Source organism: Arthrobacter sp. P1_B3 (assembly GCF_056406615.1).
The window spans coordinates 57,672-115,342 of record NZ_JBFTZV010000012.1 but is presented as its reverse complement, the minus strand read 5'-3'; the positions used below and the strand labels follow the sequence as shown (position 1 = coordinate 115,342).

Genomic DNA, 57,671 nt, shown 5'->3' with positions numbered 1-57,671 from the left:
CAGCTGCCCCCGGCCGGGACGCCACGCGACGAGGCTTGCATGCGCGGTTCTCCGAGTTCCGGTTCACCCATTGCGGAGGGGCGGTTCCGCTTCCAACACGGCCATGGCGGCGTTGTGGCCGCCGACGGCACTGACGGCGCCGCCGCGGCGGGCGCCGGAACCGCAGAGCAGGATCTGCGGATCGTCCGTCGCCACGCCCCAGCGGCGCGCCGGGGTATCCAGCGGTTCGCCGTCCTCCACGAACGGCCAGTCGAGGCCGCCGTGGAAGATGTTGCCCTGGGGCATGCCGACGGCGCGTTCAATGTCCAAGGTGGTCTTGGTTTCGATGCAGGGCCTCCCGTCCGGATCTGTCAGGAGCAGATCCTCAATCGGCTCGGCCAGGACGGAGTTCAGGGAGGCCAGGACGGCCGACTGCAGTTCGGCGCGGCGGTCCTCGTTATTCTCGGCCGTGACCAGCCTGTCCGGGACGTGCAAACCAAAGACGGTCAGTGTCTGGGCGCCGGCGGCCTGCAGTTCCGGGGACAGGATGCTGGGGTCGGTCAGCGAATGGCAGTAGATTTCGCACGGCAGCGGCGAGGGCACGGACCCGGCGGCGGCGGTGCGGTAGGCGGCGTCGAGCTGTGACCACGTCTCGTTGATGTGGAACGTCCCGCCGAAGGCGGCCTCCGGGCTGACGGATCCGTCCAGCAGCTCCGGGAGCCGCTTGAGCAGCAGGTTGACCTTGACCTGGGCGCCCTCGCGGCGATGGTTCGGGTTGCCGGCAGCGCCCGTGGCGCCCGCTGAAATGCCAGCGGCAGCGACGCCCTCGGCAGGCCGGTCGCGCAGCCGGCTGCGCAGCCGGTTCAGGACGGCCGGCGCCACATTGGACAGGACCCACGCGGCGGTTACCGTATGGTCCTGGCCGCCGTGGCGGTAGTCCACGACGCCGCCGGGCCGGACCGCCGTGACGTCCGCGGAAGTCAGGATGGTCGCGCCGGCGTCGCGGGCGGCCCGCTCCAGCTCGCCGGACACCGCGCCCATGCCGCCGACCGGCACGTCCCAGTCGCCGGTCCCGCCGCCGATCAGGTGGTAGAGGAAGCAGATGTTTTGCTGCAGGTCCTCGTCGTCGGCCCGCGCGAACGTCCCGATCAGCGCATCCGTCAGGACCACGCCGCGGACCAGGTCGCTGCCCAAATTCTTGCTGATGGCGTGCCCGATGGGATGTTCGATCATGGCCTCCCATGCTTCGGCGGCGCCGGCCCGGGCGGCGAGGGAACGCGCAACGGATCGCGGCAGCAGCGGCGAGGTCATGGTGGGCCAGAGGGCTTCAGTGAGCTGCCGGCAGGCGGCGTAGAACGCGGTGAAGGCGCGGAACTCGCCGTCGGGCGCGCCGACGGCGGCGAAGGACGCCGCAGTGGCGGCCTCGTCCCCGTTGTCCACCAGAAGGGCCCGGCTGCCGTCCGCAGGGTCCGGGGTGTAGGAGGAATAGCGCCGCCGAGCCAGCGTGATGCGCAGGCCGAGGTCATCGATGATCTGCTGGGGCAGGAGGCTGACGAGGTACGAGTAGCGCGAGAGGCGGGCGTCGACGCCGTCGAACGCGTGCTCGGACACCGCGGCGCCGCCGGGGTGCTCCAGCTTTTCCAGGACCAGGACCTCACGTCCGGCCTTGGCCAGGTACGCGGCCGCGGCCAGGCCGTTGTGGCCGCCGCCGACGATGATGGCGTCAAATTCCTTGTTGCTCGACATGGGCCCATCCTGCCATCCGGATCCGCCGCTGGGCGCGAGGCGTCCGACCACCGGACGGGAGCGGATTGCTGCAGACGGTGCCGTCGCAGCGCTGCCCCGGCGTCACGGGTGCAGATCAGGGCGGATGAACGACGCCGATCCGCCCTGATCTGCCCGGGAGCAGGCCCGGCGCGGGCAGGCCCTGCGGGCAGGACCAGGCCCCGGGCCGCCATGTGCCGGGTACGCAAAAGGCCCCGGTCCGAGGACCGGGGCCAAACGCGGAGACGGGGGGATTTGAACCCCCGGTGGAGTTGTGCCCCACACTTCATTAGCAGTGAAGCCCATTCGGCCGCTCTGGCACGTCTCCAATTGCTATTAACTAGCCAACCAAGGATACGCAGAAGGTGCCACGCAGTGCAAAACGGCCCGCCGGGGACATCGCGGGGGTCACTTCCGGCCAATAATTGGGGCACCGGATGGGCGCGAAGTGGCCCCGCGTGGCTTACCGCTTTCGGGGGTGCGGCATCAGGCCTCCTGGCCGACCAGGGCCCGCCACAGGAAATGCTGGCTGCGGCTCTGCAGGGCCGCAGCCTGCCGGTTGTCCGAGGCCCCCGCATGGCCGCCCTCGAGGGCTTCGTGGAACCAGACATTGGGGATGCCCATGGCCTGCATGCGGGCCGCCATCTTCCGGGCCTGGACCGGGCCCACCCGGTCATCGGAGGTCGCCGTCCAGATAAACGTCTCCGGGTAGTCCACGCCGTCCTTGAGCTGGTGGTACGGGGAGAACGTCTTCAGGAACTCCCACTGCTCCGGCACGTCAGGGTCGCCGTATTCGCCAATCCAGGAATAGCCCGCGGAAAGTTTGGTGTACCGGCGCATGTCCAGGAGCGGAACCCCGCAGGACACGGCACCGAACAGCTCCGGGTACTGCGTGAGCATGTTGCCCACCAGCAGCCCGCCGTTGGAGCCGCCCACGCAGCCGAGCCGCTCCCGGGAAGTGACACCGCGGGAGATCAGGTCCTTCGCCACGGCAGCGAAGTCTTCATAGGCGCGGTGGCGGTTGCCCTGCAACGCCGCGCGGTGCCAGGCCGGCCCGTACTCGCCGCCGCCGCGGATGTTCGCCACCACGTAGACACCGCCGCGGCGGTGCGGGGCCTCACCCTCGGCCCCGCCGGACTCCGCGGTACGCCGCTCCAGCCATGCCCGGCCGATCGCGCCGCTGTACGCCGGAGTCCGCGAAATCTCAAAGCCGCCGTAGCCGGAAAGCTGGGTGGGGTTCTGGCCGTCCAGCACCAGGTCTTTGGCGGCCACCTGGAAGTAAGGAATCTTCGTTCCGTCGCTGGAGACCGCGAAGTGCTGCTGGACTTCGTAGTCGGCCTCGGTGAAGAACGACGGCGAGGTCCGGATCACCTCGTGCGTGCTGGTCACGGAGCTATTGCCCCGTGCGAGCGTCCCTCGGGTCAGGGTGGTGGGCGTCGTGAAACCGGTGGCCACGAGCCAGAAGTCGTTCCCTGCGCCCGGCGCCTCGCCCTCGGCCACCGAGGCGGTGCCGCCGGTGCCGTCGTCGTCCGAGCCTTCGGCGTCGTCTTCGTCATCCACCGCGAAGGCGTTGACGTCGTGCAGGGGCGGGCAGGCATCCAGCACGGTGGCCTCCCACGCGGCGTCCGTCCCCGGGCGTCGCGGATCCAGGACGTGGATTTCCGAGGACACGTCCCGGAGCAGGTTCAGCAGCAGGAAGTCCCGCGTCCAGCTCCAGGACTGCAGGGAGGTGCGCGGATCGGGCGTGAAGAGCACGGCGAGCTCCCGGGAGCCGGCGAGGAAGTCCTCGAACCCGGCCGCGAGCAGGGAACCCGCCGGGTGGGTGGTGCCGTTGACGGTCCAGTCACGCTGCGGGCGGAACAGCAGCCATTCGCGGTGCGAGCTCAGGTTCACGTCTGCGGGCACGTCGATCTGCACCCACTGACCATCGCGCAGCACGGAGGTGTTCTTCTCGAAGAAACTGATCCAGTCGACGGCAAACGTGCGTTCGAAGCCCGGAGTGGAGTCGTGGGCCACGATCGCCATCATGTGGTCCTCGGGAATGTCGAAAATCTGCTCGGCCTCCGCCAGGGAGTCGCCGCGGCGCAGCTTCACCCCGGTCCGGGCATAGGACGAGGTGGTCCGCGGCAGGTCCTGGGCGGTAGTGGCGACCAGCAAGGTGTCCCCGTCCAGCCAGGAGGCATTGCCCTTGCCGGTCGGGAGGTCGAAGCCGCCGTCGGCCGGGTCCACGAAGCCGCGGGCCTCGACGTCGAACTCACGGTGGCGGTTCGCGTCCCCGCCGTCGGGGGAGAAGGCCAGCAGGGCCCGCCGGTGGGGCTCACCCGGGGCCGGGCGGAGGAAATTGGCGCCGTGGAAGACCCAGTCCTGGCCCTCGGCGGCGGCGAGGGCGTCGACATCCAGCAGGACATCCCACGCGGGAGTCCCGGCCCGGTAGCTGTCCCAGCTGGTTCGCCGCCACAGGCCCTTGGGGTTGTCCCGGTCCTTCCAGAAGTTGTAGTACCACTCGCCGTGCTTGCCCACCATGGGGATCCGGTCGGTGGAGTCGAGGACCTCCAGGATCTTGCCTTCCAGGTCGTCGTAGTCGGCGTCCTCGAGGAGTTCCTCGGTGCGGGCGTTCTGTTCACGGACCCACGCCAGCTGCTCCTGGCCGTAGATGTCCTCCAGCCAGATGTTCTCGTCGACGGGTTCGGGGGACGTCCCTGCAACCGGGAGGGCGCCGCTGGCTTGGCCGGACGCGGACGGGTGGTCAGCTTCTGTGGTGGTCATTTTTCCATCCAAGAACATCGGTGCGGCAGTGGCAAGTCACGCGGGCGTCCAACCGGCGCCCGGGTTGCCGATACGCTGGATGCCGTGGGCATATCGCGAAGAATCCGGACGGCAGTGATTGGCGCCGGTCCCCGGGGCACGAGCGTGCTGGAACGGCTCCTCGCCAACTGGGCCTCCGCCGGCTCCGCGGGAACCCTGCACATCGACGTGATCGACCCTTACCCGGCGGGGCCCGGGCATGTCTGGCAGCCCGGACAGTCGCGGCTGTACCTGATGAACACGCAATCCTTCTATCCCACGGTGGTCCCTGAGGACCCGGAGCTCGCGCCTCCACTGGCCGGGCGCACGTTCGACCAGTGGCGGGAACTCCAGCAGGGCCACCCGCATCCAGCACTTACTGACGAGGAACGCACCGAGGTGTCCGGGCTCGGCGAGGCGGACTTCCCCAGCCGGGCCTTGTACGGCCGTTATCTGCGGTCCACCCTCGAGGAACTGCTCACCGTCCTGCCCGCCGGCGTCAGCGTGGACTTCCACCCGGCGACGGCAACGTCCGTCCGCCACGCCGCCGCCGAACCGGTCGATCCGGCGGCCCCGGAAGCCCCGGAGGGACCGTCGGTGCGGTTCGACGTCGTGCTCGACGGCGGCACGGTGCTTACCGTCGACTCTGTGGTGCTGGCCATGGGCCATCTCGACGCGCGGCTGAACGCCGAACAGCGGGAGCTGCTCTCCGCGGCGGGGGAACTCGGACTCCTGTACGTCCCGCCGGCGGCGCCCGCCGACGTCGACTGGGCCGTGGTGCCGGCCGGAAAACCTGTCCTGGTGCGCGGCATGGGCCTGAACTTCTTCGACGTGATGGGACAGCTGACCGAAGGTCGCGGCGGCCGGTTCGTTGCCGGGGAGAGCAACGGTGAACTGGCGTATCTGCCCTCCGGCCGCGAACCGCTCATCATCGCCGCCTCGCGCCGCGGGACCCCCTACCGGGCGAAGGCGACACTCACCGGCTACTACCCGGACGCGGTCCAGCTGCGGTACTGCACCGAGCACGCGATCGCGAAGTTCGCCGACTCCGGAATCCGGCCCTCATTCGACTTCGACCTCTGGCCGCTCCTGCACCGGGACGCGATCTGGGCCTACTACTCGACGCTCGCGCGCTCGCAGCCCGATGCCATCCTGACCGGCCCCGGGGAGTTCCTGCGCGCCCTGGACGAATCCCTGCGGCCGCATGCGCATTCGACCGCGAAGTGGGAGCACGCCACGGAATCGGTGATTGCCGTCCATGTCCGGGCAACCCACCGCCTGAACCTGCTCGGTCTCGCGGCGCCCCTGGCCGGGCGCTCGTTTGACTCCCGGGCTGAACTGGACGCCGCCGTCGTCGACTACCTGCTCGACGACGCCCGACGCTCTGCGCTCGGCGAGGACGACCCCGTGAAGATGGCGATCGGCGCGCTGCACCACGGCCGGGCGGTGCTCAAGACCGCTGTGGCCGACAGCGGCATCACGGACGAATCCTGGGTCGCCGGCCTCCGCGGCTGGTTCGAATCCTTCGTGGAAGGCCTGGCGAGCGGACCGCCGGCGCTGCGCGCTGCGCAGCTCGCGGCACTGGCGCGGGCAGGAGTCGTACGCTTCGTGGGCCCGGACCCCAAATTCGGCGTGGACCGCCGGGCCCGGACGTTCACTGCGGCATCGCCCTGGGTGGGCGGCGGAACCGATGAAGGCCTTGGCGATGAATCGGAGGATGTCGGCACGTTTGGTGCCGGACTGGACCGTGTCGGCGTGGGCGCTGGCTCGGTTGGCCCGGTTGGCGTGGGCGCTGTTGGCGCTGGCAGCGCTGGCGTGCCGAGCGCCGCTGTGCGGAGCGCGGGCACGGTGAGGGCGCGGGCCGGGAACGCCGTGGCGGGCGCGGTGTCTGCGACGGCGATGATCGAGGCGCTGGCACCGGCGAACCGGGTGGCCGTCAATTCCTCGCCTCTGCTGGAACAGCTGCTCGCCGAGGGGTTGGTGCGGCCGCGCCTCATGATGACCGTGGAGGGGACCCCGGTGGAGACCTCCGGGATGGACGTCGTCCCGCATCCGTATCGGCCGCTGGGTGCCAACGGGTCCATGACACCGGGACTCTACGTGCTGGGGCTTCAGCTCTCCGCCACGCAATGGGGCACGGCCATCGCCGCTGAGGCCCGGCCGAAGTCGGGCCCGGTCTACCGCAGCGGCCAACGCACACTGCGCGACGCCGACGAGATCGCCCGCGACATCCTGGCCCCCTAGCCCGTCCTCGCCCGCCCTCAATAATGGGCATGCCCTCTGGCGCGCCCGCTTCCGAAAATTGGGCATGTCCTCCAGTGGGGCCGGGCAGTGGACTCTTGGTGCTTGTGTCCAGTGCTGCGGGCCAGGGATGGGCATGCCCATTGATTCGCAGGCCTCTCAAGAATGGACATGCCCTCCCCTGGGGCCGGGCAATGGACTCTTGGTGCTTGTGTCCAGTGCTGCGGGCCAGGGGAGGGCATGTGCCGTGGTGTGGGACCAGGAAGCCCGGGCTAAGGCATCAGCCCTTGAGGCACTTTTGGTAGGCGGCCATGGCTGTCCCGTAGTTCACCTGGCCCACCACGTCCGCGGGCCCCGTCGGCTTGACCGGAGGAATGCACTTCGGCGGCACGGGGACGCTGGCTGCGACCTTCACGTCCACCTTCACCACGGTGCCGGATTCGACGGCGGTGAGCACCAGGGTGCCCGCGCCGGCGGCGGCGCCGGTCGGAACCTGCACGTCCACTGTGGCGGCGCCGGCGGTTACCGGTGCCGTGCCAAGGGGTGTCACGGTGCCGGCAGCATCCGTGAACTCGGCGCGCAGCGAGGCATTCACCGGGCTGCCCAGCGAGGTCAGGTCCAGCTTCGAAACCGCCAGGGTGATGGCCTCCCCGCCCTTGACCTCGGCCGCCGTCGTGTTCACCACGGCCACGGAGCGGCGGGCGAAGTCGGGCGAGACCGGGTTGTGGGTCTGCAGGTACGTGATCCACGCATCGCGGTCCACGAGCCCGGAGTCCTTGGCGCCTGCGCCTTCCTTGAAGATACGGAAGTTGTCGCCACCGGTGGCCAGGAAGTTGAACGTCCCGATCCGGTAGGACTTCGCCGGGTCAATCACTGCACCGTTGACCCGGATCGAGGTGATCCGRTCACCGGCGGCGCGGGCGGCGTCGTAGGTGTAGTTCACGTTCTTGGACAGGCCCAGCTGCTGGTACGCGCGGCTGGGGACCGTGCCGTCCGTGTTGGTCTGCCACTGCTGCTCGAGCAGGGTCTTGAACTGCGCACCGGTAAGGGACGTGGTCCACAGATTGTTCACGAACGGCAGCACGGCGTTGGCCTCGGCGTACGTGATGGTGCCGTCGGGCGCGTAGTACAGCTCATTGCGCAGACCGCCCGGGTTGACGACGCCGATTTCGGCGGCGCCGAGTTCCGGCGTCTTCAGCGCATCCACGAGGGAGTCCGCCACCAGGTTGCCGAGGGTTGACTCGCTGGCCCGGTCATCGCGCACGGCCGGGGAACCGGCGAACGCCGTCGTGATATCCGCGGTGACCTTGCCGACCGGCTGGTTGCCGATCACGGCGGCGTCGGCCAGGGCCTTGTCCACGATAGTCTTGACGGCTGCGACCCGCGGGTACTGCGCCACAAGGTCGGCTGCCGGTTGCGCGGCGCTGGTGGTGCGCTGGACGTTGCCGGCCTTGTACCCGGTCACCGACATGGTCTTGGTGTCGATGGTCAGCTGGATCTGGCCGATGAACTCGCCGTAGTTTCCGGTCTGGACGATCGGGCGGGTCTTGCCGGTGGGCTGGCCCGCCGGATCCAGGACGGGCGCGTCCCAGGAGTACTGCTTGTGGGTGTGGCCGTTGAAGATGGCGGCAACATCCGGGGTGACCTTCTGGACCATCTTGGCGAAGGGGCCGCCCGCGGCGATTTCCTGCTCCAAAGTGGCGCCGTCGGGCGCGCCTGATCCGGCGCCGTCGTGGTTCTCCACAATGATGATGTCGGCGAGTTTGTCCGCCTTGATCTTCGCCGCGACCCGGTTGATGGCGTCCACGGGGTCGCCGAACTCAAGGTCCGCGATGCCCGACGGCGTGACCAGGGAGGGCACTTCCTGCGTGACGGTGCCGATCACGGCGACCTTGACGCCGTTCATATCCAGGACCGTGTACTCCGGCAGGACCGGGGTGGTGGTGCCCTTCGCATAGACGTTGGCGCCCAGGTACGGGAACTTGGCGTTGGTCCCGCCGGCGGTGACGCGGTCGCGCAGGTCCGCCCAGCCGCCGTCGAACTCGTGGTTACCCACCGCAGAGGTGCGCAGGTCCAGGGCGTTCAGCACATCGATGGTCGGCTGGTCCTTGGCCACCGCCGAGGCGAACAGGGAGGCGCCGATGTTGTCGCCGGCCGAAATGAACGCCGTGGCGCCCGGGGCGACCGCGGCACGCAGCTTCTCGATGGTCCCCGCGAAGAACACGGTGTTGGAATCGATCCGGCCGTGGAAGTCGTTGATGCCCAGGAAGTTCAGCTCAACGCTGGCCGGGGTGACGGGCAAGTCCAGCCCCACCACCACCGGATCGTGGTCGCTGGCGCGGAACTGGTCTGGAGCGTAGTAGTCGGTGACGTTGTTGTTGTAGCGGCTGTACTCCAGCGCCACGGACTCCACCGAGTTGATGTTCCAGATGTCCGCGCCGGTGACGGCGGCGTTGGCCGCCGGCGATGCGAGGATGTGGTCCAGCGAGCCCACGAGGCCACCAAAGAGGTAGGAATGCTTGGCGGAACCGTCGGCGTTCTTCGCCTTCTCGTCCTGGTTGACGTACCCGGCGCCCGTGAGGACGTTGATCGGGTCCTCCTTGGCGTAGGAGTTGAAGTCGCCGATCAGGAAGACCTTGTCGGTGCCCTTGGATTTCTGCAGTTCGTCGGAGAACGCCAGCAGGGACTTGGCCTGGGCGGTGCGGGCGAGGTTTGAGGCGCCCTGGCCCTTGTCGGTGTCTTCCGGTGTGGCGGCGGAACCCTTGGACTTGAAGTGGTTGGCGATCGCGATGAACTTCTTGTCATCRGCGGCGCCCACGGGCTTGAAGACCTGGGCCATCGGCTTGCGGGCGCTGGCGAAAGCGACCGTGTCGTTGTGGATGATGGATTCGCCGATTGGTTCGGCAACAGCCACCTTGTAGATGAACGCGGTGCGGATCATGTCCTCGTCGGCCAGCGGGGGTGCGTTGGCGGGGGTGCGGACGTAGTCCCAGATCCCCGGTGTGGCGATGTTCAGCGCATCCACCAGCTTGGCGAGCGCGTCGTCCCGGGTCTTGCCGAACTGGGCCGAGTTTTCAACCTCCATCAGGGTGACGACGTCGGCCCCGGACTTGGAGATGGCGGCGACAATCTTGTCCTGCTGCCGTTTCAGGTTCTCCGCGTTCGCGGCGCCGCGGACGTCGCAGCCGCCCTTGACGGTGATGGGGTTGCCGTCCCGGTCAGCGTAGAAGGTGCAGCCCGCCACCTGGTCGCCGGTGGTGGGGAAGTAGTTGAGCACATTGAAGGAGGCGAGCTTCAGGTTGCCGCCCACAGCGGCCGGGGTGTCCGCGCGGGTGGCGCCGAAACTTGCCGGCTGCACGGTGTCCGCGTTGGCGGCCGTCAACTGGGTCAGGGGCTGGAACTTCCAGGCGCTGTTCGCGTAGCTGAGCACTACGTTGGTCTTGAACGTCACCGGTGCGCCGACCCGGACGTGATCGGCCGTGGTCAGGTACGGGAGCACCTGGGCCTTGGTGGCGGCGTCCTTGAGGAAGTTCGTGGTGGCGCCGTCGTCGAGCTTGATGCCGCGGGCGGCGTTCGCCGCGACCATGGCGGTGTATTCGACGGAGCCGAAGGGCTCGACGGCGGTGGGCTGTTCCAGCGCGGTGGTGCCGCCGGCCAGGCCGATCTCGCCGTACTGGTTCAGCGAGAAGTTGTCCGCCACGGTGACCGGACCCTGCGGGGTCAGCAGCATGCCTTCGAGGGCCTCACGGAAGGCCTCGTCGGCGGGGAGGGCGAAGCCGGTGGCCTTGACCTCGGGGGCCGCCTCGGTGAGCTTCTTCAGATCGGCCGCCGCGGCGACGTTCAGCTGGGTCATGCCGAAGAATTCGCTGACTGCGCCGGTGAGTTCGACGTAGTCGCCGATCCTGACGGTGTCGACCGTGGACGGCGAGTAGACGAACACGGCGTCCGACGCCGCGTGGTTGGCCGGGGTGAGATCGCCGCCCGTGCCGGGGGTCTGGACGTAGTAGCCGGCGAAGCCGCCGGTGGGGAACGTGGCGGTGACCCTGCCGCGCGTGGTGACCGCTGATCCTGCCAGCGGGCTTGCGGCGCCGTTGCCCTGGATTTCGGCGATGGTCTTGGCGGCCGGGGGAGTGCCGGGGCCCGGGTCCACGGGCGGATCCACAGGTCCTGCGGCGCCGTTGGCGGCCTTCGGCGTGATGGCTGCGTTGAGCGTGGCGTCAGCGAAGTTGTTATTGGTGTCCGCGCCGTTGCTGCGGTTCAGGCTCTTGACGTCGGTGTTGCCCGACGGCGCAGCGGCCGCCTGGGTCTCAAACGTGTTGGAGGTGCCGTAGCCGAGCACGTCGGCGACGTTGGCCGGTTCAAGCACCGAGCCCGTCGGCAACGGGTTGAGCGCGCCGGCCTGCCTGGCCAGCACGATCGTGCCGCCGCCCCCGGCGGGGTTGAAACCGGTGGCGGTGGCATCCGGGGCCGGCAGGTCCGCGCCGGCGGTGCCGTTGCTGCCGCCCTTGAGCAGGTAGTAGCCCTTGGCGGGGATACTCCCGGTCAGGGCGGCCACCGAGCTCGGCGCCCCGGTCCCCGTGGCGGAGCGGTACTGGACGGACCAGCCCTCCAGCGAGACCGGCTGGTCGGAGCCGTTGTAGAGCTCGACGAACTTGTTTTTGAAGGCCGCGCCGGAGCTGCCGCCGCTGAGGTATGCCTCGTTGATGACCACCGGTGAGGTTCCGGTTGCTGCCGGGGCGGCCTCCACGGCGTTAGCCGGCACGGCCACCAGCGGAGCCGCTATGAGCGCCGCCGACAAGGCTGTGCCAAGCACTGTTTTCCAGGGTGTCTGTTTCATCCGCTCTAACTCTCATTAGGGTGCCCCGGGTAAAGGGCAGGGTGCAGTGCGTCCGCAGGGTGCAGCGGACAGTGGCCGGCCTGAACTCCTGGTCAAGTCGTGCCGGGCCCATCCAAACAGGGGTGAATGAACAACGTATGGATTAAACGTGCATTCGGCGGGACGTCCCCCAGCGAGACGTGCCGCAGCCTGCCCGGAGCGGCTCGAAAGCCCCGGGCAATGGTGACTGGTGTTGCAGGTGAGCGGTGTTCGGGTGCCTCCACCGGACGCTCCACAGAAGAATACCGGCCAGTAGCCCTTGGGGAAGGGACTGGCCGGTATTTCTTACAACAATTTTTGTAATTGGGTGGGAGAGGCCCTCTGGACCCCTCGGCTAGGCGTCCGTGGCGGGCTGATCGCCTTGTCCGGTGTCAGCCACGATCTTGAACATGGCACCGGTGGGGTCGGCCAGCGTGGCGAGCCGGCCGAACGGGGTGTCGTCCGGGCCGTCGATCACCGTGGCGCCCAGGGAGAGGGCCTGTGCGATCGTGGCGTCGGTGTCCGCAACGGCGAAGTAGACCTGCCAGTTGGACGGGACCTCGGCGGGGAGGTAGGCCGAGGCGTCCATGATCCCGGCCTTGGCCGCCCGGCCTGCGCCCAGTGTGGTGTAGCGGAATTCCGGGGTGTCGGACATGACGTCCGTGTCCCAGCCGAACACGTCCTGATAGAACTTGACGGCGGCGGCGTAGTCCTTGGTGTGGAGCTCGTGCCAGGCCGGGGCACCGGGCTCCGCCGCCAGCTCATAGCCCTTCATTTCAGCCGGCTGCCATACGCCGACCGACGCGCCGGTGGCGTCGGCGATCATGGCCATGCTGCCCTGCTCGGGGACGTCCATGGGCGGCATGTAGACCTGGCCGCCGTGCTCCGTCGCGGCCTTGACAGTGGCGGCGGCATCCTCCGAGCGCAGGTACGTGGACCACATGTCCGGCCAGGCGGCCTGATCCGCCTGCTTCTGCATGAGGCCGGCCACGGACTTGCCGTCCTTCCAGGCAGTGATGTAGCCGCCGTATTTTTCTTCGTCGCCGGTCTGGTACGTCCAGCCGAACAGCGCGCCGTAGAACGACTTTGCCTTCTCGGCATCGGATGTCATGAGGTCGATCCAGCACGGTGCGCCGTTGGAGTGGTCGGGTGTAGGCATGAGGGCTCCTGCTCTCTGTGGCGGCCCGGGCGTCGTTGTGCGGGCGCCGGACTCGGATGGGGTGGAGACTGGCTGGTAAGACTGGGTGGTGGAAACACAGAGAGACTATGACGGGGCACCGACAGTTTCAATGGGCCCGGCTAGGGGAGCTGCCTCTGGCGGGCACTGAGAACTGCCTCTGGCGGGCAGATCAGGGCGAATGCCTGGCCCGGATCCGCCCTGATCTGCCCGCCAGGAGAACGTGTACCATGCGGGCGCCCGTGGTGGGCCGCGCCTGTGGATAACCCGGAGCACGCTGCCTCCATGTGTGGCCTAATGGTCCAATGGCGACGGCCAAACCCCTGCCTCCCGCACTGTCGACAGCTTCGTTCACGATCGGCGAGGCGCGTCTCCACGGCCTGCCGCCGGGACGCATCAAGGCCCAGGACCTCCATGTGCCCAGCCGCGGCATCAGGGTCCCAGCAAACCAAGGGCAGTCCCTGCTTGCCCGTGCGCGGCCCTACACGCAGCTCGGCCCGCCGGACGTCGTAAGTTTCTATTCCGCGGCCCAGATTCACGCCTTCCGTATGCCCCTTCCGTCAGGATCCAGCCTTCCGCCGTCGGCCCGTCTCCTGCATTTGACCCGCAATGGGTCCTCCGCACCCCGCCGAAAGGGAGTGATCGGCCACCGGGCGGCCCTGGACCCGGGGGACATCGTGCAGCGTGCAGGAGTACCCGTGACGAGCGAGGCCCGCACGCTGCTCGATCTGGCCGGAACCGGCCACCTGACACTGGAGGATCTCGTGGTCATTGCCGACGGTCTGGTGTGCGAGCATCCCCGCTGGCAGCATGCGGCGACCGCACAGCTTCCCTTGGCGGAGCTCAGGGGCTACCTGGCGCGCCAACGCTGCGTGGCCGGTCTTCCGCTGCTTCGGAAGGCGCTCGCCCTGGTGCGGGCGGGCGTCGATTCGGCGCCCGAGACCCGGCTGCGCCTCCTCTTCGGCCGTTCCGGGCTGCCGCCCTTCGAGCCGGATGTCGTCCTGATCGACGCGCAGGGGATGCCTCTGTGGGCGGATCTGGGGTGCCCGGAGTACAGGCTGGCGGTTGAGTACGACGGCGGACACCACCTGACGCCGGCCCAGCGGCAGGCGGACGCCATTCGCGCCGAACGCACCATGAGCGCAGGGTGGCGGCAACTTGTGCTCAACAACGTAGATGTCACGACCGGTGAGGCGTGGGTGCTGGTGCGTGTGCGCCAGGCGCTGCGGGCGCAGGGGTGGTCCGGCTGACGTTCTCCTGGCTCCCTGCTCCTGGCTCCGTGCTCCTGGCCAAGGGCAGCCGATAGACCGCTGCAGGGCAGATCAGGGCGAATGCCGGGGATGGAACCGCCCTGATCTGCCCGCCAGGCTGCGTCCGCCTCGAGTCCGCCCCCGCAACGGCCACAACGGCCGCACCGCGAGTCCGCCCGCAACGGCCGCGGCCACAGCGCAAAAATGCCCCCGCTTCCGGCATGAACTGCAGGAGGCGGGGGCATTGTCCGCGGAAGGTAAGAGATTCGAACTCTTGGTACGGGGTCACCGCACACTGGTTTTCAAGACCAGCTCCATCGGCCGCTCGGACAACCTTCCCTAACGAGTAGTCTTTCATAGGCAGTCGGCTGCCACAAAAACCAAAAACACCGTGCGCTTGCGGACGGGTGCAGCTCCCCGCCATATTCTGGGGAGTGATGTTGATCGGACCTGGCGATCGCGGCGAACGTGCGCGGAGCCAGTTAGGAATCGGGAGTACTCCATGAAGGCTGTCTATATCTCAGAGGCCGGCGGTCCCGAGGTCCTGGAAGTCCGCGACGTGCAGGCCCCCGTGGCTGGCCCCGGCGAGGTGCTGATCGACGTCGTCGCCGCKGGCCTTAACCGTGCCGACGTCCAACAGCGCAAAGGGTTCTACCCGCCGCCCCCGGGCGCCTCCGAGATCCCCGGGCTGGAGGTCTCCGGCCGGATTGCAGGGTTCGGCCCGGGCGTGACCAAGGCATTTTCCGTGGGGGACAAGGTGGTGGCGCTGCTCGCAGGCGGCGGTTATGCCCAGCAGGTGGCCGTTCCTGCCGGGCAGGTCCTGAGGATCCCCGACGGCGTGGATCTGGTCACGGCGGCATCGTTGCCTGAGGTCGCGGCGACGGTCTATTCCAACCTGATCATGACGGCGCAGCTGCAGCCGGGCGAAACTGTCCTCATCCATGGGGCCACGGGCGGGATCGGCACCATGGCCATCCAGCTGGCCAAGGCTGTTGGCGCCCGGGTGGCCACGACGGCAGGCAACGCGGAAAAGGTCGGCACCGCCAAGGCCTTCCTCGGGGCGGACATCGCCATCAACTACGCGGAGGAAGACTTCCCGGCGAGCCTGCGCGCACAGAACGGCGGCAAAGGCGCGGATGTCATCCTCGACGTCGTCGGGGCCAAGTACCTCGAGCAGAACATCGATGCGCTGGCCGACTACGGACGCCTCGTGGTGATCGGGCTGCAGGGCGGTGCCAGGGCGGAACTGGACCTGGGACAGTTGCTGCGGAAGCGGGCCGCCATCATCGCTACGGCGCTGCGTCCCCGCCCGGTCGAGGAAAAGGCCGTGATCATGAACGCCGTCCGCGACGCCGTGTGGCCGATGCTGACCGACGGCAGGATCAGGCCCCTCGTGGCCAAGACGTTCCCGTTGGCCCAGGTCGCCGCCGCGCACACGTACTTCGATTCCGGCGACCACGTCGGCAAGATCCTGCTGGTCATGTAGCCGGGCGCCGGCCACCTTAAACCGCAGGTCGGGAGCAACTTATTCCGTCCGGAGCATGCGTTGTTTTGCGGTACGAGCGGCAAAGACGATAGCGTAGGTCCATACGCGGTATACACGCGTCTTGGGGCGCGTGTATGCTGTGTGGTTTCGTGACCTCCGGGAGCGCCATGTCTATCCGCCACAGTCTCCTCGCCCTCTTGCAGGACCGCCCGCGCTACGGCTACCAGCTCAGGACCGAATTCGAGGACCGCACCGGTTCCTCCTGGCCGCTGAACATCGGGCAGGTGTACACCACCCTTGACCGGCTGGATCGCGACGGGCTGGTCCGCAACGACGGCGGCGACGGCGACGGGCACGTCATGTACACCATCACCCCGGCCGGCCGGACAGAAGTCAGTGGCTGGTTCGCGGCCCCGGTTTCCCGCGCGAATCCGCCCCGGAATGAACTGGCCATCAAGCTCGCGCTCGGCCTCACGATTCCCGGGACCGACGTCGGCGCCATCATCCAGGCCCAGCGGGCCGTGTCGATCCGGGCGCTGCAGGAGTACACCAAGTCCCGCCGCGACACAGCCGCGCTCCAGCGCCCGGCCGACACCGCCAGGCTCCTGGTGCTGGACTCCCTCATCTTCCAGACCGAAGCCGAAGTGCGCTGGCTGGACCTCTGCGAGGCCCGCCTCATGCAGCTCAGCAACCTCTAGGGGTAGCTCGGCCGACCGCTCGTCGCGCGAACCACGCCGCCCGGCGCAGGAGCGCCGCCAGGGCGCGGCCGCATTGGTAGGGTGCGGGGGGCAGTTCTGCACCGGTGGACTGCCCAGCTGGGATTCTCGAGGAGGAGACATGGGCACAATGCCAGAGGGCACACAACGCGAAAGCACAAACAGCAGCATGCACGCCACCGCACAACTCGAGGACGGGATCGTTCCAGATCCGTCCCTCCCGCCGACATCGGTGGATGAGTCCGTCCGCGACTCCGCGGAACGCACCTGGACGCGCGCCAAGATCGCGCTGTGGGCGGCCATAGCGCTGCTGGGCGGCGTCGCCTGGTTCATGCTCGCAATCATCCGCGGCGAGACCGTCAACGCCATCTGGTTTGTGTTCGCGTCGGTCTGCACGTACCTGATCGGCTACCGCTTCTACTCCAAGGTCATTGAGCGCTACCTGCTCAAGCCCAACGACCGCCGCGCCACCCCGGCCGAATACAAGGCAGACGGCAAGGACTACGTCCGCACGGACCGCAACGTCCTGTTCGGCCACCACTTCGCCGCCATCGCCGGCGCCGGCCCCCTGGTGGGCCCGGTCATCGCGGCACAGATGGGTTACCTGCCCGGCACGATCTGGATCATCATCGGCGTCGTCCTTGCCGGCGCCGTCCAGGACTATCTCGTCCTGTTCTTTTCCATGCGCCGCGGCGGCCGTTCGCTGGGACAGATGGCCCGCGAGGAACTCGGCGTGATCGGCGGTACCGCCGCCCTCGTCGCGACCCTGCTGATCATGGTGATCATCGTCGCCATCCTTGCCCTGGTGGTCGTCAACGCCCTGGGCGAAAGCCCGTGGGGCGTCTTCTCGGTCGGCATGACCATCCCGATCGCCCTCTTCATGGGCGTGTACCTGCGCTTCATCCGGCCGGGCAAGGTCATGGAGGTCTCCCTGATCGGATTTGTGCTGCTCATGGCCGCCATTATCGGCGGCGGTGCCGTGGCAGGCACCGAATGGGGTGCCGCGTTCTTCCACCTGGACAAGGTCACCATCGCGTGGGGCCTCATCATCTACGGCTTCATCGCAGCCATCCTCCCCGTCTGGCTCCTCCTGGCCCCCCGCGACTACCTCTCCACCTTCATGAAGATCGGCGTGATCGTGATGCTGGCCCTGGCCATCATCGTGGTCCGCCCCGAGATCACGGTGCCGGCGTTCAGCGAGTATGCCGGCCGCGACAACGGTCCGGTCTTCTCCGGCGCCGTGTTTCCGTTCCTGTTCGTCACGATCGCCTGCGGCGCGCTGTCCGGGTTCCACGCCCTGATCGCCTCCGGCACCACACCGAAACTGATCGAGAAGGAACGCCAGACGCGCCTGATCGGCTACGGCGGCATGCTCATGGAATCCTTCGTGGCAATCATGGCCCTTGTGGCGGCCATCTCCATTGACCGCGGCATCTACTTCGCCATGAACGCCCCCGTGGCGCTGACCGGCGGGACCGTCGAGACCGCGGCCGCGTGGGTCAACGGCCTGGGCCTGTCCGGCGTCAACATCACGGCCGGCGATCTCGCACAGACGGCCAAGGACGTGGGGGAGCAAAGCATCGTGTCCCGCTCGGGCGGCGCCCCCACCCTCGCCGTCGGCCTTGCCCACATCATGCAGCAGTTCATCGGCGGCACCGCGATGATGGCGTTCTGGTACCACTTCGCCATCATGTTCGAGGCCCTCTTCATCCTCACGGCGGTCGACGCCGGCACCCGCGTTGCCCGGTTCATGCTGCAGGACTCGATCGGCAACTTCGTCCCGAAGTTCAAGGAACACTCCTGGCGCCCGGGTGCCTGGCTCTGCACTGCCATCATGGTGGCCGCCTGGGGCGCGGTCCTGCTGATGGGCGTCACCGACCCGCTGGGCGGCATCAACACCCTGTTCCCGCTGTTCGGCATCGCCAACCAGTTGCTGGCCGCCATAGCCCTCTCGGTCTGTCTGGCCATTGCCGCCAAGCGCACGGCCTTGAAGTACCTGTGGATCGTGGCGGCGCCGCTGGCGTTTGCCGCCGTCGTGACCATCACGGCGAGCTTCTACAAGATCTTCTCGCCCGTTCCGGCGGTGGGCTACTTCGCCAACAATGCAGCCTTCGCCAAGGCTCTTGCGGACGGCAAGACCTCCTTCGGAACCGCCAAGACCCAGGCCGCCATGGAGGCCGTGGTCCGCAACACCATGATCCAGGGATGGCTGTCGATCATCTTCGTGGTGCTGAGTATCATCGTCATCGTCACCGCAGTGATGGCAACCATCAAGGCCCTGCGGAACACGGCCGCGGGGCTTCCCAACGCCGAGAACGAAGACCCCGCCCGGGCCTCCCGTGTCTTCGCTCCGGCAGGGTTTGTTCCCACGGCGGCGGAGCGCGACCTAGTGACCGAGTGGAACCAGCACCCGGCCGTAGAGCGGCTCGAAAAGTCCGGGCACCACTGATGCGGAGCCCGGACGTGAACGCGGTACTTGCCGGGTTCCGCGGGGTTGCCGGGTACCTCGGCGCAGTGCTGGGCGCCGATGCCTACAAGAAGTACCGGGAGCACCATGAGGCCTCTGGACACACCAGCCCTCCCCTGACTGAGCGGGAGTTTTGGCGTGACCGGACCGACCGGCAGGACACCAGTCCGCAGGGTCGGTGTTGCTGAGCGGGCGCTGCTGAGCAGCTGTCCGGCAGGGGCCGGGGGAGGGGCGGTGCCGGGCACGAGAGTGTCCGACGCCGCCCCCTCCGCTTCCGGCGGACGCCGGGTCCGCGTCGCCCGGCGCGTGAGAGTATGAAGCCATGAGCGATCAGCACGACACTCAGTCCGGCGCCCAAACTGCCGACGACGTGCCCGTCGAAGGCACGCCCCTGGACGACACCCTGCCCGGTACGCCCTTGGCACCACCGGTCACGGCCGGCCACGCCGGTGGACCCGGTTCCGGGCCCAGGCCGCCCCGGGGAAGCGAACTTCAGGACCTCGTGGACCAACCCGCGAAGGTCATGCGGATCGGCACGATGGTCAAGCAGTTGCTGGACGAGGTGAAGTCCGCGCCCCTGGACGACGCGGCACGCGTCCGGCTGGCTGAAATCCACGACCGTTCCATCAAAGAACTCGAGGACGGCCTGGCTCCGGAGCTTGTTGAGGAGCTCGAACGGATCAACCTTCCCTTTCCGGAGAACGCCACCCCCTCCGACGCGGAACTGAGGATAGCCCAGGCCCAGCTGGTCGGCTGGCTCGAGGGACTCTTCCACGGTATCCAGACGGCCATCGCGGCGCAGCACGCCGCCAGGGAGCACACGTACGCCCAGATGCAGCTGCGCCAGCTGCCGCCCGGAACAGTGATCGCGCCGGGCGTCATCATCGGGGAAAACGGAGAACCCGTCCGGGCCGCGGCGCCCCGTCCCGGCGCGGTTCCCCCCGAGCCGCCCGAACCCGCGGACCACGGTCCGGGCCAGTACCTTTAGCGCGACTTTGGGCCTCTTCAGCGCAGCACGGCAAGGCCGCAGGGACGACGCCGAACTCGGCAAAGGCCTCTGGCGGCGCGCCCATGACCGGTTCAACCGCGGACTTGACCGCTACCACCAGGTCCTTGAGGGGGTAGAGGACGAGGCGTTGTACGGCGAACTCGTCGACATCGCCAACCAGCTCTCCGCGCTCGCGCCCCGGGTGCGGCGGGTCTGCGTGGAGGCCCAGCGGCGCTTTCCGAGCAACGGCCTAGATATCCCGGGACCGCTGGCAGGCGTTCACCGGGCCTTGTCGACGGCCGGCAATTCGCTCGCCATGACCGCTGAGGCGGCCGCGATGCTCCGGCTCGCCGTGGGGCCGGTCCCGGCCGGTGCCGCGTCGGTGCGGAGGCGCGCCGATTCCGTGCTGGAACAGGTGCACGACGCCGAGCGGCGGCTTGCGGAGGCTGACGGCAACGCCCCCACGTCGACCTGAGTCGTTCCCCGCAAGAGCGCGCGGCGACGGCGAAGCTCCGCTTTGCCGGGGTTCCTGATTCCCTGTATTCCCGGGTATTCCCGGTTACGCGCCTAGCTTAGCTTCGCCCCTGACACTGGCCGGAGGGCGCCGATGTTGGCAGGATACTTATATGACTTTTTCACCGGAACTGACTTTCAATGACGGCAACACCATCCCCCAGCTTGGCTACGGGGTGTGGCAGGTTGAAGATGACGTGGCCGAAAAGGTGGTTGTGCAGGCGTTCGAGGCCGGCTTCCGCCACATCGACACGGCAAAGATCTACGGCAACGAAGCAGGCGTGGGCCGCGCCATTGAGCGCTCCGGCCTCAAGCCCGAGGAAATTTTCATCACCACCAAACTGTGGAACGCGGACCAGGGCTACGAGTCCACCCTGAAGGCGTTCGAGGAGTCCATGCAGCGGCTGGGCCTGGAGACCCTGGACCTGTACCTGATCCACTGGATGCAGCCCAAGCAGGACAAATACGTCGACACCTGGAAAGCCCTCATCGAACTCCAGAAGCAGGGCCGGGTGAAGACGATTGGCGTCTCCAACTTCACCAAGGAGGGCCTGCAGCGCCTGATCGATGAGACCGGCGTGGTTCCGGCCATCAACCAGGTCGAGCTGCACCCGTTCTTCAGCCAGGCCGAACTGCGCGAATTCAACGCGTCCAAGGGCATCCTCACCCAGGCCTGGTCGCCGCTGGGCCAGGGCGGGGAGCTGCTCGAGAGCCCTGTCATCTCCGAGATTGCCGCCAAGCACGGCGCCACCCCGGCCCAGGTTGTCATCGCGTGGCACCTGGCCATCGGCAACGTGGTCATCCCGAAGTCGGTCACCGAGTCCCGGATCCGCGAGAACTACGCGGCCCTGGACGTCACCCTCGACGAGACCGACCTCCAGGCCATCAACGGACTGGACCGTTCCGCCGAAGACGCCGGCCGGATCGGCCCGGATCCGGCTGTCTCCGACTTCGCCTAAGCAACAGTCCCACGACGCCGGCAGCCAGCTGACGTTCGCACAGGGCCTCCACCCCGCACAGGGTGGAGGCCCTTCCTGCGCTCAGGCTCATTCCCGCGGCCGCGCCCGTTCCCGCGGCCCCGCCTGCCGGTACCGTGACACCCGCCGGGACCGTGAAGCCTCCGAAATAGACGCCGCTCCGGAGTCAGGCGGCGGCCCGGCGCTCTTTCGCCGGGATGGCATCGACGACGGCCCAGCCGTCCTCGCCCGCCACGCACCGGCTGGCGAAGCGGTCCGCGGCGGCAGCGTCATCGAAGCTCTCGGAACGGATCCGGCCGCAGTCGGTGTCCAGGTAGGTGACCTCGAAATACAGTGCGCCATCCTGTGCGCCGTTGAAACCCGGCTGGAACCTCTGTTGGAAATTCTGGTTGTTCTCCATGATTCCAGTGTGCAACCGACCTCCGACAGGAAGACTTCACCCCTCCGGCGTGTTGCCGAGCCGCAGCACCCGCTCCCGAGCCAGGACTTCCTTACGGCGCTGCCGGTCCGCGGCCCGTGCCGTCTGCTGCGCAAGGGCCGCCGCCTGCTCGTGACGCTTCCGTGCTCCCTTGAGCTCGGCTTCAACTACGTCCAGACGCCGCCTGAGATCGCGCGCCTCATCGGCCAGCCGAGTGCTTTCCGCCATCGCCTCCGCCAGCTCCGCGGCCGCGCGGCGTGCGTCCCCGGCGGCCTCCGCGGCGGCCTCTTCGGCCGCTTCCAGGCCGGTCCGCGCCCGTTCCACAGCCGACGGCGTGGGCGCCACATGTGCTTTCCCGACGGCCCGGAGGCGGGGTTGTTCCGGTGACTTTCCACCGGCAGCCTCGCCGCGGTGCGCGGCCCGGGCCGCCGGTTCGCTCCCACGGRCCCCGGGCGCCCCGCCGCCGGCCGTTCCGCGCGCGGCTCCGGTACCCAGTGCGGCCGCCACCTGGCTCCCCGGGACAGCAACGGCGCCGGCGAGATCGACGACGTCGACCCCGTCCGCCGAGAGTGTCCGGAGCAGACAGCCGCTTTGCACGGCAGCCGCGGCCCCCGGGTCGGCGGTGGCGGCACGCAGGGTCTGCTCCACCTCCGTCGCCACGCCGGCGCTGATGGCCCGTCCGTGCTGGGCGGCCAGGGCGTGTGCTGCCTTTACCGCGCCGGCGAGAAGCTGGCGCCGCTGCTGCGCGAGGCGGCGGAGGTCGGCTGCATCCAGGGCGTCCTGCGCGGCCTGCATCGAGGTTCCCAGCCCAGCCAGCTCCCGCAGGATTTCGGGGCTGTGCGCCGCCAGCATGTTCACTGCCCACGCCGCCACCGACGGTTTGGGCAGGGCCCGGACTTCGGCTGCCAGGGCGCGCTGCTCGGCCGCGGTGAGGCCAACGGCGGCGACGTCTTTGGCCGCGGCCGTTCTTGCCGCCACGAACTCGCCGTACGGCAGTGCATACAGCGGCCCGGCAATGCCCTCGAGTTCCCGCGTTCCCATGCAAGAATCATAGGAGTCCGGCCCCGCCACGAAAGCCCAGCTCGTGGCACCGTCATGAGAGCAGGCGGCGCCAGGTTGCGGAGGAGTGTTCACTTGATCGAAATTGGCGGGCTGCCGGCCCACATCCTGCTCGTCCACGCCGTGGTGGTGCTCGCGCCGATTGCAGGTCTGGGCGCCATTGTCTATGCCGCGGCACCGCGCTGGCGGACCTACCTGGCGTGGCCCCTGGGCGTGTTGTCGTTGGGGCTGGTTCCGGTGACTCTGCTGACGGCGCAGGCAGGCGAGCAGCTGGAGAAGGCACGCCCGGCGTCGGCCCTGATTCACGAGCACGCCCAGCAGGGCGATGTGCTCAAGGTGGTTTCCGTGATCTTTTTCGTCCTGGTCGCGGCGATGCTGGTGGTCACGTATGAACCCTTCGGCCGGAGGCTGGCGTTCCTCGGTGGACTTCGAGACATCAGGAGCGTCCGAGTGGCGCTCCTGATCGCCGGCGTCGTGACAGGCGCCTTCTTCATCTACCAGAGCATCATCACGGGACATTCGGGCGCGGCGTCCGTCTGGGCGCGCTAAGTCCGCCCATCGGCGGGCCCGTGAGCCGGTGACGGGTGCCGGGCCCTGCGCAGCGTTACGACCAGAAGGACCAGGGCCGTTGCCTGGAGGGCGGCAACGGTAATGATGAGCGCCGGCCGCGCGCTGTAGAGTGACCCGTACAAGGCCCCGCCGACCAATGCTCCGGCCCCCTCGAACGCCGCGAACACCCCGTATGCCGTGCCCTGCCGGGGCTGGGGCACCAGATCTGCGACCAACGCCTTGACCGTGGAGTCCTGGATACCCATGGCGGTGCCCCAGACCAGGACGCCGGCCAGAACGAGCCCGGCGCTCGGCGCCAGGGCCAGTACTGGCACCCCTGCAATCAGCACGGGCAGCGCCAGGAGCACGGCCGCCCCGGCGCGATCGTAAATGACGCCACTGGCGAGGGCCCCGATGGCGGCGGCGCCCATGGCGCCGGCGTAGAGCAAGGGGACCACCGGGACGGGCACGGCCACGGCGGCCGTCAGATGGTAGGAGATAACGCCGAACGCCACGAGCCCGGCGCTCCAAAAGAATGCGGCAGCGGCAAACAGGATGAAGGGGCCGGAAATCGCCGACGGCGGCCGGCCGGCAGCCTTCCCTTGGGCTGGCGCCGTGCCGGAGTGCGAACCGCGCGGCGTCGCCGCGGGCGCGGCCTCCGGCCCCGGGAAGACGACGGGGTCGGCGTCGGGCGCTGGCGTGTCCGCGCCGGGTTCCTGGACCCGGCGACGCAACCAAACGAGAATCGCCAGCGCCGCCACCGCCGGAATGACGAGCACCGCAAAGGCTGCCGGCAGCGAGCCGGTGGCAACCAGGACCGCCGAAACGAGCAACGGGCCCAGGAGCGCCCCGGCCAAGTCGAGTGATTTGTGGACGGCGAAGCCGCGGCCCCGGCCAACCGGCTGGACGGCGGCGGCGAGCAGCACGGTTTTCGCCGGGCTGCGGACAGCCTTGCCAACCCTGTCCCCGATGATGAGCACGGCCGCCAGGACCAGTCCGGCGGTCCCGGCGAGGGGCGTCAACGCCAGCAGCGGTACGCACAGCGCCGTGAGGGCATACCCGGCCATCGTGAAGGTCCAGTACTTCCCGGTGCGGTCCGCCCAGGGGCCGAATACCAGCCGGAGTCCCTGGGACGCGGCCTCCGCGGCGCCGGTCACGAGACCGACGAATAGCGCGGACGCGCCGAGCTGGGCGAGTAGGGGACCTCCCAGGGGGCGGGCGCCGTCGGACACCATGTCAGTGGCGAGGCTGACCAGGCCGAATCCGACAACCGGGCCCCATAGCCGGCGCAGCCGATTGTCGGGTTGGCCTCCGGGCCGCGGCGGCGGGAATTCCTGCTGGCGGGCTGGCAGCCTGCGCCCGGGCCGTTCCATTCACTAAGGCTGGCGGACGGCCTGGAAAAAGACAATACGCAGGTCAGGTCCTTGTGGCCGGGTCGAGGCGCGGAAGGAAATTTTGACCAAAGTGGCTTTTTCTTGCCTGCGGCTTGGTACTTTTTGACAGCCGATCCGCACTGTGCGGGCCGGGGGACCCACAATGACGGATTGAATTTCACAACCATGAGCTCACCCCAGTAACAGGGCTATGGCGGTACTGACGGTGGTCCGCGGGACTCACGTTGACCTCACTCCGCGACGTATTGACGACTGCCCGGCTCGGGCGTAGACCGTGCCGTATCAAACCAATCGCAGGCCGTTGCCTTGCGGCCTGCCGCCTGTGAGGAGAAGACAATGGCCGTCGCAGTCATCATGGAATTTGCCGGTGCCACGCTGGAGCAATACGACCAAGTCATCGGCAAGATGGGCCTTACGCCCGGAGGGCCCGCGCCGGTTGGCGCCCTCGGCCACTGGGTGGCCGCCACCGACGACGGGATCCTCGTTACCGACCTATGGGAGACGAAGGAGCTCTACGACGCCTTTGCGAAGGACCAGATCGGCCCGTTCTCTGCTGAAGTCGGTATCCCCGCGCCGCCTACGGTGAAGTATCTGGACGTCCACAATTACTTCACCCCTGGGGCCAGTGCCTGACCGAAGTGAGCGGGCGGAAACTGGGACCAGGATCCGGTACGCGCCGAGGACTACGACGGAACCCCCGGAAATCATTGATTTCCGGGGGTTCTTCTCGAACTGGCGATCTGGTCGGTTTCTCCGCCAGCCACCTGCCAGCCCGTTGTCCGCCGTGGCAGACATGAGTCCTTGCGCCGGCGGCTCCCGAGGAGGACGGCACCGGAGTAGCCTGACAGCAGAAGCGAGAAAGGCATGGACCATGCGCATTCTTCAGACATCCACCGACGCCCTCAACGTCACACGGATCGACAGGATCGCCTATCTCAACGCTGAAGAGCGGACATTTCTGACCACAACAACCGGCCGGCCGGATTTCGCCACTCCCGGTCAGGGGGAAGTCATCGCCGACATGGGGCGGGCCGTTCCAGTCACCTTGGCCTACATCGATGACCCGCTCGAAGGGAGCCTCATCATCGCGCGCCTCACGGACTTGATTGCAAACTACGACTGGCCTGTCATCAGATTCTCCGACGTTCGGGAAGACGCCCGGAAAAAGGTCGCCGAAATCCGGTACAGAGAATCCGAGGATAACGCCGAGCCAGACCGCACTGACCCGCACGAAGACTAGTCCGGGCAGCGGCCCGCCAGCCCGGAGAATCCGGCTGGACCACCGGAGGATCAGCGGGTAGTTTATCGACTATCGTTATTAACGAATGTCGATATGCCTTGGGGGGAACGATGAAACTGACGAAAAATGACACCCGGCCGGACAACGGCGGGAAGAAGGTCGTATCCAGAGCGGACGCAGTCGTGTTCATGATCGCATCGGCGGCCGTTGCTGTGCTGACGACAGTGACGACTGTTGCCGGCATCATCGGCTACACCAGCGGTCCAGTGACGCTGGTGCTTCCGGTGGCCACGGCGAATCATGCCGCCACGGGCCTCCTGCCGGGGGTGACCGGACACTTTACGGCCATGGAAGCCACTCTTCCGACTCTTCCGTCAGGTCCCGGAGAGCTTTTGGCATGGGCCGATTCGCTGAACCAGATCGGCTTCCTGGCTCTCCTTGTTTTGGTGTTCCTGCTGGCCCGCCGGCTCCGGAGTGAGACTCTGTTCACTTCCGGATCCGCATGGATCGTCGGTGCCTGCGGCGCCGCCCTGACCGTGTTCGGGACCGTGGGGCAGATTCTTGACTCCATTGCACGCAGCCGGCTGGCAGAACTGATCGGTGCCAACGCCCGCACCCCGGGGGAGGCCTACAGCTTCTCGGCTGACTTCAACCTCGCTCCGGTGTTGCTGGGCCTGGTCCTGGTGCTCGTCGCCGGTGTCTTCCAGTTCGGCCGCCGCCTTCAGCAGGACACGGATGGCCTGGTCTGATGCCGGCAGACGACTCCACTGATATTCACTGCCGCCTCGACGAACTTCTGGGGGCTCGGGGTATGACCCTGACGGAGCTGAGTAAGCAGGTCGGGGTGAGTCTGGTGAACCTGTCGGTGCTCAAAAACGACCGGGCGAAGGCGATCAGGTTCTCCACGCTGACGGCAATCTGCGAAGCGCTGGACTGTCAGGTGGGGGACCTGCTGGTGACCGCGCGGCGCTGACACCGGCTTCTACGCTTCACAGCAAAGAACCCCTATTTCCGCTGAATCAGCGGAAATAGGGGTTCTTCTCGAGCTTCCTGCCAGAATCGAACTGGCGACCTTCTGCTCGGCACGAACCACAAGACGTCCCCGCCGATCCACCAGCGGGCCGCCGGCGTCCGACCGCGACTTGCACCACACTGGAGTACCTCTACGCAGGCTCCTACACGCCACGGGACCTCCTGCCACTCGCAAGCAACCGCAACCTGACCACGATCAGAATGAAGGACCGTCCACGCCTCGAGTCCCTGAACGGGGTTGACGCGTTCGCCTCATTGGAGGAGCTCGGAATCTTTGGTGCCCCCCTGCTGAAAGATGTGACAGACCTCGGCTCTGCCTCTGCGCCTAAGACGCTGCGGAGACTGGCTCTGCAATCATGCCGTGGTGTGTCCACCCTCGATGAGATCGGCCTCCTCACCGGGCTGACCTACCTGAACATCGCTGAGTCCGGCGATATTGCATCATTCGCCCCGCTTGCCAACCTCCGCCACCTGAAGACGCTGCATGCTTACGGAACTACGCGGGTGGTCGACGGCGATCTGTCCGCCCTCACGGGGCTGACGGAACTTACGGATCTCCGCCTGAAGGGCAGGCGCGACTACCATCCGTCACTGAACGGGTCCTGGCGAGCCACGCCAGCTGACAATGGTTTCGGGGACGACCCGTCCGCGCCGCGGGGAGGCAGGGCTTCGCAACGAATGAGCGGACTGCTGTCAGAGCTGGCCGGTGCAGGCTACCCGGTCGCCTCGGTCTCGGAACTGCGGGACTCGGGATTGCGGTACGCCGCTCTGACTGGTTCCTGAGTCTCACAGACTCTAGTTTGGTGCTACACGATCGGAACACCGGGGCCCTATTCCCTCACCTTGAAGTCACAGCGCCCGGGCCAGGTGAGACGCTCGCCTAGAATCCCCGCGCGCAGAACAGAGTGCGGGGATTCGTTTACCAGGGCCTCATACGTCCATCTCGCCGCAACCAACAAAAAACCCCGTATCCCTGCTGAATCAGCGGAGATACGGGGTTCTTCCCGAGCTTCCTGCCAGAATCGAACTGGCGACCTTCTCATTACGAGTGAGAGTGATTATCCCAGAGTTCTAAGGCAAAGAGCGGGACAAGGTGACGAGAAAATGACATCTTAGTTCCAGCCAAGGACGGTCAGCGTGCGGTTCAGGCGGTCGGCGCTGTCGTGCAGGTCGTCGTCGAAAAGACCGGCATAGGTGTCCAGTGTCATTGTTGCCGAGGCATGGCCGGCGATCCTTTGCACTACTTTGACGTTGACGCCGGCACTGATGGCGAGACTCACGGCGGTGTGCCGGAGGTCGTGGAAGGTGGGGCGTGGGAAGGTGGGGTCTGTCGCCGCGACGGCGGCAATCGCGGGGCTGTAGTGGCGGCGGGTCCACGTGTTGTTCCTCAACGCTGAGCCGCGGCTTCCGCTGAACAGTCGTTCGCCGGGGGCCCGCTCCGCCACGACTGCGGCAAGACGGTCGGCGATAAGGCGGGGGAGAGGCACGACGCGGTCGTCCCCGCCTTTCGTCGGCCCAAGAATCAGTTTGCCGCCGACTTCGACGTAGGCCTTCGAAACGGATACCGTCGGCCGTTCGCCGAGCCGTACGTCTTCGGCGGTGAGGGCCGTGATCTCTCCCCACCGCAGACCGCCCGTACCGGCGAGCATGATGAAGAGTGAGTATTCACCGGCAGCGACGGCCAGGGAGACGAGCTGCGGCATGGACAGGTAGACGTGCTCCCGCATCTTCTGGCGGCCGGGAATGTAGTCGGTGCCCCCGAGCGGGTCCTTCGTGGGGTTGGCGACAAGTAGGCGCCGTTTCACCGCGAATCCCATCAGCCTGCCGAACAGCAGTCCGACTTCGCGGCGCGTCGTCATGCCCGCCGGCTGCCCGTCCCGGCCCACGAGGGTCGCGATCCAATCCGCGGTGTCGTCGTAGCTCACGGCCGTCAGAGGGGTGTGCCCCCAGCGGGGTGCTACGTAGTTTTCGAAGAATCGCCGGTAGTTGTCCACGGTCTTTGGACTTGCCGGTTTCCGGCCCGCAGCGCCGACGGTCGCCACCCTTTCGATCCAGTCCTCGTACAGCTTCCCGACGGACGTCCGACTGGCGATCTTCGGATCGATGTAGCTTCCTGAGCGAATAGCCAACACTGTTCGCTGCAGGAAATCTTCAGCCTCCCGTTTCGTGGCAAACCGCTTCCGCTTGCGGACACTGTCCGCTGTCGTCCAGTCTGCTTCCCAGCGTTTGACTCCGCTTGTGAGGCGCTTAATCGCCACCGGTCTGCCCCTTTCTCGCCCGCATCTCCGCCCAAATGTCCTCCGACAGACTCTTGAAGCGGGGCGCTATATCCGCGTTGCGGCCCTTGCCGTCGAGTATCCCTTTGGCCCGGGCACGACGCAGCCGCGCAGACCAGGTGTCGATGCTCTCTCCCGACCATTCCGACAGCCGCTTGATCGGCTCGACCGATACGGCGCCCAGGGCGACGTACGCCGTGGCGACGTGAACGTAGTCGCGGTCCGTATCGACCCGTGCCGGCAATGGCGTGATGTCCCGACGAACGTCAATGACGGACAACTGCTCGTGCCGGTCGCGCATCAGGGCACGGGCATGCGCCATGGGGATGGCGCGCAATAAGGATGTGGTTATCCCGTCCCACGCTTTGGTCCGGCGTTCCCCATCTGGCGTCCACCCGTAGTCCATGGAATCAAAGTCGATGTTCAACTGGTTTGGCTCGCGAAAGTTTCCCATCCGGTGCCCCACAACCCAGCCGATCTCAACGTGCAGTCCATGGACCTTGTACCTCGCCTGCAGCACGGTAATGGCCAGGCCGCCGTCGTCGTTGGTCTTCTCGTCGGGGCCGTCTGGACGGCCAAGATATTCAACGTCGGGGGCGAGCTGCGGAAGTACCGGGTTCGTCATGCGACGACTGTAGCACAAGGGGGCTGCCAAGAAATATGTGCTGGACACTGTTTACATGCCAAATAAACCGTGTTAGGTTGTTCTCGCTGAACAGATTAATTGCCAACTAAACCGTGCTTTGAGCACAGGAGAGGACCTGGATTGAACGGTCGCCCCGCAGGGAATTCCACTTCGACATCGTCAGGACTTGCGTTGGTGCCGGCGTCGCCCTACATGACCAGGAAGCAGGTGGCCGCGTACCTCAATGTTTCCGAGAAGTGGCTGGCCCAGTCGGGCCGCGCTTCGGGACCGCGCTTTCACAAATTCGGATCTCAGTGCCGCTACTTGATTGACGACGTTGTGAACTGGGCCCGCCAGCAACGGGCGTCGTCGTGAACACTGGCGCTGCTGGCAGGTCGGGCGGCATCAGCGACTTCACTCCGGCGGGAGTGTGTCCCGGAGCCATGCTGGCGATCCGGATCTGCGGCTTGTCCCAGGCCGTTACCGAGCCTGAAGGCCAGTTCCCGCCCGGCGGCTGACCCGACAAAAGGAAAGGCGTCGGCCCGGCCGGTCGCCCAATGCCGTCAATCTGCTTGCGGAATTCGCCGTTCCCGGGCGCCGACCGTTCGGCCGGGACCAGGCTCGCCGACCGTGTTCGCGGACACGGAAAATTCACCCCCACTCGGGCCCTCGCTGCCCACACTTATGCCCTTTCTGACCCACCAAATGGAGGTATCTATGTTCCTTTTGACCGATCTGTCGTCATCTGAGGACGTTCCCGCGCCGCAAACAGACGAGCAGCCGACTGCCGAGCACGGCGGCGGCAACAGTTCCGCGTTCGCCGCGATGAACCCCTACCTGGGCGTCTGGCTCGAGACGATCCACAGCGACGGCAGTTTGCCTTCCGACGCGTTCGCAGTGGCGAATGTGATGTCCCAGTCGGTTGGCGTCGGCCGCGTGTCGTTCACCGACTGGCAACGGATCAATGCCGCGCTCGGGCGCAGCAGGCGGGATCTCGCGGTGTTCGAGACCATGTCAGAACTCGGGTTGGAGGGATACATCGACCGCAACATCGACGACCGGTTCGGCCGCAACTACGGGTGGTCGCTGCTTATTCCGGAGGGAGAACTGTGAGCGTAGTGCCGAACCAGCCCTCGCGCCCGTTGCAGTATTCGAAAGCGATTCGGGAGTCCGATTTGCCGACCGGAGTCAGGGCCGTCTGCTGGGCCCTGGCCACCTATGCCAACAACAAAACCGGTATTGCCTATCCGACCGTTGCAACGCTCGCAATCGCCACGGGGATCTCCGAACCCTACATTTCAAAGCACACGGGCGTGGCCGAGGCAAAGGGCTACCTGCGCAAAGACCGACAGCACAACAGCTCAATCATCTACACCATCACCGTTCCCGTCGTCGAAGAACCGCCGAACACGCAAATCGCCGACACGCTGACGGAAATGCCGATATGGGACTGGGTCGAGCAGGAACGAGCGAAGCGGGCGGCCCTCACGAGCGACCCTGACATCACCCGGCAGGACCGCATGAAGTAGCCCGCAAAGACTAGCCCCTCGGGCAGCAAAAGCCCCCGGGGGTACCCCTGGACAGCCGCCCCACCCCCACACCGGGGTTTCCTACCCCGGGACCCCGGAAATACCGCTGCCTAACTACCTCAGCTTCTACCTTAGGGAGAACTACCTCAAGTAGTTCTACCTCAATTGGGACTACCTCAATTGATCTACCTCACGGTTTCGACGTCCCCTAAAGGGCGGCGAAATCCCATTACCGACAAAGGCCGGGTCCATCGGCCCCGTTGCGGTGTTCTGCCGCAGTAGAACTGCGCCTGACCTTGCCTTGAGGGCCAGGTCCTCACCCGGGCGGAAAATAACGCGGGACCAGACCGGACCGTCCCGGGCCAACGATCGCCTGGTCAAGGAAAGGGATGGCCTTGCCTTGGAGCAAGGCCATCAGTGGCGTGTGGCACCGCTCCGCAACCGGATCAATGGTTCGGCTGGTCCAAGGGAAGCGGAGCGCAGCGCAGCCCGGAGGGCGGAGCAAGCTCCGCGTAACTCACCGATCCTTTGCATTGCCCAGTGTCAATTACCACCAACCCGACGACAAGAACCCGAGGTGACTATGAAAGATTCCATGTCCCGGCGCGCCCAAGACCCTGTTGAAACGCTTTGGCAGGCCAAGACCTTCGATACCACGAAACGCCATTACGAGCGTTTGGGCCTCTGCCGCGTCTGCGCGGCCCAGGCGTCCTTTGGCCACCAGCAGGGGCTCGGGTTCTCGCAGATCAAGCCGCCCTGTCACAAGTGCCAGCCGATCGTCGACACCTTCCCGGTCGACAAGCCGGGGTTATGGAGGTCCTGCTCTCGGCGCCGCGGGGCCAAGTTCTCCTCCTCGATCCGCTCCGAAAAGGGTTAGCCGCGGCCCTGGGCGAGGAATTTCTGACAACGGTACTGGTGCATGGCCCCCGGTGTCCGTCCTCGCCTGGCAGTGTCAATAAATGCGCCCGTGGGGCGCGCTGTCGAACCGTAGCGGGACGTAGAGCAGAACGAGACCATTCCGGCCCTCGGGGGCTGTGCCTCGGACAACAGGATTACAGGTCCGGCCAAGAATGAAGCCCGGCGCGACCCTCCGGCCGAGGCGGCGTCGGAGCCGCAGACCTGGCTGCGGTCCGCATTCGCCAGCAATGGCGGGAAGGTCTCCGCCGCGATGCGCCCGCCAAAGGGCACGCAACGGCCCGGTGCGGGGAATTTCTGACAACGGTACTGGTGGTGTTACCAGCGACCCTCCTTCTCCATAGCGTGTCAACGAATGCGCCCGTGGCAGGGCTGCTAAGCGATAGCGAAACCAGGGAGTGGAGCCGGACACTTGCCATGACGTCGGTTGGAAGGTTCATCCTCCGGCCAGGATGAGCCGACCGGATCATGTCGGGCCCCTTTGCAGTAGCTGGGATCACAGCCGGAAACCGGCCTTGGGTCCCGGGCGCCGATGATTTCCTCAGCCGCCTTCGGTGGCGGCATTTCCCTAACTATTTCCTCCGCGCCGTGATGGCGCATGCCCTCTTCCTCCCCGGCCCGGCCACAGTTGGCCCCTGCGCCGAAGGCCAACCCCTCAACTGGAGATTCCTTGTCAGATACGTCCTTCCACACCACAGCCCCAGTCCACGAGGCAGATCAGACTATCCGGTCCCTATATTTGGATCGCCTTGCGACGGCGAAGTTCATGGGTGAGCCATGGACGGTGCACGCTTACAGCCAGGCAATCGATCAGTCAGCACTAAAGACCCCGGTAAAGAACACGCTGCGCGCCATGGTCGACAGGGCGGGCGGGCGCCATACCGTCGTTGACCGGGCGACCCTTTGCCTTATCACAGGGGTGCGGCGTGAAGCCACGATTACGACACACTGGCAAAAGGCCCAGGAAGCGGGACTTTTGGTCAGCAAACAAAGGTGGAACTCCACCTCGGTCCACACGTTCCTTATTCCCGGGACGGACTATTCGGCGGACGATGTGCAATGGGGAATTCCTCTGGACGGGTGGCATGTGTGGACGGCCGAGGAAACTGCGTGGTGGGACAACCTCGACGGTGGAGCGTGGATTGCACCACCTTGGGGTGACGAGCGGCCGCCGTTCTGAAAACCGCACTCTAAATACGGCGAGCCATAGCCGGAAGGCTTGCGAGCCGTATGGCCGTGCCTGCGGCATCAGGGCGCTGCGCCGGGATACGCCCTGATGCCAATATTTCCCGGGACCAATAACTCGAAAGATATTAAGGCCGTGTGGTCGCGTAGGCGACCACGGCACCGCCGGCTCGATTTGTCACGGTTGCCCGCCAAGGGCAACCCGTATGCGGGGTGTTGAACCGTCCTCGACACTTTATGTGTCGCGGACCGAGCCAGGTGCGGTTCCCTGACCCGTCGGCCTTGTGGGCCGACGGTAGATGGACGACCGAGCCGGGACGCTGCCGGGGCGTCGTTCGCCCCGGCAATCAGGAAGCGGAAATAAATCATATTTAATGGCTTCTGAACCCGTACGCGATGCGAACCGCTATGACCCCCGGGCGGTGAGGAATGCCGGGTGGGGGTCACCCCCACCCGTTCAAGGACGTTGGTCCGGTGGCAGGACATGCCAACCCGCTCACTGCCAATTTTGTCCAGCACCCGGCAGGCCTCCAGCCTGCCCGCCAGCGTCCCGACCGGGCCGCCTTCCACGTGCCGACGCTGGCTATGTCTACGTTGTTATTACCTACATCATTGTCGTTGAATGGCGCGCGTCCAGGCGGTGCTCCGGTGGTCGTCTCGCGGGACCGTGGACGCTTGATCTGTTTCACGGGGCTCCGCTGCACTGTCCAGTGCGCGTGGTACGACACGGGCGTATCCTTCAGTCAATCCAACGTCAAGGGATGGTGCCCGGATGAAGCGCACGACGGCCGAGCGCGGGGCGCTCGCCCTGCGGGTCCTTTGGGGCGTGTTGATGGTTGGCCTCGGTGTGCTCATTGTGACCAGTCAGATCAGTGGTTTCGCCACGGCTCTATATGGGGTCGTGGTGCTCGGTGTGATGTTTGCGGAGAGGGCAGTCCGACGCAGGTTCCGACAGCCATGAGTGCAGACTGCAGCGAACCGCCTGACCACGACCTGGTGCGGTGCCCGCGTCCAGATAGTGTCGCCGACAGGTGGAACGCCCTGCGTCTTGGACGTAGGTCCTGGCAACCCTTCGTGAACAGTACTTAGTGCAATTGCCGCAGGGATCGTCGGTCGAACAGCACTTGGGGCACCGTCCAAACCAAAGACCGTTCTGACCCTGCGTGGTCGCACTGACGGAACGCCCTCGACTGAAAGCCAGGACCCGGGCTGGGCAATCAGCTTGGGCCGGTATTACACCCCCGCGGCAAGAGAAGCAGGTACGCCGTGAGAATCAATCACGACGCTCGAGAGACGCCGGTGAGCCATGACAAACGGCGCGTCATCGTAAGAGACGCAGGTGCTCTGGGCAGCCTGATTGGCATCGTTTCAGCATCCAAGAAATGTGCGAGGGACGTCGTTGCCCTTAATCGCTCCCTGTGATGTTGTCCCGGTGATCAAGCCAAATTTCGCTGGCATGGCCTGGCGGCGGGGAATGCGAACTCGGCTGCGAGGCCGAGGTTGCCACCACACCTAACGGCGGAACCCCTTAGCCGAACTGGCCAGCTCGGACCCCGAAGGGAGTACCAGCACTTCGAGTTGACCGACAGCTTCCTGGTCGGCGCTGGGATGCCCCTCGGCGGCCCTGCGTTGCTGAATTTTGACGCTCTCAAGCGTGTCATCAATTTTGAAGGGTCTGGAGGCCCGTGCCGTCGATTTAGCGCGAACTACCAAGGCCCACGTCTTGGCCGGTGTGGCCGGCCAGTCGGGTTCCTACCCGCCTGGGCATTGAAAGCCCCGCCAGCCAACCTCGCCGGCGGGGCCCCCTGCTTGCTGTCTGAGCTGCGTTACTCCTGGCCGGCTGCGAGCCGGCTTTCGTGTTCCCGCCTCTCCACGCATCTGTTTCCTTTCAATTTCGCTAAAAGGCAGGAGCGGGCATGAACGGATCCTGCCGCGGTGGGACCAAGCCGCAAGGCAGATGGCAGCGGTGACGGGCCCGAAACTCTTCTTTTTCAGCAAGGGTGCGGCTTCACTGATCTCGACGAGGTCAGTCATCCGTGTGCTGTTGCTCTTGAGGTCGGCATCAAGCTCAGTGATGCGTTTGGCCAGCCGTATCGCCTCGGACCGGGCGATGGACAGAGCCAGTTCCTCTTCCCGGGCTCGCCACCGGGACACCTCAGCGATTTGGACGCCCGACAGGGCTCTGCGGGCATCCATTCCCAGATCGGAGGCCCGCAACAGTGCGGTCAGCGCGTTCACTGCCCGAGTGCGTTCAGTGGTCATGGCATCTCGTGCGGTGGCCAGGATCCCGAGGGCTTGCCGCACCCCTGCGTTGAGCCTCGGACGACGCAACTCCTCGGGCTTGAGCGATAGCACGGCTTGGGCAATCCGCTGCGCGCCGAGGGTATCGGACTTTCCCACGCCGCGGCCGTTACGGGCATCCATTCGTGCCGCTTCCACGACCGGGTAGCCAGAAGTGATGGCGCCGGCCAGTAACGCGCCGTACGTGCCAGCCCCTTCTATCACCCATAGGGTGTCCAGATCAGCTTCGGTGCGGCGTGCCACCCACGCGATGGCACGGTTGATGCCGGCGCTGGTGGTCGGGAATTCACGGGTATCGACCACTTCACCGGTCGTGGCGGTGATGATGGCATAGACATGGTTGCGGGCGTGGGTGTCGACACCCACGACGAATGGGTGAGAATGCGCGACGATAGACACGGCGGTTCTTACACCTTCCTCAATGGCGGACATGGTCAGGCCGCTTGCGGCCGATACCAGTCCGGTAGAGGTCACGTCGGAACAGCACTGTGATGGGTCACGCCCCACGGGGTGGACAGCCTTCTAATCAGGTTACCGAGGTGGACAGAGCAGGCACCGGCCGACCACCTCCACGATGGGACAAGTCGGCAAGAAGGCACCCTGCGGGCCAATTGATCCATGAGTCACCATCAGGAAGTGGAGCGGCCAGTCCCTACTCTGCCAGCTGATCCCGGACCAGCCACTTCAAGACTCACAGTTGATCCAGTCGATCATGTGTGCCTTGCCGAACGGGAGCGTGTAACTGGTGGAGAACTGCACGCCGAGGCTGTGCAGGTGCCAGAGGAACTTCCGTGAGGCCCCGGCGCTGTCGGTGCGGACCAGGACCTTCTGCCCGGCCAGGGCTCCGGTGTCGGTGAAGAACCCGCCGTGCAGTTGGGCCGCGGCGGTGTGGAAGAGGCGGATGTGGTCCTCGGCGCTGTTCGCTCCGGCGTTGCCGGGCCGCAGCACCGCTGCGAGGATTTCCCCGGCGCCGTGACCGGCGCCGTAATCCCAGGACGCGATGAACGGGGCGAACCCGTAGCCGCCTTTGTAGGTTCCGGCGGCGTTTTCCTTATCGGAGTGCGAGGTCACCAGGGTCGCGTCGATGTCGATGTTGAGCGGGTCCGCGGCTGTCGCGGTCAATGCCGGATTCCGGTCCCCGGCGGCGTCCCAGGCCCGGGTGCGCAGTTGCACGGTGAGGGTCTCAAATCCGTAGCTGAACAGCTCAGGGTTCGTCACGGTGCGTTCGAAGAACCGTGAAACGGTCGCGTTCGAGGGCAGCTGGCCGAAGGTGCCGGGTGAGGAACGCAGGATGTCCAGGTCCGAGGCATGTTCGCCTCCGGCGGCGAGCATCGCTGCCAGGGATCCGAGCAGTTTGCCGGAACGATGCCGTGCGCCGGAGGGAACAAACTGGCGGAGCCTGTCTTCGCACAGCCGGCCGAATCCCAGGGCGTCCATGAAGCCCGTGAGGACCTTGACTCCGGCATGGGAGATCAGCGACTGGCCGGTGAAAGTGCAGGGGACGGACGGAAAAACGGGGGTAGAGTGGTGCATCGAAAAGGTGCTCCTTCACGACCGGGATTATTGGCTTAGACACCACTATTTTCCCCTTGTCAGAGCACCTTTTCGCCTTTTATACACGCCCTTCCGCGCCGAACCCGTGAAACCCCCGGGCTAAGGGACACTCTCGTGAGCGCGCGCCTGGTCGCCGAGGCAGACGCCGACGGGCGAAGCGACAAAGCAGCAGTTGAGCGACGCTGCAAACACTGCGGAGCCGGAGGACGACATGCGACAGCACGCGAGCACTACTTCTGGTGCCGAAGAGGCTTGACGCGGCCGCACCGACGGAGAAGGCCTGCAGAGTCCCGGCCAACGGACCGCCGGAAGCCCTGGCAATCCACGGACAGGGCTATCTACTGGCCTTTATGTAAGCCTCAAGGGTTCTCTGCATATGGGTGTTTGGATTGACCCTTGTCATGTTTTCAGCGGCCCTGTCCATCGCATCCAAAATGAGCTGGCCCCGCTCCACGGCGTTCAGGGCGGGATTCTTGCTGGCCATATAGCTTGCCCTGAATTCGTCGATCCAGGAACCAAGGGGTCTTAGCATGGAACCCGGTTGCTGGAGTCCTCGCTCAGCTGCTCTCGACGATTCATGCACGGTTGCTTTTGGATTGAGTGGACTTCGAAGATGTTCGAGTTCGTGCGCGAGTACAGCTTTGGTTGACATCCGTGACGCAGCCGCAGTCTGATTTGGATTGGCGTTTGGAAAAACATCGCCTCGTACATTGACATGAGCCGCTGTGACCGCTGTTGCATCCACGACTCCTGTTCTGCTGCCCTGATTGAACTGGAGCAGGGCAGGGTCTCCCCCTAATTCGCGAAACTCCTCTGACAACTTGCCTTGCTCGGCAATTTCCACCTCTCGATAGACAGAGCTTCGCCTTACACCGGAGCCGAGGATTGCTCGTTCACCTTCACTCGCGCCCCTGCGGGTGTCTGTGACAGTCGTGTTCGCTTTAGGCGGCACAGCTGCCAACAATACTTTAGTTTTTTCGGAGGCGCTGTGAGCAATGCTAAAAAGTAGGAATGACCCAGCCGAGCCCACCTCTTCGGCAACTCCTTGGGGTTGTTCGATCATCGATGCCAATTCGGCTGTTTGTGACAGTTTGTCTGCGTACTTCTTTAGCCATGAAAGTCCGGGAACCCTAGAGAGCCCGTGCAGAATTTCCGCCTCCACTTGGAATTCTTGTATGGTCCGCCCGATATTGGTCGCGGTGTTGCCTTTTTGAAAACCACGGAGCATTCCGTGGCTAAAGCTGCCGTCCTCGGCGGCGGATGGAGGTGCTTTTGACTGGGTTCCGCCGGGATCCGTGAGCCGGGTTGGACGGTCCCGAACATAGGCATACCGGTTGAGGCCGTCTCCGTCTTGTTGAGGATCACACGCCGTCCACCGACACAGCCAAGGGGCGTAGTACCGCGCTCCGTGGTAGTACAATCCATTCTCATCGTCCCGCTCTTTGCCGGTATACCGGTAACGTTTCGGTGTCTCGGTTTGGCTACGCACCGCTTGATATGTCGTGCTGCCGTAGGGGGTGTATTCCTCGTAGGAGATGATGTGCGCCTGGCGGTCCAGTTCCAGACTGGCGGAGCCGAGGTGGTTGCCGAGCTGGTAGCGGATGAGTTGCTGCGGTGCGGGGTCGGTGCCGACGGTGTCGAGGGTCCGTATTTCCACCAGCGCGATGCGCTGGCTATCGTCCATGAGGTGCAGCGTTTCGCGCTCCAGCCGTTCCGGGCCCTGGCGCCGCCGGTAGATCTCGAGGCCGCCGAGGTAGATGCGCTCCTCGAGGAGATTCCCCGGTTTCTCCCATACCTTCCGCACACGCTGGCCTGCGGCGTCATACACGTAGTAGGCCGTGCCGCCGCCACCCAAGTCGGTTCGGCGGAGTTGGTCGCGGTAGTTCCAGTGCATATTGGGGGCGGGATGGATTCCGCCTAGGTGTGGCATGCGGGTGATGTTGCCGTGGGCGTCGTAGAGGTAGCGCTCATCGGGCGGGTTGTTGTTGCCGACTGTGGTGCTGCTCAGGCGGTTGTTGGTCTTGAGCGGGACACCGCCGGCACCGTCTTCGATCAGGCTTGTTTCTCTGTACGCATAGCGGCGTGTCCATCCGGGGCGGGCCGGGTCGCTGCCGCGGTGCCGCGTTTCCAGGAAGTTGCCCACGGCGTCGTACACATAGCTCTCAACGTAGGTGCCCATGGCGTTGCCGTCGTTGGCTGCCCAATCAATTCCGACACGGGGCGTGTCGTTGTGGGCGTGAGGGGTTGGCGCGCCGCCGATCTGGCCCAGGTGCTCGCGCCCGGTCGCTTCGGTCAGCCGGTAGATCGCGTCGTAAGTGTAGTCGGCGCTCGATTCGACGCGCTTTTTGCGGAAGTAGATTGTCTGCTGGGCGTCGTCGCGGATGTGCGTGATGTTGCCCACGGGGTCGTAGCTGTAGTGCAGGTTCTGTACTTGGCAGCCGGGCCAGCCTGCGGGGGGCGGCTGCGGGCAATCGGCAGGGAAAGCGACCCGATCGCGCCGGGTGAGCAGGTGGATGAGCCGGAAGGTGAGCCGGTCGTAAGCGTAGAAGGTGCTGGCGCCGTTGCCGTGGTCGATGCGGGTTCTCTGGCCCTTGGCGTCGTAGTCGATGTTCTTGACGAAGGGCGTCCATACCGGCTGGCCGTTGGCGGTGGCGCCGCGCAGGTTGGCGTCCATCCGCTCCAGCAGGTTGGCTTCGTTGTAGCCGGGTCGGATGATGTTGGCTTCCATGGCGGGAGTGTGCGGCGAGGTCAGCAAGATGGGTCGGTTGAGGGCGTCGTAGCTGGTGTGGCCGGTGTAGGCGTCGGCCTCCAGCCGGGGTGCTAGGGCCGCCTCCATGGCGGCAGGGTCGAGTTGGGCCGTGGCATCTGCCGGTAATGCGACGTGGTCGGCGTCCACGGGGCTCCAGTCCACCGCCTGCCGGTACCGCGAGCCGTTTGTAAAGCGGCGGGAGGCGCGCAGCGGGTTGCCCTTGAAATCGTGGGCCTCTGTGGTGACGGAGCCGGCCTGATCGAGGTGCAGGTAGAGCTTGCCGCGCAGGTTGCGCAGTACGGCGTCCGGGTGCTGCTCGCCGTAGACGAGCCGCTCGGTGAGCAACTCCTGGTGGAGGTTGGCGGGGTTGGCGCCGCTGACAAAGGGGCGCAGCGGGCGGCGCAGAGGGTCGTATTCGGTGCGGACGCTGTGGCCGCGGCTGTCCCAGGCGCGGATGGGCTTGCCGGCCACGTCGTTGAGGATCCAGCGGACACCCGCCTCCATGCTGCGCTGGTGGATGCGGTTGCCGAGCATATCGTAGGCGTAGCGCATGACGATGCGGCCCCGCGGATCACTCGCCTGCTCCATGGCATCTTGCACGGCGCGCTGGTTGCCCTCGATGTCCAGCTCGACGCGGGTAGCGAAGAGCCGATGCTGGCCGGGTTGTGCCGGATCGGGTCCGTTATCGGCCAGCGTCAGGAAGGGACGACCGAGCGTGTCGAAGTGGGCGGTGGCCGGGGTGTCGGCGTGGGCAGCCGCCTTGTCGGCGGCCGACTTTTCCTGCACCCCGAGCGCACTGCCCTGGCGTTGTGCGTGCCAGGTCTGCCAAGTCGCAGCACGGTTTGCGGGCAGGCCGGCGAAATAGCCGGCGGTGTAGCCTCGGACGTCAGGATCGGTGCGGGGGTCGCCGAGCACGGTGTCGTTCACATCCCACGTGATTTGCCGCCAGGGGTCGAAGACGACCTTTTCCCACGTGTGGTTGGGGTGCAGAGTGGCGACGACGCGTTCGACAGGATCGTAGAACAGGACCGGGCTGACGCCAACCTGCACCTCGAACTCGAAGCCATGGGTTGCGCTGAAAAACGGCTCGTACTGGCGGACCGGCTTGCCTTTGTTGTTGTAAACGGTCCAGCCGCTGGCCACCCAGCGGGGATTAACGGCGGGCCCGCCTTCGATGAGAGGCCCGGGCTCGGCCTGGATCTTCTTCTGGATCTCGCGGCCGAAACCGTCGGTGTAGGAAAAACTGATCTGGATCTTCAGGCCCTGCGGCGGCAGGGGGCCGCTGAGATGGGTCTCGCGCGCCAGGGTGGCGGCGTGCACGGGCTGCCATTGCGCCGGGTCCTCGGGGTGCGCCTGCCGGGAGCGGCGAAATCGGTCGAGGTCGTAGATGATGCGGGTCGTGGCGCCCTTAAGCAGGCTCGGCGCAGACAGGTGCGGGTCTGCGGCATCGTGGAACCCGTCGAGCTGGGCCTGTGTCAGGTCGGGCTCGAAACCGGCGAGTGAGTCGCCAAGGGTTTCTTCGGGTTTGCCCATCACCGCCGTGCCCGCCACCATACCCAGGGCATCAAAAGCCACCTGGGTGCGGTTCCGGTTGGGATCCATCACCGATGAGGGCTTCAGCACGCGGTAGTCGTTGCCGGGCTTGCCGGGATTGACCGTGCCATCGGGCCGGCGCTCACCCACCGTGACGCGGTTGCCCAGCGCGTCCCTGGTCTCGAGCATCAGCAGGTTGTAGGCATCGTAGGTGACAACGCTTTCGGTGCTGACCGTGTTGCTGTGGAACGGATCGCGGTAGCGGTGGGGCAGGAAAAAGTGGCTGCGGGCGTGGGCGAGTTCCTGGGTGGTGGTGTCGTTGCCGCCGGGGGACAGGAACATCCTGCCGGTGGGGATCCACCAGTGGTTATCGGGGTCGGTGCCGGGGAACCGCCCGTCCGCCTTCAACTGCTGGCTGGGCAGGTAGCCGCCCCGATCGGCAGCCGGGCCGCTGAGCACGGCGGCGGGGTCCGGCAGCAGGGGCTGGCCCTTGCGTTGAAAAACCTTCGCGAGCAGCCCCGAGGTGAAGGCCAGCTTGTAAGACTCGCCGTGCAGAGCCAGAGGTTTGACCCGGCCGAGTGGCAGGAGCGAGGCCAGGTCATCCGTGCGATAGAGGGTGCGCATCCATTCGATCGGGCGGCGCCGCCGGTCACCGGTTGCGGTCTTCTCGTAGGCAACTTCTTTCAGGAAGATGTGGCGCAGGCGGCCCGCGGTGCTGGGATCGGGCTCGACGAAGTCCGATGGCTGGAAGCGACCCGCCGGTCCGGTAGCAACATAGCCGGTCAGCTCGAAGGTGCGTGTCTCGCAGGGCAGCGGGGTGCGGTAGACGCCGGGGAAAACGGCAGAATCGTCGATCGGATGGGTGACGCGGTTCTCGGTGTAGGTGATGAGCGTCATGGCTTGCTCGTCCCGGTCGGCCTGCAGGGGAAGCGAGGGATCGGGGTGCCGCCGACCGTAACCGACCGCGGCTTCCTTGAACACATCGCCGTAGGGATCGACCTCCAGCGTCAGGGCATGGGTGACGCGCGGGTCGAGCAACTTACGTTTCTTCTGCGGGTCGGGTTCCGGATCTGTCGGATCGGGGATGAAACTGCGCTCGTAGTGATAGGTGATGGCCTCGCGCGCGTGGGTGAAGAACACCGCATGCCGGTTCCCGTCACGGGGCTGTTCAAGCCGGATGCTGAAGTTCCGTTCGGTGACCGCGTACGGGTACTCCTCCCTGAGCGTGCCGTCGTGCGCGTAGACTTCCTGGCGCAGCATCAACCCCTTGAGAGCGCGGCAGGCTTCGCGTTCTTCTTCCGGTGTCAGGCCGAACGGGAGCGGTGTATCGGGCAACAGCATCGCCGCCTGTTCTTCAGGTGTCAGGGCCGGCTCGTGGAAGTACTCTCTTTCCTGGTGAACGGAAATGCGGCCGTTCCTGGAGTAGTTGCCGGTGTGGAACCAGGTCCTGGTGAGTACGGGCGGCACATGGGAGGTAACGTCCGCATTGGAGGCTGCTAGTAGGGTGCCGCCGCCGGTGAGCGCGGCGAGTTCTTCCGTGTCCCACTGTTCGACCATGCCGAAGCCCCGGAACTCGCGCTCCTCGCCGTCGAAGTAGCCGTGGTGATAGGCGTATCGGGTGGTGAAGCGGTTGCGGCTGATGTGGTCTCGGGTCTCGGTGCGTTCGACCACGTGCACGGGGAAGGGCAGCCGGGTGATCCACGGCCTGCCGTCGCGCTTGTCCTGCAGGTAGAACTTGGTGGACGGGGCATAACGGACGACCGTTTCGGTCCCGAGGTTGTTGATGGTCTTGACGAGCAGATGAGGCTTGTGCCCTCCCATCAGGTTCACGTAGCGCATTGGCCGCCGTGCATCGCCTGACAGCGGCGATGACCAGATCAGGCACACCGTCCCGTTGCCGAGCAGATCAGCGGCGACGATGGATACCAGGTCGTCCACCGGCGGGAAGGCGTTCAACGGCTGTGCCTTGCTCCATCCGTTGCCGGACTGGTTGAAGTAGAGGCGCACACCATCGCGGTGCAGGTAGATGATGTCGGTTGTGCCGCTGCCGTCGATGTCGGCCAGTCGAATCCGCTTGTGGTCGAACTGGTCAGGGTTATCGAAGTGCGGTGCATTATCCATGCTTACCTTGGTGCCGAACCGGCCGTAGCCGAGGTTCGGCCAGTAGCAGATCCCACTGGCGCGGATACGCACGAGATCAGTGAGTCCGTCGCCGCTGAGGTCGGCAAGGTAGATGGATTGGGTGCCGTCGGCGAAGACCAGTCGGGGGCCCTTCTCTTCATCGGATGCCTGTGCCTCTCGGCGTGCCGGGCCGAATCCTTCCTCAGCCAGCGAGGGATACCAGGTGAGGGCATCGTCGTCAGTGATGAGTACGTCGGCGTGACCGTCGCCGTCCAGATCGACGAACTTCAGGTTCGGATCACGCGTGTCACGGTTGAGGTGTGAAGTGAACGAGCGGAAGGGGTGCCAGCCCTCGGCGTCGTCGTGCTCATACAAGCCCGCCATGGGTCCTTCCATGACCACGACATCGGGCTGGCCGTCGCCAGCCAGGTCCATGAACTGTGCCGCTCCGCCCGCCAGGGCGACGTTGGGCTTGGTGCCAACAAGTTCCAGCGGCGCGAATTCGATCGTGTCTCTTCCGATGGGACTGAGGTTTCGTTTGTAAAACCATGCGCCGGCCTGCTCGGTGAGGATACCGGGGATGCCCTCACCATGCAGATCGGTCCACTGATAGTCGGCGCCGTCCACACCGATGGGCAGGTTTTCCAGGCTGGCGGGGTCGACGTCCTCCACCGTGTCCTGGACGACGGGCAGCGTGTACTCGAACTCGAGGGGCGGCAGGCTCCGCCTTTCGTAGCCGTCTTTGCTGCGGCGGTAGCCGGTCTGTGTGACCTGGTTCAGAAAGGTGTAGACGGGGTTGTGCGCGCTGGCGGGGTCCTGCTCATGGGAGTATGTGAAGTCGGTGGAGCGGACCAGGCCTTCGTGGCCCTTCTGCCCGGTCGCCAGGTCCGGTATGTGATGGAACATCAGTATCCGCTGGCACAGGCGGGTCGTGCGCACCTCGAAACCAGGCCGGTAGGAGGAAAAAGGATCATCTCGGTAGGTCCATCGGCCCGGCTCATCCGGCTGCGGGGCGTTGGTGTCGTGTTCGCCATAGTCGAAGACGGCCTCGAACATCCAGCCGGCGTTCTGTACGTGTACCCCCGGCAGATCGGCAAGGAACCGCGGCCGGTGCCCGGTGGTATTCAGCAATGGTCGGCGGTTGCCGTAGCGGATACGTTTGAGATAGCGGTTGGGGGTGCGGATGGGGTCGTTGCGATCACCGCGGTTGTGCTCGCAGGCCCTGCTGAGATCGACACCGGCACCGTCCTCATGCTTGTAGCCGTACAAGATGGCGTTGCCTTTGTCATCGCGCGTCTCACAGATCAACCATGTGAACGTCCGGAGAGGATCGTCGGGGTCCGTGATCCGCGATTCGGCATCGGCGCCGTAGAGGGTGAGGACGTTGTCCCTGGAAATCGATCGCCAATGGACATCGCCATCGCTCCGCCGGGTCCAACGTTCGATCCGTGCAAACAGCCCTTCGATGCGGGGCCGGTACCGGTGGATAGTGTAACCGGGGGCTGTTGCGCTGTCGGTGTGCCTCATCCGGTCCGGCTTGAGCACCGGGACCAGGTCTTCCGCCCCGGACAGAATGAAAACATCGGATTCGGCGGCGTCGTTGTACCGGGGCAGACCCTTGTCGGTCTTGCGCGAGATAGAGGGCAGGGAGAGGCTCCAGCCAATACCGAACGGGCCGTTCCCGGCACCGGAATCATAGGAGAGCGATAGCGCAGGGCCAAAGCCTGACCGCCCTGGACTGGTGGCGATCGGGACGCTCATGGACCCGGTACCGGTGACCGGATTGGCAGCGAACTTCTCCCCCACGCCGCGGATGGCGCCACCGCCCTTGGGCAAAACGATGGCAGGTGCTGCCGGTTTCTGCCCGTCTTGACTCCGGCCTGTGGTTTTCTCCGCTGAAGCCATGGTGGGTCACAGTGGACGCGGTAGCGCCGTGTAGGTGGGAATGAGGGTGATGTCCGGCAGTCCGGTCCAGAACAGTTTGGAGGCGGGTAGGGTGCAGCTGGCTGCCTTGGTGTCGTCCGCCACTTTCACGGAGGGCTCGTCGATTGACGCGTGCCGCATGCTACTTACTTTTGCTTCCTCGGTCAGCGTCAGATCTTTGGGCGGGTCGCCCACTCGGGTTGGCACAGCGGGCACCGTAAGCGCCACTGACTTCAGCCGACGGAGGAAATGACAGCGGAAGTCAGTGTCGAACAGCGGCTCATTCACAGCGAATTCACAGTGACCCGTCGCTCGCAACTGCGTCAGGGCCATTGGGTCGAGACCGCGCAAGGACACCTGACGGGACTGCCCGTGTTGGCGCACGTCGTGCTCGACATAGCTGCTGTCCATTTCGGTGCAGATCCGGGGAGAGCTGTTCGCCGGCGAGCAGGCCGCGGTGCAGGCCCTGGCCCGTTCGACATCATCGGTATAGAAAAGAACCTCGCTGTCCATGACTCTCCCACGTGATCCCATCACCATTGCTGCAGGTCCGGTTCAGAACAGCGACATGCCGTTTCGGTCGAACTGCCGATCCAATGAAATGCTCCCACCCGAGGCGTTATTAGGTCGTTACTGCCCCAGAAATGGAAGGTCTGGAAGGCTCCTCAATGGGATATGCCCCTGTTCAATCCGGATGCAAGGACCGTCTGCGCTCCAGGCTCCCCCCGGCCTTAGACTTCCCCATGACGTCGACCGGAGTGAGGCATCAGGTGCCGACGCCTTCGTTACGAACGGCCCCGGAACACCTCCGCGAATTAGCGAGAACGGGGCCACGACGCAACGCCGTCACGAGAACCCGATTGCCGGCAGCCACTCCTGGCAGCGTAGAGCACACGTTAGTCCGCTGTCCGAAATCTCCGGAACGGCGCAATTTCGTCCGAAGCGCGGCTAAAGTCCTGCACTTCAGTACACCCGGTCCGGCTCTGGGCAGAACAAGAACTGGATCAGCTCGTGCCGGCTTTTGCGGCCGCCGACCGCGCAGCCAGCTGTGCGCGCAGGGACAGGTACTGCCGACCTTCCGGGGTGATGCGCACGTAGTCTTTGAGGTCGAAATCATCAAGCCCGCTGCCGTGGTCTTCCTCAATCCCGTTCAGTCCCCGCACGTCATGCGGCACGATGTACTGCATCGCGTCCAGATGATTCAACTCATCGATCATGATATTGCCGAACTTAACTACAGCTTTCCCCTCCCCGGCCAGCTTTTCCAAATGCATTAATTCATGCTTGGTAACCAGCCCCAACACGGCCATCTGCAGAGCTTGCATTTCGGTCTCCAATACGTTCTGCCGTTTCTCAATCCTTTCAAAATGGGCGCTCACCCCGGTCGGCCCAAGAGCCAGATCCCTGATCACATAACTGCCCTGAGCTACGAATGCCGCTGCCAGTAAGAGTGCCACACCGATCGCGATTTCAGGGGTCGTGAATCGGTTTGCGGAGGTCACGAGGCCTAGGGAGACGGCCACAAGGTAACTGCCCGCCAGAAACATGATGATAATGAACGGTGCGGGGCGCAGGGCTCCCAGGATCGACGGAGTTTTTGACGATTCAGGATCAGTTTGGTTCACGTTGACTCCTCCGAGGCGAACGGCACGGCTTGTTCAGGAATGAATGCTCACCCGGCACCCGGTTGCAACTTGGGCTGGCAGTGCTTGTGCAGGTACCGCCGCAATTCCGCCTGGTCGATTCCGTTGCGTTCCAAGAACTTGCCGCCGACCTCGGCAAGGCAGTCAGTCAGGGCCCAAAGGTTGGATCCGGCGTCTTTCCCAACCGAGGGCTTGCCGGGATTGTCTCCTCCGGGGATGGCGCCGCGAACTCCCAGCTGCTTCCTTCGACGCAGCGTGGAGGCTCGCGGGCGGCACGATTTACGACCATCACCGCTGCTTGTCTCTGCGAGCTCTTCGCTACAGTCATTCATCACTGCCTGCAAGGACTGCGGAGTATGTTATGACGAATTGCAGGTCGGTGAACGTTCGAAGGGCGCTGCTCGCACCGGAGATCGTCCAAGTGGCGGCATCTGCTTCCTCGGACTCAGGTATGTCTGCCGAGAGGCCCTCAGCGATTCCGCGTGCAATCAGGCTGAGGGGTGCGGCCTCGATTGGTGCGGCTTCGGTCAAGGGGACTTTCTGTTTGGCGATCCTAAGCGCCGGCAAGCTCAGGTCGCCTGGGTCGCTGGAGGGATCGGCGGCCACCCCGAATACGTCCACACGCCTGATCTTCACGTCGGTCGCCGCGCCGGCGACGAAGTAGGGCAGGCGATTACGGGCAATTGTGATGTCCTGAGTGCGTTTGCCGTCCCCTCTTGCCGTTAGTCGAGCCCACTGGGTGGGGAAATCCTGGCTGAGGCTGATCAGCAGCGCATGGGGCGTGTCCGCCGTGTTCGCGGATGCGGAGACGAGGGCCCCCACGGCGGCGCCACGCAGCTGTGTACCGCCATCCCGCGCTGAGAAGCGCATCGTCAGGATGGCGTCGGTGATGGTCGCATAGTCGAAGGTTGGGAATTGGGCCGGTAGTTCCAACTGCCAGGTTGAGATCGCGCCTCGGCCCTCGTAGGGCATTCGCCGCTCCCCTGTTAGGGTGGGCTCCCAGACGCCGGGCGCCTCGACTGTCCCGCTCGTGACGACAGTTTCCGCGAGGGCGAAGTCATCGGTGAAGCGGTTGTCGTCGGTCTGGGTACGCGGGTACGTCCCTGCCGCGCTGGCACTTCTCCGCACTTCACTGTGCTCCAGGGTCAGACGGGCATGGACGGCGGTGTGCCGTCCGACCACACATGGCAGGCTGAGCGCTACAGTCTTGAGTCTGCGCAGGTAGTGACCCGGCGAACGTAGATCGAACAGCCACTCCGGTACCAGAAATCTACACTTGCCGGTGGCTCGCAACTCAAGCAAGGCGGCAGGATCGAGCTGCCGCAACGAGATGTCGTGTGTCAACTCATGTTCGCGTTGATTGCGCTTGAAGTAGGCGATCTCCAGGCGCTTCAGGTCCTGGGTCAGTTGTTCACCCGCGAGCAGACCGCGGTGCTGGGAGTCCCAGTAGTGCGGGCGGATGAAGGTGTCCGACTGGACCAGCTCGTAGCGGAGCGCCTGCTCGGCTTGCCGCGCGAGGTCAAGGGCCAGCTGGTACGCCGAGAAGTAAACGGTACCCAGTTGACCGGTCATGAAGGTGTACAACTCCGTGTTGGAGTACTTGGATCGCATGAAGCTGTCGATCGCCCCGGCGTTTGTCATCTGCTGCCGGTGGTTGGCCAACTCCTTGTCTGCGAGGCTTTCTCGGATCTTCGCGGCGGCGATCTGCTTGTCGATTTGACCGAGCTCGCGTAGGGCCGCGTTGCTTTGCGCCACCCATTCGTCGCGACGACGCTGGTAGCCGCTCAGGATGGCATCCCGAGTTGCATTGGCACTGGCGGTTGTAGCGGAGAGGTTGGACACCGCTGCCAACGCGTTCGCGGCATGCCCCAAGCCTTGCATTGACGCAGTGACCGGATACGAACCCACGGTGAAGAAAACGGAGCCGATGATGTTGGTGATAGCGGCCTCTTGTGAACGGCCCAAGCTCTCTCGCATCTGGCCGAGTTGATCCTGTTCGGCTTGCAGCAGGCCCAGTCCCTGCACGTCTTGGTCGGTGGCCGATGGTGCCACGAAGGCAAGGTTCGCCGGCGCCTCAGCGATACCCACACCCTCGGCCGGCTCTTTTCCTGGCTGTCCCGTGAGCAGGTATTGGATGTGGCGATAGCGGCTTGCGACGGCCTCCCGCGAAGCGCGCAAGGCAGCGAGGTTGGCGGCGGCATCGTCGACCTGATCTTTGCGCACCTGTTCAACCAGGGCGAGCAGGCCGACTTCCTGCTCGGAGCGGATTCGGGCGAGCTTCTCCCCGTCCTGCTTCTCCAGCGCTGAAAGTGTCAGTGAGCCAAGGGATTTCAGTTCGGTGCACAGTTCGTTCGCTTTCTGGACCAACACCGCAAACCGGTAGGGCGAGAGAGTTGCATTCGCTTGCGCGACGGCCTGGCCGATATCGACTCCAGCGGCGACCGCTTCGACGAGCAGCGCCGGATCGATCGGCGGCGCGTAATAGGCGAGTTGCCGTTCGACGCCGTCGATGTTCTGGGAGTGTCGGATCTTGAACAGCCGGTCTTCCAGCGTGTCCCAGTACTGTTCGAGCACCTCGTCCGGCGGAACGCAGAAGTACGTGACCCCGATGGTGCTCAATTGGGCGATGACCTGGGCCGGGCTTGGCAGATTCGGCACACCCTTGGCCCTGAGGTCAGCGATGTAGTCCAGGATCGCCTTAATGAAGGGCGAGTCTGCGACCGAGTACCACGCGTTGCCGAACTCGTCCCACCGTCCCTTGAGCGCACGGTACGACCGGGGCTCCGGGGTCAGGGACGCCGGCGATCGGCCTGGCCTCGGACCGAGCAGATTCGACGCCTCGATGTAAAGCATCAGCGCCTCGACCAGTGCTTCTCGGGTGTCGCGCCGGAATCTGTCATCAGCCCAGGCAAGCAGATTCTTCACATAGGCCAAAACGACCTGCCACTCGTAGGCGCCGATGCGTAGCCGGGCGACCTCGTGCGGCTCGAACGGATGGCCCCGCCACTGCTCGATCTGGCTCTGGAAGGCATTCTTGGCCGGGCTCGTCACGAACGGATCAGCCAGCCAGGTCACCAGTTCCTCGATCCGGGCCGGGATGGTCGTCTCCCGGAAGGGCCGGAATTGCCAGTACAGCTTGGGGTCGAAATGTTTTGCCAGACGGGCTTCCTCACTCGTGGGGTCGAAGACAAAGCGCAGCCACTGCTGCGCTTCGGCGTAGCGCTGCTCCTGCCCTAGGCGATCGGCGATGAGCAACGGCACGTGGAAGAACGTCTCCCAATAGGAATCCGCGCTCGGACTGCGGCGATCAAAGTTAACGCCTTGTTCCAGCACAGAAGTATCCGCCAGCATATTGTTGCCCGGCCGATTGGTCTCTATAATGATTCGTCCGTCGTCCCGCATCGCCTGCTCGCTGGGCAGGTAGAGCTGAGCTACATCTCGGGCCACCAATGTTCTGTGGCGCATACTCAAACGGGTGCTGTCCGCAGTGATAACGAGTCGGTCCGCCGCCAGCACCCTAATCAGGAAACTGCTTGCACTGTCCTGATAGTGCCAGTAACGGCTGCTGCCGGAAGGACCACCGACGATCACGAACCGGCCGGGCGTGGCGGCAAGCACCCTCGCCAACGTCATTGACCCTGGAGTCCGGAAAGCCAATTCGTCGTCCGGGCGGTTATACAGCTCGCGGAACCCGTTGTCGTAGGGCTCACCTGCGGGCTTTGTGTCTGCCCCCAGCGGTGGTGCCAGCTGCCCGTTCCACGTGGATTGATAGGTCGCGTCTCGGTCAGTGCGGATGATGAAGCTGCCGGCCGCCACGGTCCTGAGCGGACGCTCGGGATCGTCGATGCCGGTCGGCTTTGACACACCGGGCGGTGGATCCAGTACGATCTGAGGGCTCCAGGTCTTGATCGGTTTGCTCCGCGCAGCATCCTGCGGATACACCGAGGTCCCCCGCTTGACTTTCAAGAACAGTCCGCCGTGGTACTTGTAGAAGTTGAGGCTAATGTCGTTGTCCGCCGGCCGGGGGCGGTTAGGACCGAAGATGTCGTCAAGGTCGGTCCGGGGCCATTTGGTGAAGTACTGCGAAACGTGGCCGCGGTCGTTGGTCACGGCTCCTGGCCCGGCTCCATAATTCCCCCATGCGACGCTGACCAAGACGTCAGTTGCGGGCCAGCGGTTTCCGTTGATGTCCTCGAAGACGACGTCGCAGGAGAAATTGAGCGAGCCTGGGCTGCCGTCGACGCTGGTGATGACGTCGGGGCGGGGATTCAAGCCATCCGTTTTCGGATCCTCGGCACGGAACATGGAGATAACGGCAACGCGCTGATCGAGAAGTCCGGCGGGCAAGCCTTGCGCGACTCCAGACACGTCTGGCAGATCGGCATGCGTGAGGCTGAAAGCAAAATGGCGGTGTTCATCGACGCCCGAAAGGGCTGCCACGGTGAGCGTCGTCGGCGCCACCTTCTTGTCAGTCCAGCCCCGCGAGGTCCGCTTGGCCCAGGTCAGCTGGATTTCCCACTCTCCAGGCGCTTGGCTGGTGTTTTTGCGGAAAATGGCCCAGGCCAGATGGAGATCCCCGGCAAGGACGAAAGGGACTACGTGTGACCCGACGACATCCAGGTCCACCCGCTGCCACGGCCGCCACCGTTGGCCCCCGTCCCCGACGTCTTCGCAGACCCGCCAGTAGTGTGCATACGGCGGGTTGGCTCCCCGTCCCACCAGATAAAGGTCGGACCTTCCAGGCTTCGTGTGGTCGTCCTCGTAGACTCCCAGGATCGTGATCTGCGAGAGATCGACCAGATCGTCGAGGTACCCCAGCAACGCGCTGCGCGCGCCGTCGGGCGTCGCTTCTGATTGAGCAAATGCTGACTGCACTGCCCGGAACGCGGCGCTTGCGTCCAGGCGCAGCTCCGGTCGCAGCCAATGCTGTGGCCGAAGAAAGACTTTCCGCGCCGCCTCCCACACCCGGTATGCCTCCATCCACTCCCATTGCGGGCGGTTGATGGTGCCGGGGGGGACCTGCGGCTCGAGGTTCAGCAGGCACCGGTTGACGAACAACTGGATCGCCTCGGTCGCCACCAGCAGCCGCGTAGTGATCAGCGCTGGCGCCGACTGCGTGTCGATGAGGTAGTGCTCGTACAACGCATCTGCTGTGGCAAGCCGATCACGATGCACCAGATAGGCCACGAGCGCGTCGCGCTGCGTCATCCGAAGGTTGTCCGAGACTGGGCGGATGATGTCGTCCCATGCCGTGTCGGAGTAGCGCCGACGAAGCAGTGAATAGGCTAGTTGAGCAGCGGCTTCTGCCTGTTCTACGGTCAGGCCGTCTGCGACGAGTGTGTTCGCCTGGCTAACAGTGGCCCGCAACCGCTTCAGGGCGTCGAGCAGGCGCAACAGGTGCTCCAGATATTCCGGCTGCTGGCATGTGATTCCGGAGATCTCGATCTGTGCAGCGGCCGACCTCACCTGGGGGGCAGGCTGCTTCACCGCGGCGGCGATCACGGAGAGCGCCGCCGTCCTTTGCTGGTCTCCGGTTTGACCGGCGACCAGCAGAGCTTGCAGGTAGGCATTCATCATGGTTGATCCGCCGGGGTTTCGTCCTCGGAGGTCCACGAATGCCGAGAGCCGAAGCCACGATTCGATCGGTACTGCCGTATCGCTGGACACGCCGCACGGGAGTCCGTTCAGGTCAATGACCGCCATGCCGCCTGGCCGTCCTGCCACCGCCGGTCCGGTTCCTTGGAAGGCGAGCAGCTGCTCGATCTGCAGCCCGGTCCTGCTGGCGATGACACAGACTTTGTTGAGCTTGCGCATCGCTGCGAACTGACCCGGATACTGGGCAGCGCTGAGCTGCGTGCGCGGGTCGATCGAGATGAAATCATTCGCCAGCAGGGCCTCGAAGGCTGACCGTGCCGGATCCGCTGCGTCAGCCGGATCGGCCAGCATGTCGAACAAGGCGCCGCGGATCAGCTCCTCCGGCTGCTGCAGCGCCTGCCCCAAATAGGACGTCGCGGCCGCGACGTGCAGCCGCCGCACCACTTCCAGCATGAGGACGCCGACACGGTCCGCGGGTGTACTGCCCGCCGCATAGAGCTGTCCCAGCGCGTCCTCACTGAAAAGGCGGTCCTTCGCTGGCGGATCGGGCCAGTTGTTCGACTGTGCGACGAGATCGTCGAGCGCACCCGATGCAGCTGCACCCAGGACCGGCTGAAGGACGGCAGTGTCCCACGGGTCGAGCCAGCCATCGACCACGATCTTGGTCTGGGAGGCTGAATCTCCGGGCTCCAGCCGGATTCTTCCGATGAACTGTTGCGGCAAGACCACGCCCGGGTCGAACGCGTCGTTGAACTGTGACACCAGCTTTGGCAGGGAGGCCCACCGGAGCCGTCGTGCAAGCCGCGCCCTTCGCCGCCGTAGCGCGGTCATCTCTGCCGTAGTCGGGGGCAGGGTGGGCGTGGACAGGTCAGCCGTGAGGTCGTCGAGGATGGAACCTATCAGTGCTGGGTACCATCCCAGACCGGTGAGTGCGGCCGCCGGATCGGGGTTGGCCAGGTTTGCCCCGTCGCGAATGGCTGCAGATGCTGCACGGAGTCCGGACAGGATGGCGTTGATCTGTCTGTCGCTAAGGGCGATGCTGAGCCCCGCCTCGGAGTACAGCGGCTCATCAGCCGGCCCGGCGATGTCTTGCAGGTGCCGACCCAGGTAGCAGAGTTCACGCAGGCTGAAGCGGCCGGGCGGAAGCGTGCTCAAAGCCTTAATCAGGAGCCGGGTCTCATCGGGGCCGGTGAGCGGGTTCACTCCGGTAAGCCGGAGCGCCCGCTGGTAGTCGGCCTCGTTGAGGCCGAGAAGTCGGCGGATGTCGGCCGCTCGCTCCCCGGCGGGGAGACTCGCCGGCCCGTCCGGCGCGAACCAACTGATCAGTTTTCCGACGTGTGCGGCAGTGTCCTCGTGCAGTCTCGTGATGGTGGCGAGTCGGCGGAGTGTGTCCTGGGTGATCAGTCCGCCAGTGGTGAAGGCCGTCAGCGCTGCGTCGACATCGCTTGTAGTCCAGCCGAGTGCTCCCCGGAGTCGCACGAAGCGGTGGAACCGGTCGAAGAAGCCGGGGTCGACGGGTTCAAGATGCAGCTTGCTCGGAACACACTCGGCAAGCGGCAACACCAATGGTGTGCTCCCGGACCCGCGGACGAAGGCTGAGTTGGCGACATCCAGCACTTCCTGATGGGTGAGAGCCGCTTGCTGCATCAGGATGGAGATCCTGGCCAGCACCGACTGCGGTGTGCCGGTAACCGTTTCAGTGGTGGAGGAATCGATGATGCTCACCATGCCGCCGCCGTCTACGCTGAGCCCCCAAAAGTTCCAGAGCACGGGCTCAGTGCTCGGATGTGTAACCCCATAGGCCAGCTCTGGCGACATGCCGAGGGTCTCGCGTGCAAGGGCAGTGCTTGTGGAACCGCGGGCAGCAAGGAGGAGTTCGAGCAAAGTGCGGCGATTCACGCCGGCTCGCTCGAGCAGGGCGCGGACCTCCGTCAGAGGCAGGTTCAGTGGCAGGCTCCACGGGAACGTGGCGCTGCGAAGGACCTCATAGGCTGCTGGGTTTCTGTTGCGCGGTTCCGGCCTCAGGTCCTGGCCGGACGCGCTCTGGTAGGTCAGCGCAGCCACGATGAGCGAGCGTGGCGCGTAGCTTATCTCGAAGCGGAGCACGAACGACGTCATAAAGCTGCCGGGGGCTGGGCCCGCCGCAACTCGGACATCATCTCCAAGAGGCAGCAGGATTGTGAGCAGGCCGCCAAGGCGCCCCTTGGCGAGCTCGGATTCTGTGGCAGAAACGGCATTTGATGAGTAGGTCTTGTCGGTCAGCGTGGTTCCGTCGGACGTCCTCAGCGTGAGTGACACGTCGCCGGTGGCGTTGACCAAGGCGGGGGACTTGATGACGTGGAACAGATAGCTGATCGTCCACGATCGCCCGGCTTGGGTCGTCGACACCGAGATGGGCCGGACGGCGGCCTGCCAGATGGGTTCGGCGCTCATGGAGTCTCGCAGGTGCCGGTCGAGCAGGGGTGGTATCGTTCCGGCATCGAGGTCCTGCCTGACCTGCTCCGTATCCAGACCCGCCGCCGAGACCTTGCGCGCAGCGAATGTTGAGCTGCCAAAGGTGATAGCTTCCGGGCGTGCATGCACGGTCCAGCGTCGGTCTCGGTCAGTGATCGTCCAGGCCGAGGGGCCCTCCCCTTGCAGCTCTTGCGGTTCCTTAACGGCGCGAAGGTTGCCAGCGACGTCACGTGCCGTGCGTTTCAGCACCGTCACGATCTCGTCGGGCAACGGATCGAGGGCCAGTTCAGCGCCCAGGTCAGCACCGGGCGGCAGGTCGATGCGCAGCGGGAGCGCTACCGCGTTCTCCAGTACTTCGAGGGCAACATCGACCGCCGGGATCGCCACCTCACCGTTTGCGCAGGAGAGGTCGAGATCGACCAGATCCGGCCGGCGCGCCAGCAACGCCTTAAAGGCGGGCGAGGACCCTTGCTGAAGGAAGCTGAGAAGCTCGACGAGGTACGCCGCCGGGCTGAGTAATGACCGGCAATGGCCACACTCGCATGACTCGAGCGGGCCGAACAGAGCCCGCAGGGACGGATGCCGGTCGCCGGAGGCCTCGACGGGATGATCCAGGACCGCGATGCCTTGAGCCGAACCGGCACGCAGGACGCCGACGAGGGCGGCAGTGGTCTGCTGGACGATCTGTGCCTGTTCCAGGATGATCTGTGCCTCGGCGGGGTTGATGGCACCGTCGACCGTCGATGCGAAGTAGCCGGGCTCCATGGCGGCGATCCGTTCTACCGAATCAACGCCGCGGTGGAGCAGTACATCCACGTGGTCCCAGCCGGTCGTGACGGAGCCAATTCGGCGGACGGTCTTCAGCGCCCGCACCAGCGCCGGTTTGTCCACTCCGTCGGTGTCCGGAATGGCGCCGATGGCCGTGTCGATAGGACTCGTCGATATGTCGAACTCGGGGTGGTCAGCCAAGAACGGCGCCACCAGGTCACCGCCAGAAATGGGCAACCGAATGGACCCCGCCGTCAGCCGAGCCCTCAGAGTTGCCGTGGGATGCAGGGTCTCGACCTGATGCTGCATCCGTGTTGCGTACGCCTGCGGGCCCTCAAATGACGGCGCGCCATGGCGATAGGCGAGATCGAGCCACTCATCCGGTGGCAGTTCGGCAAGTCCGATCAGCGATACACCGGCACCGGCACGCTCCTGCAGCGTGCCAACGGTGGATGCTTGGCCTTCGGCAAGCTCCGCGAGTTTCATGGTCAGGACGGCCGCATCGACGGTCTCAGGTTTGACTCCCGCCTCTCGCAGCAGGCCGCCGAGCTGGCTGGCGCTGGCCTGTCGATCGTTGAGTACTTCGGCGACGGTCCTCTCCTCGTCATCCGTCAATGGCGTCATGGACGTCGCAAGCAGATCCCGAACCGTATCGCCGCCGGCGATGGGCTCCCGGTCGAGCAGATACTCCGCGCGGAGCGACCGGATATGCGACTTCAGCTCCTGCGCATTATCCTGCATCGTTTTCGGGACGATCCCGCGCTCCGCCGCGGAGCTGATGGACGACGTCAGTTCGTCCACGGACCGTTCCCAGAAAGCAGGATCATCGACGTCAAACCCGCTGCGCCGCCACGCGTACCAGGCTGCAGAAGGGAGGCCGGGGGCGACCCGTCGCCGGCGATCACCGCCGGAGGATCGCTGTGCGGCCTGGAGCAGGTCATTGAGCTGGGTTTCCGCGATTCCCGTTTCGTGTGCGAGGAAGGAGAGGTCTTCCGACGTAACGTTTTGAAGGTCAAGCCCATCGAGAGCAGCCTGAATTGATGCCACACCCCGCTCGTACTCTGATGGGACAACGATCGACGACTCTACGTTGAAGTCGAACTCTTCCGTGTCCAATGCGGGGAACCGGACCGGGGACGCTGCCAGCTCGACCGAGTCATCAAACACGCGAACCCGCAGGGCCTCGGACCACTCCACGTCAATCGAGTACACGCCGTCCCCATTAGTAACCGCCTCTCCCACAAGCGATTCCTCACGGAGCCGCACCGAGAACACTTTTACACGGGCATCCGGCAGGGGCTGCTGATTCTGGTTGTGCACCGTTCCCGACACGGAGAAATTGAGCACCATCGCGGAATCTGTTGGGTCGGTCATTTCAACGCCAATCTCGTGCATAATTCATGAGATCGTTCTCCGTCGGGTTAGGCGGTATGGGATTCTGATAACTGTTCCCCCCCTCCATGATCATCACACCGACGCGGCCGTCCCCGGCTGGATCGACGAGCGACAGATTAGGGTCGTTCCAATCGATCTGCAGCATCGAGACAGAGGGGCGATGCGGCGCCCAGCTGTCGTCGGTCCGCTCAAAGAACCCCGGCGCGGGATCGACGA

The 57,671-nt window shown here is 65.5% G+C and carries 34 protein-coding genes, 2 tRNA genes and 2 pseudogenes (2 of these 38 cut by a window edge); 19 read left to right on the top strand and 19 right to left on the bottom strand.

The window, feature by feature from the left end:
- The 4 genes from AC1D2F_RS14205 to AC1D2F_RS14190 form a co-directional block, all read right to left on the bottom strand.
- On the bottom strand, positions 1-41 hold the start of the coding sequence (locus AC1D2F_RS14205; protein ID WP_476966995.1) for an MFS transporter. It extends 1,444 nt beyond the left edge of the window; the window shows 41 of its 1,485 coding nt (coding positions 1-41); its start codon is at positions 39-41; its stop codon lies off the left edge, out of view.
- A gap of 22 nt (positions 42-63) precedes the next feature.
- Complete coding sequence (locus AC1D2F_RS14200) at positions 64-1,725, bottom strand: phytoene desaturase family protein (protein WP_476966994.1); 1,662 nt, start codon at positions 1,723-1,725, stop codon at positions 64-66.
- 258 nt (positions 1,726-1,983) lie between these two features.
- A tRNA-Ser gene (locus AC1D2F_RS14195) sits at positions 1,984-2,071 on the bottom strand.
- Positions 2,072-2,229: 158 nt separating this feature from the next.
- Positions 2,230-4,509: a prolyl oligopeptidase family serine peptidase gene (locus tag AC1D2F_RS14190; protein ID WP_476966993.1), complete on the bottom strand. Its 2,280-nt coding sequence runs from the start codon at positions 4,507-4,509 to the stop codon at positions 2,230-2,232.
- Between the two features lie 84 nt (positions 4,510-4,593).
- Between AC1D2F_RS14190 and AC1D2F_RS14185 the strand changes: the two genes are divergently transcribed.
- Positions 4,594-6,771 carry an FAD/NAD(P)-binding protein gene (locus AC1D2F_RS14185; protein WP_476966992.1) on the top strand — a complete coding sequence of 726 codons (2,178 nt, stop codon included), beginning with the start codon at positions 4,594-4,596 and terminating at the stop codon, positions 6,769-6,771.
- Positions 6,772-7,048: 277 nt separating this feature from the next.
- On the opposite strand, the gene AC1D2F_RS14180 is transcribed toward AC1D2F_RS14185, so the two are convergent.
- Together AC1D2F_RS14180 and AC1D2F_RS14175 are read right to left on the bottom strand one after the other, a co-directional pair.
- A complete protein-coding gene (locus AC1D2F_RS14180; RefSeq protein ID WP_476966991.1) occupies positions 7,049-11,605 on the bottom strand; it encodes an ExeM/NucH family extracellular endonuclease in 4,557 nt (1,518 codons plus the stop codon).
- A gap of 373 nt (positions 11,606-11,978) precedes the next feature.
- Positions 11,979-12,782 (bottom strand): VOC family protein, encoded by an 804-nt coding sequence (locus AC1D2F_RS14175; RefSeq protein ID WP_364748212.1) that lies wholly within the window; start codon positions 12,780-12,782, stop codon positions 11,979-11,981.
- A 323-nt stretch (positions 12,783-13,105) separates the two neighbouring features.
- Between AC1D2F_RS14175 and AC1D2F_RS14170 the strand changes: the two genes are divergently transcribed.
- A complete protein-coding gene (locus AC1D2F_RS14170; protein WP_364748210.1) occupies positions 13,106-14,050 on the top strand; it encodes an endonuclease domain-containing protein in 945 nt (314 codons plus the stop codon).
- Positions 14,051-14,301: 251 nt separating this feature from the next.
- On the opposite strand, the gene AC1D2F_RS14165 is transcribed toward AC1D2F_RS14170, so the two are convergent.
- Positions 14,302-14,389, bottom strand: a tRNA-Ser gene (locus AC1D2F_RS14165).
- Positions 14,390-14,552: 163 nt separating this feature from the next.
- Between AC1D2F_RS14165 and AC1D2F_RS14160 the strand changes: the two genes are divergently transcribed.
- The 7 genes from AC1D2F_RS14160 to AC1D2F_RS14130 all read left to right on the top strand — a co-directional run bounded on the left by AC1D2F_RS14160 (position 14,553) and on the right by AC1D2F_RS14130 (position 21,179).
- A complete protein-coding gene (locus AC1D2F_RS14160) occupies positions 14,553-15,536 on the top strand; it encodes an NAD(P)H-quinone oxidoreductase (RefSeq protein ID WP_476966990.1) in 984 nt (327 codons plus the stop codon).
- A 167-nt stretch (positions 15,537-15,703) separates the two neighbouring features.
- Entirely contained in the window at positions 15,704-16,234 is a 531-nt protein-coding gene (locus AC1D2F_RS14155) for a PadR family transcriptional regulator (protein ID WP_476966989.1), read from the top strand.
- A gap of 139 nt (positions 16,235-16,373) precedes the next feature.
- Complete coding sequence (locus tag AC1D2F_RS14150; RefSeq protein WP_476966988.1) at positions 16,374-18,701, top strand: carbon starvation CstA family protein; 2,328 nt, start codon at positions 16,374-16,376, stop codon at positions 18,699-18,701.
- Positions 18,701-18,907: a YbdD/YjiX family protein gene (locus AC1D2F_RS14145; protein WP_364748202.1), complete on the top strand. Its 207-nt coding sequence runs from the start codon at positions 18,701-18,703 to the stop codon at positions 18,905-18,907. The genes AC1D2F_RS14150 and AC1D2F_RS14145 overlap by 1 nt, the downstream gene beginning before the upstream one ends.
- 134 nt (positions 18,908-19,041) lie before the next feature.
- The gene (locus AC1D2F_RS14140) at positions 19,042-19,707 is read left to right on the top strand and encodes a bacterial proteasome activator family protein (RefSeq protein ID WP_476966987.1); all 666 of its coding nucleotides are present in this window, start codon (positions 19,042-19,044) and stop codon (positions 19,705-19,707) included.
- Positions 19,708-19,714: 7 nt separating this feature from the next.
- Positions 19,715-20,182, top strand: coding sequence for a hypothetical protein (locus tag AC1D2F_RS14135; RefSeq protein ID WP_476966986.1), 468 nt, complete (start codon positions 19,715-19,717; stop codon positions 20,180-20,182).
- Positions 20,183-20,333: 151 nt separating this feature from the next.
- On the top strand, positions 20,334-21,179 hold the full coding sequence (locus AC1D2F_RS14130; protein WP_476966985.1) for an aldo/keto reductase: 846 nt from the start codon (positions 20,334-20,336) through the stop codon (positions 21,177-21,179).
- Positions 21,180-21,363: 184 nt separating this feature from the next.
- On the opposite strand, the gene AC1D2F_RS14125 is transcribed toward AC1D2F_RS14130, so the two are convergent.
- Together AC1D2F_RS14125 and AC1D2F_RS14120 are read right to left on the bottom strand one after the other, a co-directional pair.
- A complete protein-coding gene (locus AC1D2F_RS14125) occupies positions 21,364-21,597 on the bottom strand; it encodes a hypothetical protein (protein ID WP_364748192.1) in 234 nt (77 codons plus the stop codon).
- A gap of 36 nt (positions 21,598-21,633) precedes the next feature.
- On the bottom strand, positions 21,634-22,656 hold the full coding sequence (locus AC1D2F_RS14120) for a hypothetical protein (protein ID WP_476966984.1): 1,023 nt from the start codon (positions 22,654-22,656) through the stop codon (positions 21,634-21,636).
- Between the two features lie 93 nt (positions 22,657-22,749).
- Here AC1D2F_RS14120 and AC1D2F_RS14115 point away from each other — a divergent pair, with 93 nt between their 5' ends.
- Complete coding sequence (locus tag AC1D2F_RS14115; protein ID WP_229992748.1) at positions 22,750-23,223, top strand: DUF2231 domain-containing protein; 474 nt, start codon at positions 22,750-22,752, stop codon at positions 23,221-23,223.
- Here AC1D2F_RS14115 and AC1D2F_RS14110 read toward each other — a convergent pair.
- Complete coding sequence (locus AC1D2F_RS14110; RefSeq protein WP_364748186.1) at positions 23,220-24,596, bottom strand: MFS transporter; 1,377 nt, start codon at positions 24,594-24,596, stop codon at positions 23,220-23,222. The genes AC1D2F_RS14115 and AC1D2F_RS14110 overlap by 4 nt on opposite strands.
- 357 nt (positions 24,597-24,953) lie before the next feature.
- On the opposite strand from AC1D2F_RS14110, the gene AC1D2F_RS14105 reads away from it, so the two are divergent.
- From AC1D2F_RS14105 to AC1D2F_RS14085, 5 genes are all read left to right on the top strand, one after another.
- Positions 24,954-25,250, top strand: coding sequence for a hypothetical protein (locus AC1D2F_RS14105; protein WP_229992750.1), 297 nt, complete (start codon positions 24,954-24,956; stop codon positions 25,248-25,250).
- A 238-nt stretch (positions 25,251-25,488) separates the two neighbouring features.
- Complete coding sequence (locus AC1D2F_RS14100; protein WP_229992751.1) at positions 25,489-25,857, top strand: hypothetical protein; 369 nt, start codon at positions 25,489-25,491, stop codon at positions 25,855-25,857.
- Between the two features lie 110 nt (positions 25,858-25,967).
- Entirely contained in the window at positions 25,968-26,606 is a 639-nt protein-coding gene (locus AC1D2F_RS14095) for a hypothetical protein (RefSeq protein WP_364748183.1), read from the top strand.
- Positions 26,606-26,830 (top strand): helix-turn-helix domain-containing protein, encoded by a 225-nt coding sequence (locus AC1D2F_RS14090; protein WP_364748180.1) that lies wholly within the window; start codon positions 26,606-26,608, stop codon positions 26,828-26,830. Before AC1D2F_RS14095 ends, AC1D2F_RS14090 begins: the two co-directional genes overlap by 1 nt.
- Positions 26,831-27,255: 425 nt before the next feature.
- Positions 27,256-27,672, top strand: a complete 417-nt coding sequence (locus AC1D2F_RS14085; RefSeq protein ID WP_364748178.1) for a leucine-rich repeat domain-containing protein — start codon at positions 27,256-27,258, stop codon at positions 27,670-27,672.
- A 329-nt stretch (positions 27,673-28,001) separates the two neighbouring features.
- Here AC1D2F_RS14085 and AC1D2F_RS14080 read toward each other — a convergent pair whose 3' ends face one another.
- Together AC1D2F_RS14080 and AC1D2F_RS14075 are read right to left on the bottom strand one after the other, a co-directional pair.
- Positions 28,002-29,018 (bottom strand): tyrosine-type recombinase/integrase, encoded by a 1,017-nt coding sequence (locus tag AC1D2F_RS14080; RefSeq protein WP_476966983.1) that lies wholly within the window; start codon positions 29,016-29,018, stop codon positions 28,002-28,004.
- Between the two features lie 118 nt (positions 29,019-29,136).
- Complete coding sequence (locus AC1D2F_RS14075; protein WP_476966982.1) at positions 29,137-29,790, bottom strand: hypothetical protein; 654 nt, start codon at positions 29,788-29,790, stop codon at positions 29,137-29,139.
- Positions 29,791-30,507: 717 nt separating this feature from the next.
- Between AC1D2F_RS14075 and AC1D2F_RS14070 the strand changes: the two genes are divergently transcribed.
- The 4 genes from AC1D2F_RS14070 (at position 30,508) to AC1D2F_RS14055 (ending at position 33,414) form a co-directional block, all read left to right on the top strand.
- Complete coding sequence (locus AC1D2F_RS14070) at positions 30,508-30,903, top strand: hypothetical protein (protein ID WP_476966981.1); 396 nt, start codon at positions 30,508-30,510, stop codon at positions 30,901-30,903.
- Entirely contained in the window at positions 30,900-31,319 is a 420-nt protein-coding gene (locus AC1D2F_RS14065) for a helix-turn-helix domain-containing protein (RefSeq protein ID WP_476966980.1), read from the top strand. Before AC1D2F_RS14070 ends, AC1D2F_RS14065 begins: the two co-directional genes overlap by 4 nt.
- Positions 31,320-31,896: 577 nt before the next feature.
- Positions 31,897-32,196 carry a hypothetical protein gene (locus tag AC1D2F_RS14060; RefSeq protein ID WP_476966979.1) on the top strand — a complete coding sequence of 100 codons (300 nt, stop codon included), beginning with the start codon at positions 31,897-31,899 and terminating at the stop codon, positions 32,194-32,196.
- Between the two features lie 804 nt (positions 32,197-33,000).
- A complete protein-coding gene (locus tag AC1D2F_RS14055) occupies positions 33,001-33,414 on the top strand; it encodes a hypothetical protein (protein ID WP_476966978.1) in 414 nt (137 codons plus the stop codon).
- Between the two features lie 1,922 nt (positions 33,415-35,336).
- On the opposite strand, the pseudogene AC1D2F_RS14050 reads toward AC1D2F_RS14055, so the two are convergent.
- From AC1D2F_RS14050 to AC1D2F_RS14020, 7 genes and pseudogenes are all read right to left on the bottom strand, one after another.
- Positions 35,337-36,152 (bottom strand): annotated as a pseudogene (locus tag AC1D2F_RS14050) (IS110 family transposase); the annotation flags it as partial.
- Positions 36,153-36,416: 264 nt separating this feature from the next.
- Positions 36,417-37,253 (bottom strand): annotated as a pseudogene (locus AC1D2F_RS14045) (transposase); the annotation flags it as partial.
- Between the two features lie 355 nt (positions 37,254-37,608).
- Entirely contained in the window at positions 37,609-45,582 is a 7,974-nt protein-coding gene (locus tag AC1D2F_RS14040) for a SpvB/TcaC N-terminal domain-containing protein (protein WP_476966977.1), read from the bottom strand.
- Positions 45,583-45,588: 6 nt separating this feature from the next.
- The gene (locus tag AC1D2F_RS14035) at positions 45,589-46,113 is read right to left on the bottom strand and encodes a Tc toxin subunit A-related protein (RefSeq protein ID WP_476966976.1); all 525 of its coding nucleotides are present in this window, start codon (positions 46,111-46,113) and stop codon (positions 45,589-45,591) included.
- 491 nt (positions 46,114-46,604) lie between these two features.
- Positions 46,605-47,225: a hypothetical protein gene (locus AC1D2F_RS14030; protein ID WP_476966975.1), complete on the bottom strand. Its 621-nt coding sequence runs from the start codon at positions 47,223-47,225 to the stop codon at positions 46,605-46,607.
- A 342-nt stretch (positions 47,226-47,567) separates the two neighbouring features.
- Positions 47,568-57,455 carry a Tc toxin subunit A-related protein gene (locus AC1D2F_RS14025; protein WP_476966974.1) on the bottom strand — a complete coding sequence of 3,296 codons (9,888 nt, stop codon included), beginning with the start codon at positions 57,453-57,455 and terminating at the stop codon, positions 47,568-47,570.
- Positions 57,436-57,671, bottom strand: partial view of a hypothetical protein gene (locus AC1D2F_RS14020; RefSeq protein ID WP_476966973.1) — the 3' portion only. 40 nt of this gene lie beyond the right edge of the window; 236 of the gene's 276 nt are visible here — the last part of the coding sequence; its start codon lies off the right edge, out of view; its stop codon occupies positions 57,436-57,438. The genes AC1D2F_RS14025 and AC1D2F_RS14020 overlap by 20 nt, the downstream gene beginning before the upstream one ends.

Coding starts and splice junctions, on each gene's coding strand:
- AC1D2F_RS14155 (WP_476966989.1), top strand. CDS start 15,704: ATGTCTATCCGCCACAGTCTCCTCGCCCTCTTGCAGGACCGCCCGCGC.
- AC1D2F_RS14070 (WP_476966981.1), top strand. CDS start 30,508: ATGTTCCTTTTGACCGATCTGTCGTCATCTGAGGACGTTCCCGCGCCG.
- AC1D2F_RS14200 (WP_476966994.1), bottom strand. CDS start 1,725: ATGTCGAGCAACAAGGAATTTGACGCCATCATCGTCGGCGGCGGCCAC.
- AC1D2F_RS14190 (WP_476966993.1), bottom strand. CDS start 4,509: ATGACCACCACAGAAGCTGACCACCCGTCCGCGTCCGGCCAAGCCAGC.
- AC1D2F_RS14140 (WP_476966987.1), top strand. CDS start 19,042: ATGAGCGATCAGCACGACACTCAGTCCGGCGCCCAAACTGCCGACGAC.
- AC1D2F_RS14175 (WP_364748212.1), bottom strand. CDS start 12,782: ATGCCTACACCCGACCACTCCAACGGCGCACCGTGCTGGATCGACCTC.
- AC1D2F_RS14055 (WP_476966978.1), top strand. CDS start 33,001: ATGGGTGAGCCATGGACGGTGCACGCTTACAGCCAGGCAATCGATCAG.
- AC1D2F_RS14170 (WP_364748210.1), top strand. CDS start 13,106: ATGGCGACGGCCAAACCCCTGCCTCCCGCACTGTCGACAGCTTCGTTC.
- AC1D2F_RS14100 (WP_229992751.1), top strand. CDS start 25,489: ATGCGCATTCTTCAGACATCCACCGACGCCCTCAACGTCACACGGATC.
- AC1D2F_RS14130 (WP_476966985.1), top strand. CDS start 20,334: ATGACTTTTTCACCGGAACTGACTTTCAATGACGGCAACACCATCCCC.
- AC1D2F_RS14110 (WP_364748186.1), bottom strand. CDS start 24,596: ATGGAACGGCCCGGGCGCAGGCTGCCAGCCCGCCAGCAGGAATTCCCG.
- AC1D2F_RS14040 (WP_476966977.1), bottom strand. CDS start 45,582: ATGGCTTCAGCGGAGAAAACCACAGGCCGGAGTCAAGACGGGCAGAAA.
- AC1D2F_RS14095 (WP_364748183.1), top strand. CDS start 25,968: ATGAAACTGACGAAAAATGACACCCGGCCGGACAACGGCGGGAAGAAG.
- AC1D2F_RS14105 (WP_229992750.1), top strand. CDS start 24,954: ATGGCCGTCGCAGTCATCATGGAATTTGCCGGTGCCACGCTGGAGCAA.
- AC1D2F_RS14035 (WP_476966976.1), bottom strand. CDS start 46,113: ATGGACAGCGAGGTTCTTTTCTATACCGATGATGTCGAACGGGCCAGG.
- AC1D2F_RS14075 (WP_476966982.1), bottom strand. CDS start 29,790: ATGACGAACCCGGTACTTCCGCAGCTCGCCCCCGACGTTGAATATCTT.
- AC1D2F_RS14145 (WP_364748202.1), top strand. CDS start 18,701: ATGCGGAGCCCGGACGTGAACGCGGTACTTGCCGGGTTCCGCGGGGTT.
- AC1D2F_RS14125 (WP_364748192.1), bottom strand. CDS start 21,597: ATGGAGAACAACCAGAATTTCCAACAGAGGTTCCAGCCGGGTTTCAAC.
- AC1D2F_RS14090 (WP_364748180.1), top strand. CDS start 26,606: ATGCCGGCAGACGACTCCACTGATATTCACTGCCGCCTCGACGAACTT.
- AC1D2F_RS14025 (WP_476966974.1), bottom strand. CDS start 57,455: ATGCACGAGATTGGCGTTGAAATGACCGACCCAACAGATTCCGCGATG.
- AC1D2F_RS14150 (WP_476966988.1), top strand. CDS start 16,374: ATGGGCACAATGCCAGAGGGCACACAACGCGAAAGCACAAACAGCAGC.